Origin of the sequence: Desulfotomaculum sp. 1211_IL3151 (assembly GCF_036763075.1) — a bacterium.
Taxonomy (GTDB): Bacteria; Bacillota; Desulfotomaculia; order Desulfotomaculales; family Desulfotomaculaceae; genus Desulfotomaculum.
On record NZ_JBAIYV010000035.1, the window covers coordinates 230,687 to 280,345 of the forward strand.

Genomic DNA, 49,659 nt, shown 5'->3' on the forward strand with positions numbered 1-49,659 from the left:
ATCCGTTTCTTGCCTTGTTTTAGATAAGCGTTCCAGCCAAACCTGGGCTGCACTGAGTACATCCCCTTCATTTACGCCTGAAAACATGATTCGAATGATAAAACTAAAGGGCGGATAGTATAAGGTTCTTCTCGTTGCCATTTCCTTTTGAAAAAAGTGAATAAAATCATGCTGTTGGGCGTGTAAAATACTATAATGCTCTGGGTCATAGGTTTGAATAATTACCTCGCCCTCAATTTCCCCCCGACCGGCACGCCCCGCAACTTGGGTTAACAATTGAAAGGTTCTTTCGGCTGCCCGGAAATCAGGCATGTGCAGTGTTATATCCGCACTGACTACCCCAACCAGTGTTACTTGTGGTATATCTAAACCCTTGGCAATCATTTGCGTACCCACTAATACCTGCGCATCGCCGCCAATGAATTGGTCAAGTAACTTTTGGTGCGAACCTTTGCGGGTGGTAGTATCCGCATCCATTCTAAGTACTTTGATGCTGGGAAAAAGCTTTTTAATTTCTTCCTCTACCCTTTGAGTTCCCAAGCCAAAGTTTCGGATGACGCTACTGGCACAGGAAGGACATTTTTGAGGAATTCGACTGCCATAGCCGCAGTAATGACATCTTAATAATCCGTCTTTGTGGAGAGTCAAAGATATATCACAATGGGGGCACTTAATGACCTGTCCACAATGATGACATACAACAACCGAGGCGTAACCCCGTCGATTTAAGAATATAATACTTTTCTCATTTTTTTCAATACGTTCTGACAAAGCATGGATAAAAAGTCGACTAAAAATACCTTTATTGCCTGAAGCAAACTCCTTGCGAAGATCAACAATGTGAACCACTGGCATTTTTCTTTGGTCCACTCGCTTTGTAAGTCGAATAAGCTGATAAGGGCCACCGGGGCGGGCTCGACAATAACTTTCAATGGCCGGTGTTGCACTGCCCAGTACAACCACTGCTTTATGTTGGGCAGCCCTCTGTAAAGCCACTTCCCTGGCATGGTATTTAGGACTTTCGTCCTGTTTATAGGAGGATTCATGCTCCTCATCAATAATGATGACCCCCGGATTCGGCAGTGGTGCAAAGATAGCAGAACGTGCTCCCAAAACAACCCTAGCTTCTCCGTTACGCAGACGTGCCTTTTCGGCATATCTTTCCCCCTGGGATAAGGCACTATGTAACAAGGCCACCTGACTACCAAAACGCAATTTAAATCTTTGCACCATTTGAGGAGTAAGGGAAATCTCTGGTACTAGAACAATGGCTTGACGGTTTTGTCCCAGCGCCTCCTCAATAATCCTCAGGTACACTTCTGTTTTACCACTGCCGGTTACTCCATGCAAAAGCCAGGCAGATGGTTTTTCTTCTTTCAATGCCTGACTGATTTGTGTTACAGCTATTGCTTGTTCCTTTGTAAGGTTTGGTTTAGGGCCTAGATACTTATCGTCTTCTGCTCCTGTTAATTCTGTTTCTTTTAGTAAGCCTTTATCAATTAAAGCATTTATAATGGCTGGTGAGGTATTTGCTTCTTTGGCCAACTCCTGTTTATTTAGTCCTGGTTGCCTAAGAGCCACCTCAAGGGCAATTTTTTGCTTGGGGGCCCTTGCCAGCCCAATAAGAAAATCATTTCCTACCGTTGGGATTAATCCTTTTTTTCTTTTTTCTATCTTTAGGCTGCCAACAGATGATCCGGCAATCGTTTGGATCGCATCACCTAAGCTGCATAAATACCGCTGTACCATCCATTGGGCTGTTTTATATAGCTCCGTATCTAAAAAGGGTTCCCTTTCGATCATACGTTTTATATTCTTTATATTCTTAAAGGCAGGGGGATCGCCAAAACCGATAACAAACCCCTGTATGAACCTACCAGAAAAGGGTACCTCGACCCGGCTGAACATTTTTAGTTCGCCCTGAAGGGCCTCCGGTACCCCGTAATGAAAGGTTTGATAGAGGGAGCGAACCGGTACAGGAACAGCCACCTCCGCATATAGCATGCTAATTTTCCCCCCGGCGGGCCCTTAATACCTTGATCGCTCGGTCCAGTATTTCCTGGGCCACCTGTTCTTTTGCCATTTTAGAAAGTGGTTCAATCGTTCCGTCAGCCCAGAAGATGCGTACAATATTTGTATTACAATCAAATCCAGCTCCAGGTAGGGTAACATCGTTGGCAATTAATAGATCTAGGTTTTTCTTCTCCAGTTTACTTTGTGCATAACGCTCAAGATTATGGGTCTCCGCAGCAAAGCCAACCAGTACTTGTTGATCCTTTTTACGAGTTCCCAATTCACCTAGTATATCTGGGTTTTTTTGCAACGGGATGGACATGTTGTCTGCTTGTTTTTTAATTTTATGATCGCTTATTTCCATCGGACCATAATCAGCCACTGCCGCAGCCTTGATAATAAGATCAGAATGATCAGAATGCTTCAAAACAGCATCGCGCATCTCAACTGCTGTTTCAACCCTTATCTTATCGATTGCATTCGGTGCATTTAAATTAGTTGGTCCACTAACCAAAGTAACCTGAGCACCACGCAGAGCCGCACCCTTTGCCAGGGCATAACCCATTTTGCCTGAACTACGGTTGGTTAGATAACGAACGGGATCAAGGGGTTCCCTGGTTGGACCAGCGGTAACCAGAACCCTTAACCCCGCCAGATCCTGGGGGGTTAACATTTGCTCAATGTTATATACTATCTCAGCTAGTTCGGCCAGTCTCCCTTTGCCCGTGGTACCACAGGCCAATGGTCCGATAGAAGGTTCCACAAAATGGCAGCCGTACTCCTTAAGTTTACCTATGTTTAATTGCAATATGGGGTTGTTATACATTGCAACATTCATGGCTGGACAGAACAATACTGGACAGGTGGCAGCCATCAGCAATGTGGAAACCAGATCATCCGCTATGCCATTGGCTGCTTTGCCAATTATATTTGCCGTAGCTGGAACAATGATCAGCAAATCGGTGTTTTGGGCTAAATCGATGTGTAAAACGCCACCAGCAAAACCATTTGGGAAGAGGTCTGTATGTACCGGATTGCCTGAAAGTGTTTCCAAAGTAAGAGGTGTAATAAATTTCTGGGCCGCTGAGGTCATGGCAACCCGCACATTAGCACCAGCTTTTACCAAGGAGCTAACCAGATCAGCCGTTTTATAAGCTGCAATACCACCGGTAATCCCTACGGTAATTTTTTTTCCTGTCAGCAACGATAACACCTCCGTTACTTATGACCTTCTTTGACACGTCGATATAGGATATCTCCATCGGCAAGCTCTTCCAAAGCCAGTGTTACCGGCTTAATAGCTAACGGTGAATTTGTTTCAATTTCTTCTTCAGTAAGTCTACGTGCCCTTTTTGCCGCAGCAACAACTAAGGTATAACGACTATCTACCTTCGTCATTAATTCATCCAGCGTAGGTCGATTCATCATGGTAATTACCCCACTTATAAGTATTTAGCCTTGCATAAATTTACCAATGTCGAAATTAAAGGGTCTGCACTTTTCGGCTTTGATGATACTCTCGATTTGTTCAATCGATTCCTCAACTGTATCATTAACAATAAGGTAATCGTATTTTTTCGTGTTGGCAAGTTCTTCGCAAACACATTTTAACCGTTTGTTAATAACTTCCTCTGAATCTGTGCCTCGTTTTATCAGTCTTTCCCTTAACAAGGATAGACCCGGTGGCACCACAAAAATCAATACCCCACGGGGGTATTTTTCTTTTATCTGTAAGGCTCCTTGAATATCAATCTCTAGCACTACATTCTGTCCATTGGACAACTTATCGTCCACAAAATGTTTAGGTGTTCCATAGTAATTATCGTAAACCTTTGCATATTCCAACAATTTGTCTTCGGCCAACATGGTTTCAAAATTATCTTTATTAATAAAGAAATAGTTTACTCCATCCACTTCACCGGGTCTTGGTGCCCTTGTTGTACAAGAAATGGAAAGGCAAAGATTCTTATTTTTATTGAGCAATCCCTGACATATGGTACCTTTTCCTGCGCCTGAAGGTCCTGATATAACGATTAGTAATCCTTGCCTAGTCATATTTTCACCTAGTCCGTAGGTTCGTCAACCTGTGTAGCTTCTTTACTTACCAGACGATTGGCCACAGTTTCTGGCTGCACAGCAGACAAGATGACATGATCACTATCGGTGATTATTACGGCCCGGGTACGACGGCCATAGGTGGCATCAATCAACATGCCCCTATCCCTGGCTTCAGTAATAATGCGTTTTATAGGAGCGGATTCGGGGCTAACAATAGCAATAATGCGATTAGCTGAAACAATATTGCCAAAGCCAATATTTATAAGCTTAATATCCATGTTTCGTTCCCCCTATTACATTATTCAATATTTTGGACTTGTTCTCTTATTTTTTCAAGTTCACTTTTGGCGTTAACAACAGCATTTGTAATTGCTAAATCATTAGCCTTGGAACCAATTGTATTAATTTCCCGGTTCATTTCTTGAACGAGAAAATCAAGTTTTCTCCCCACAGAACCGCCTTCTGAGAGAAATTGGTCCAATTGCAACAAATGGCTGTTTAATCGTACAATTTCTTCTGATATGTCTGCTCTGTCTGCAAAGATTGCTATTTCTGCTGCTAGGCGGGTTTCGTCAATGATGCCATTATCCAGCCACTCTGATAGTCTTTGGGACAATTTGTCTCTGTATTCTTGTACAACAAGGGGGGCTCTTTCTGTTATTTTCATGGTAAGATGCCCGATGGTAGCCTTCCTGTTCAAGATATCTTCCTTTAGACGTTCTCCTTCAGTTTGACGCATGGCTAGAAGTGCCTCTAGGGCTTGCTCAGTGGCTTCCTGTATAGCTGGGTACCATAGTTCCAGGTTTTCTTCCGGTTGCTCAAGAGAAATAACGTTTGGCAGTGATATTAGGTCCTTTATAGAGATCTTCTCTTTAATAGACAGGTATTCCGCCAATTCCTCCATTGAATTATGATACGCCACTGCTAAAGCTTTGTCAACTTTTACCGAAGGGGTGATTTCACCCGTCTCTTCTATTGAAATATATCCATCCACACGCCCACGGGTAACTTTGGCCTGGATACTGCGTTTTATTTTATCTTCTATGGGGGTTAGGGATCTGGGTTGCCGAAGAAATACTTCACAATAACGGTTGTTTACAGACTTTAGTTCCACTGTAAACCTACGGCCCTCTATAGATGCCTCACCTCGGCCGTACCCTGTCATACTTTTTATCAATTTTCCACCACCTACTTTTTAATATATCATCATTTCTACCTAAAACTAGATTATCCTTTAATTCTTAAGAAAAATCACGTAAGGTAAAGCAATAGGGCCAGTACTGGGTTATAACCCTATTTTTCATAGTTATACCCAAACTGGCCCTATTATTAGCCGTCCGTTTTTTTCGTGTTTTACTTTGGGATCATTTTGGTTATTGCATCAGCGGGGGGGATAGCACCTGCAAATTCGGCGAGTTCTCTTTCCAAAGAAGGCCAAGACAGGACTCAAGGGGACAGTTCTTTTGCGTCTAGGACTAATGCGATTAAGCCCATGGCCTAAAAAGACTGACGGCTATGAATCAATCCTTTCATAGGGTGAACTTTCATCATCCACACCCTTAAAGGACTCATAAATAACTCCCTCTTCATCTATTTCATAAGGTACTAGGTCAGGATCTTCAAAGGTATCCAGGTGTTCCTCGACAATCATTTCCTTATCACCGTAGTAGGAGCCAGCCTGGGACCACTCCGCGTGTTCGTTCCAGATGGCTACGCTCTCCCAGGCATCTTCGCCATCGAAACCATTATAATCATCATCATCTTTCCAAGTGCGGGCAAAGGGAACTTCCAGGATATCTTCCTCCGCTGTCCTCTCATGGGGTTTAGGCAGGTGCTCATCCCTGGATTTGCAGTCGATACATTGGGTCGTATAGGGCACTGCTGCTAGTCTGGCGGGGGAAATCTCCTTGTAACACACTTCACACAGCCCATACTTTCCTGCTGCCATTTTATCCAAAGCATCATCGATGGCACCCACCATGGTCATGGCATCTTCCCGCAGAGCAAAGTCTTTACCCCTTTCAAACATCTCCGTTCCAACATCACCGGGATGATTGTCATAGGTGGATAATTCACTAATGGAGCTGGACATGGATTCTCCCATGCCACCTTCATTCATTCCTTCAATCCGTTCTAACATATTTCCCCGCATAGCTAAAAGCTCATTTTTAAATTTAGCCAATTGTTCTGGTGTCAGCAATTTAGTACCCCCAATTCATTAGAACCTTGTAATTAAAAAGAAAAACCCAGACAAATTTAAGATTAATTTGCCCAGGTCCTTTTTAAAATACACTTATTGGGGGGAAAGAGTATTATTGCAGCTCTGCTAGGAATTTTTCAATCCGGTCTAATCCCTCTTTGATATTCTCCATGGAAGTGGCATAGGATAAACGAATATTATCATCCGATCCAAAGGCAACTCCCGGCACCACTGCTACCTCTGCTATCTCTAGTAAAAGGTTAGCTAATTCTGCACCATCATTTATTGCTTTGCCTTGATAGCTTTTGCCAAAATAAGCACTAACATCCGGGAAGAGGTAGAAAGCACCATTTGGCTTGGGACAGGTTACCCCTGCTATTGAAGTTAACCGCTCTAACATGTAGTCGCGACGTTTTTCAAATTCTGCCACCATCTCAGACACTGTCTCTTGAGGGCCGCTGAGTGCCACGACACTGGCCACTTGGGAGATCGATGTCGGGTTGGAGGTAGAGTGTGATTGCAAGTCGCTGATGGCCTTGGCCACAGGGGCAGGAGCAGCACAGTAGCCAATCCGCCAACCAGTCATGGCGTAGGCCTTCGATACGCCGTTAATGACGACGGTATTTTCCTTCAGCTCGGGGCTAATGGCAGCGATACTAACATGTTCTAAGCCATCATATAACAGTTTTTCATAAATTTCATCGGAAACAATGGTAATGTTATGTTTGGTCAAAACTTCTCCCAAGGCAGCTAGTTCTTCACGAGAATAAACTGAACCAGTGGGATTACTGGGACTGTTGAGCAGTAATACCTTTGTTTTAGGGGTAACCGCTTGCTCCAATTCCTTGGGGGTTAGTTTGAAATCATTTTCCTGTCTGGTAGGTAAAATTACAGGCTCGGCACCAGAAAGTTTAATTTGTTCAATGTAGCTGACCCAATAAGGGGCAGGTAAAATTACTTCGTCACCTGGCTCACACAGTACCTGAAAGGCATTATATAGGGAATGTTTAGCACCTACGGAAACGGTAATTTGATTTGTTTGATACTCCAAGCCATTTTCTCTAAAAAGCTTATCAACAATGGCCTGCTTTAACTTCAGGGTGCCTCCCGCAGGGGTATAGCGAGTTTCCCCAGCCTTAATGGCCTCTATGGCTGCGGCTTTGATATTTTCAGGTGTTTCAAAATCTGGTTCACCAACACCAAAGTTGATAACTTTAATACCAGCTGCTTTCATTTGTTTGGCTTTGCCATCAATGGCAAAGGTTGGTGAAGGACTGATATTTACTGCCCTTTGTGCTAATTTCATAAGTATTCTCTCCCAGTTTATATATTTGCCATGAGCCATGGGCCTTGAGCTATTATTTATGTAAAAGAAATAAAGATTAAGAGCCAAAGGCTAACGGCTAAGAGCTAAAGCTCATGCCGTGAAAAGTATAACAATTTACTAGGGGTTATTTCAACACCGCAACGGGTTGTATATTGTATTTTTGCAAAAACAGCACTCAAAAAAGACCAAAACCACGACTCATGGCCATTTTTGGGCTGACGTCTACTATCATACCACATTTACAATATTTTTAGATCAATCAACGTCTAAAGTTGTCACATTTTTGTAGACGATGGTACAGTAAACTGATAGAATCTAGTAAATGTGAAAATTTTGGTAATGTTTACTTAAGGAGGCAATAGCGTGGCCAATTGTTGGGATTATTTGAAATGCCCTGAAGAAAGGAAGGCGGCATGCCCCGCTTTTACTAAGGGACTAGGTAATGACTGTTGGAAAGTCGCAAGTACCCTTTGTAGGGGTGAGGTTCAAGGAACGGTGGCCCAAAAAATTCCCTTTTGCAGGGAATGCAATTTTTTTAATCATAATACGATCAACAATCGATATCCGATCAAAAGGAAACTTTTTATTGGTTTTGGTTTAGTCCTTATATTACTTATCCTCGTGGGCAGCTTATCCTACCGAAATATGCAAACAATTAAGGCCAATTATGATCAACTAATTGAACAACGGGTGCTGGTCATTAATGAAACCAATGAATCCCTTATTCTCTTACAAAAATCCGGTCTGGATTTAAGAAACTATCTCTTAACGGGTGATACGGATTACCTGAGTCAACATACTGAGAAAATTTCCGAAATGAACGCCTCCCTGACACAACTCAGATCTAAATTACAGACCGAGAAGGGTAAAGAATTATATAACGAATATGATCGCCATGTTTCAATTTATAAAGCCTATGCAGGTAATTTAATTAATCTTAGACAAACTCCCCCCAGCAAAGAAGCGTCAGAAGAACGAATGGATAAAGACAACATCCCAGTGGAATTCACTATTCTACAATCTCTTCAGGAGCAAACCTTAAAGGATAAAGGTACAGTGGGTAACACGGTAAAAGCCGGACAAAATTTAATTGCCTACGTCAATGAGTTAGTACAAACAGAACATGCCAGTGTTAACCAAGCCGTTGATGACGTAATTAAGACGATCAGCATAATTATTGCCTTTGCCCTGCTTATGGGACTTGCTATTGCCTTCTATGTCTCAAATATCATTGCTAAACCCCTTATTCTTTTGGAACAAAGTGTGGCCAAAATTGCCGAAGGGGATTTAACAGGTGATGAAATTAAAATAAGTAATCGCGACGAAATAGGTACCCTGGCCCTTGCCTTTAATCAAATGTCCATATCCTTGAAGGATCTGGTACATCATATTAGCGACAAAGCAATAACCATATCGGCAGCCAGCCAAGAACTAACTTCCAGTACCCAGCAATCTTCTGTATCAGCCTACGAAGAATCTTCTACCTTGACTGAACTGGCAGCCACTGTAGAAAAAGTAAACGAAAACACGGTCCGGGTGCAAGCATCCTCCGAAACAGCAAGTCAATCCGCAGCGAATGGCCGACAAGAGCTAAAGCAAATTGAGTTGCAGATGGAATCCATCAAAGGTTCCACAGAAAATGTTGCAGGAGTTATTCAAGAGCTGGATAACACTTCTGGCCGTATTACACAAATAGTAGAAATCATTACACAAATAGCCGATCAAACCAACCTATTAGCCTTAAATGCTGCCATTGAAGCAGCCAGAGCCGGTGACCAAGGACGAGGCTTTGCCGTGGTGGCTGAAGAAGTAAGAAAACTAGCAGAAAAAAGTGCCACTGCCGCAAAGGAGATTAAGTCATTAATTTCCACTATGCAGTCTGAATCCAAAAATGCCGTCAAAACCATGGCCTTTGAACAGGAAGAGGTTGCTAAGGGCAGTGTCATCGTCCATCAGGTGGCCAATTCCTTCCAGAAGATATTGCTATCTATCCAAGAACTAAATACACAAATACAAGATGTTGCAATTTCTACCCAACAAATTTCCTCAGGCGTACAAAACATCGCCGGAACCGCCCAAGAACAATCTGCCATCATGGAAGAACTGACCGCTTCCAGCGAGACACTGGCCAATATGGCGGAGGAATTAAAGGATACTGCCGGGCGGTTTAGGATATAGCTGTTGGCCTTGGGCCATTTTTAGGATAGTTTAGGATAGTTCAACATGCCGCCCGCGGCACCAGCAGAGAATGAATGAGCACAAGGGGACGGTTCTTTTGTGTTGTTCTATAGAACAACACAAAAGAACCGTCCCCTTGTGCTTCCACTTACCTTTTCAGGCAGTGGAAGCTTCTTAAATTACGCCTTAATATACATAATTCTCTCCTTGGCCCGATCTTTTATGGCCTTGCCGATGGTGCCCAGTAATTGAGGCAGGATCGCGATACTTAGAACAATCAGCCAATGTTTCAGTTCCAACGGAACGGTGTGGAAGATTGGCTGCAGGAAACTGATATAGTTTACAGCCAGTTGAAGTGAAGCGGATATTAAAACGGCTAATACCAAGTGTGGGTTGCCAAATAAGCCAACTTCAACAATGGAGTGATGCTCTGAACGGCAAGAAAAAACGAAAAACAGTTGGAAAAATACCAGTGTATTAAAGGCCATGGTTCTAGCTAAATCCACTTGGCCCATCATCAAACCGATGGCAAAGGCTACAAGCGTTCCCAGAGCAAAAACTGTGCCGCTGCCCATGATCTTCCAGCCCAAGCCCTGGGAAAATACACTTTCTTGAGGATTTCTGGGCCTGCGGTACATAATATCCTTTTCCACGGGATCTACACCCAGGGCCATGGCAGGAAGTCCGTCCGTAACCAGGTTCATCCAAAGGATTTGAATGGGTACCAGTGGTAAGGGCATACCCATTAACACTGCCAAAAACATGGTTAACACTTCTCCCACATTACAGGATAGCAGGTAACGGATAAACTTACGAATGTTATCATAAATACCCCTACCCTCTTCGATGGCCGCAGCGATGGTGCTGAAGTTATCATCGGCCAATACCATTGACGAGGCCTCTTTTGTGACATCGGTGCCAGCTTTCCCCATGGCAATACCAATATCCGCTTCTTTCACTGCCGGAGCATCATTGACTCCGTCACCCGTCATCGCCACAATGTGACCACTTCGTTTTAAGGCCCGGACAATCCGTAACTTATGCTTTGGCGTTACCCTGGCGTAAACTGTAATATGTTCCGCCTCTTGCTGGAGTTCACTGTCACTTAACTGATCCAATTGAACCCCTGTTAACACCTGGGCTCCCCGGGTCAACAGACCCAATTCCTTTCCCACTGCCTGGGCTGTCAGCTGGTGATCGCCAGTAATCATAACCGTGCGAATACCTGCCCGACGACAGACCTGAATAGAATGAACGGCAGAGGGTCTGGGCGGATCAATCATGCCGGCAAGTCCTAAAAAGATAAGCTGCTGCTCAACATTTTCTTCGGTTAAATCTTCCTCGCTTTTAACGCCATGCATGTCTCGATAGGCTAAGGCCAGCACCCGCAGGGCACCTTGAGCCATTTCAGAATTTCTTTTCAGAATTTCTTTTCTAGATTGGTCACTAAGGGGGATAACCCGACCATCCTTATAACTATGTGTGCATAAATCCAGCATCACATCCGGAGCACCCTTAACATAGGCTGTTAACTGGCCCTTGGCATCTTGATAAATAACGGACATACGCTTACGAATACTATCAAAGGGGAGTTCTAGCAGTCGTTTCTCTTCATTTTCCATATCCTTGCGCCAGACCTTCCCCTTAGCGGCCATGACCATTAGGGCCCCTTCGGTGGGATCGCCGGCTACGCCCCACACACTGGACATATTTCCTTTGCCTATGTTTCTAAAAACACCTCCGATGGAGATTTCACCCTTGGTAAGTTTGGCATTGTTGCATAGGGCAGCACATTTTAAAAGTTTAGCAAATTCCGGCCCTTTCGTGCCATCAAAGCGAAATTCCCCCTTGGGATCGTACCCTTCCCCGGTAACACTAACCCGGGTATTACCAACCAGAATCTCACGCACCGTCATTTGATTCTCTGTTAAGGTGCCTGTTTTATCACTACAGATTACCGTAGCACAACCTAAGGTTTCTACCGCCGGTAAGCGGCGTATAATCGCATTTCTCTTAATCATTCTTTGCACGCCAATGGCCAGTGCAATGGTTACAATAGCTGGTAAGCCCTCGGGAATAGCAGCCACAGCCAAACTGACACCGGCTAGGAACATATTATACATTGGTTCCCCACGCAAAATTCCGAGTACCACAACTAAGGCACAAACCAGCAGGCAAAAGGCTACCAAATACCGGCCCAGCTGCTCCAGCCTTCTTTGTAAAGGAGTTTGATCCTCTTCAGCTTCTTGAATCATCCTGGTGATATGTCCCATTTCGGTGTGCATACCAGTGGACACCACTACCCCTTTGCCCCTGCCTCGCACAATCACCGTTCCCATATAGGCCATGTTTCTGGTATCTCCCAAGCTGATTTCCGTTTCCCCAGCCATATTTTCCACACGTTTTTTTACAGGAAAGGATTCGCCGGTTAGGGCAGACTCTTCAATCTCTAAGTTGGCCAGTGACAGTAATCTTAAATCCGCAGGAACTTTATCCCCTGTATCAAGCAAAACAATATCACCAGGTATTAGGTCTGCTGCGGGAACCTTCCTTTCGATCCCATCACGAATTACCAGGGCCTCCGGTGCAGTCATGGCCTTTAGTGCTTCCATTGATTTTTCTGCCCTAAATTCCTGGACAAAGCCTAGTATCGCATTTATGACAACAATAATCATAATGGTCACTGCATCTGCCCATTCCCCCAGCAGACCAGAGACAAAGGTCGCGGCAATGAGGACTAAAACCATAAAATCTTTGAATTGATCCAAAAACATCTTCCAGGGTGGTTTTTTTTCTGAGCTCAAAAGTTTGTTGGGTCCTATTTGCTCCAGCCTTTCTTTGGCCTGTTGTTCTGTCAAGCCCTTTTCTGGACAGGTTCTTAGTCTGTCAATAACCTCTTGCCTTTTCAATTCAAACCAACTAGTGGTCATGCTGCCATCCCTCCAAAAACAGGTTTGTCCTTATATTTAGTTCAAGCTTATTCAGCCTGTCCTGAAAAAAGACCCATAATTTGGTTGTAGCAGGAGAGAAATTAGGATGACATCGGTTGTTGGCTCCGTTAAAATAAGAGGAGTGGAAGGAGAAGATTCAAATGGCCTTTGATGGTTTAGTTATGGCAGCAGTGGCTAAGGAGCTTTCGGATGGATTGGTTGGAGGTAGGTTGGAGAAAATTCAGCAACCCAATGCCAATGAATTGATCTTGGTTATTCATACAAGGGAGAAAGGTAAACAAAAACTTCTTATCTCTGCAAATGCCAAAGATGCCCGTATTCATTGCACCACAGCATCCTATATAAATCCCTTAACACCACCCATTTTTTGCATGGTTTTACGCAAACACCTGGAGGGTGGCCGTATTCGTTCCGTGTCCCAGGTTGGTTTAGAGCGCATTTTGCAATTTACCATAGATTCCCGAGATGAATTGGGTCGTCCCGGGGAAAAATACCTGTTTTGCGAGGTTATGGGGAAGCACAGTAATATTCTACTGGTCGATCCCGACAATAATATCGTGGTGGATGGTATTCATCGTTATTCCCATGCAGTTTCCCGTTACCGGGAGGTTTTGCCGAATCGCCCCTATTTACCGCCGCCGGCACAAAATAAATTAGATGTGCGCCAATTAAACGAAGATTTGTTTCGGGAAATCATGATGAACGAAGATATCAATTTAACGGTGGCGGATATCTTTCTCAGAAGGTTTGCCGGTGTGGGTCCTCTGACCTGTCGTGAGTTGGTATGCCGGGCTGGTTTGTCGGTGGACTACCGGCTGGAGCATTGTGGTGACTATGAACTTAATCAGCTTTGGCAGCAAGTACAATACCTGAGCAGCGTACTGGAGACAGGCCGTTTTCAACCCACCCTTCTTTTAGACCGCCGGGCTTTACCCCTTGAATTTTCTGCCATCGATTTACAACATATGAAAGCTTTCAAAAGAGAAGAAAACAAGATGAATGTTATTTTAGATCAGTACTATACAAAGATCACCGGACTGCGACAGCTGGATTCCTTCCGTCATTCTCTTTTACAGACCCTGCGCAAGGAAATCGGGCGCTTAAAAAAGAAAATTACCCTTTATCAAAAATCCCTGGATTCTGCTGAAAGGGCAAATGAATATCGTATTCAAGGAGAATTATTAACCGCTAACCTATACCAAATTGACCAAGGCACGGAGGCCAGGGTACAAAACTTTTATGACCCTGAGGGAAAAGAAATGATTATTTCAATGGATCAATCCCTCACGCCATCACAAAACGCCCAGGAATTTTTTAAAAAATACCTAAAGGCAAAAAACACAAGGGAAGCGGTCTTGGTGCATTTAGATCAGGCCGAAACCGAGCTTAACTATCTGGAAGCAGTGGAAACAGCCATTACCCAAGCCATGCACCTGGAGGATTTAAAAGAAATACAAAGTGAATTAGAGGAGCAAGGCTATCTTAAACCCCGGGGGCAAAACCCTCGATCCCGGGCCAAGAAGGAAAAAACCAGACCAGAACCGATGTCCTTCCTCTCTTCAGAAGGGATCACCATTCTAGTAGGTAAAAATAATAAACAAAACGATTATTTAACCTTACGTTTAGCAGGAGATGATGATATTTGGCTGCATACCAAAGACATTCCTGGGTCCCATGTAATCATCCGTAATATTGCCGGGGAGGTGCCTGAACAAACCCTCCTGGAAGCAGCCACTTTGGCAGCCTGGTTTAGTAAATCCAGGCAAGCAGGTAAAGTACCGGTTGATTTTACCTTGCGCCGCCATGTGCGCAAACCCAATGGTGCTAAGCCAGGCATGGTTATCTACGACCATCAACAAACCCTATATGTTTCCCCCAGTGAGGAATTGGTGGAAAAGTTATCCGCCGATTAGCTTTAAGTTTGCTGACACTAATGGCTATTCGCTAATTCAAGGCAGTAGTGTCTTTATAAAAGGAACAATATCAACCAGCCGGGGCTTCTCGATTTTTTGGGAAGCCCCGCTGATAATTAAGGGGACCAATGAGTCCTCCTTGTGTAGGGAACCATGACTTCCCCTGCCATACCATTTGGGCACCCCTTCCCCAAGCAGCAAATAACCTGGTTTGGCTGTGATAACAAGATCGCCGCCGTGGGGGTTTTCGAAACATTGGGCGATTCGCTCCAAGGCATTGGGGTAATCACCGTATTGGATTTGACCATCCTTTATTTTTAGATCCAGAGCTTCCCAGGCACCTGTCACCTCCCAGCCGTTGCCATAGCAATCGAAATAACTGGTTCCCTGGCAAAAGCTTAATTCTCCCCGATCCGTTACCACATGGTGGCGGGAATTTTCTTTATGGATGACCTGATCGATCTTAGGTTCCTCCGCTAGGCACTTAACGAGATCTTTTTTGATACCTGGGCTAGATGTTAGAATATAAATATAGGCCATCCGTTCATTGGAACAAATAGCAATATCCCTGTCCAGCACAAAATCCTCTCCAGCCCTGGCTTGGGAATATGCCCTCAAAAGAGCTGGTACATTTACCAAGGACTGCTTGCCCGGCATTAAGGCAGACTGGGCGTGATCCCCCACAACAATAAATATATTTTCCGCCAAGGCTTCGTCCCAGCTGGGAAAACAATCCAAGATACTGGCAAGCTCTTTATCCAACCTGGTTAAACAGGGTTGACAGCAATCAGGATTATCCGCATGGGCTTTGCTGTCGGTATCCGGCAGATAGATACTTAATAAATCCGGTTTCTTTTCCTGTTGTAAAAACCATTTGGCCGCCCTAACCGCAAATTTATCATTAATACCCAATTTTCCCCAGTAACGCACTTCCTCAACACGCTGCCTCAAATCCCCTGGTGGTTGATAGGCCCTGCCTAAACAAAAACCCTTGGGACCATATACTTTCGTATCTTCCAGTTGAAACAAGGTAAGCAATTTAAAAATGAAGGGAATATGGGCTATATATTCGGTATTTCCCCTATATATGAGAGGGTTTACCGCAGCGGTATAATAGCCCCTGGGCTCTAAACTTTCATAAATGGTCTGTACCTGCCAGCCCAATTGCCGATGATTTAGATTATACAAGAAATCCTGGGCCGTTTGAATGAAACCATTTTTAATAAAAGAAAGCCACGAAGATCCATAATCGACAAACCTCCGCTCTCCCCTGTGATACCAAACCATGCCAGGAATTCCATGGGTGGATGGTGGTGCGCCAGTGGCCAATGTACTGGTACAGGTTGGGGTCATGGTGGGAAATATTGATACACAGTCTGGATCTAGGCTGCCCTTCTGGATTAAAAAAGAAAAGGCCGACAATTCACCCCGGGCCATACAATGTTCCAGTGCCCTAGGATGAAATGAATCAATGATAATGTAAATAACCCTTTTATACTGCGGCATTACAACACCCCCGCCTGTTCACTTGAGCCATTGAAAAGAAAAAACTCCTCTATAGGTTTTCCAGCTAGAGGAGTTTTATTGGCATATTTTTAGGTTATTTGACGGCTGCCTGGTTTGACAGCGGGTGTACCAGCAGCACAAAGAGGGCAGCTTTCAGGCTCGTAGGTTTCTACTGCAACCGTTAATAAGGCCTCGGTTCTTACACCGAGATTGGCCCGGACGTTGCTGCGGTCCACCAGGACACCTACTCCCACAACTTCGCCGCCCATGCCCTTGACCACATCAATTACCTCGGCCACGGAACCGCCGGTGGTTATCACATCCTCCACCACCAGTACCCTTTCACCCGGTTGGATGGAAAAATTTCTTCGCAGGGACATCTTGCCATTTACTCTTTCAGTAAATAAGCTACGTACACCCAGTGCCCTGGCCACCTCGTAGGATACCAAAATCCCCCCCATGGCAGGACCAATTACCGTCTGAACAGCCTGATTCTTAAAGCTCTCCGCCAATGCCTGGCACAGTACCTGGGTATATTGGGGGTGCTGCAACACTTGGGCACACTGGAAATAGCGGTTGCTATGTTTACCCGAGGTCAACAGGAAGTGCCCGGTCAGCATCGCACCCGTTTTTGTAAATATCTCAATGATTTCTTCTCTTTCCATGCAGTAACCTCAGTTCCTTTCTTTTTTAAATTCACGCAGGGTATCCAGCAGGATTAAGCCCACACCAATGCAGATGGCTGTATCTGCCAGGTTAAAAACAGGCCAAATTCTAAAATCAAGAAAATCAATGACCTTGGCAAAACGAATCCGGTCAATCAGATTTCCGATGGCTCCGCCCGCTACCAGGCCCAGGGCCCATTGATATAAAGCCCCGGATTGTTGGATCCAGCGATAGCCAAAGGCCATGGCACCTAAAACCAATAGGGTTACGACGACAAAAAACCAGGTTTTGCCGGCCAACATACCAAAGGCAGCACCAGGATTTTGAATATAGGTTAGATGAAAAATTCCAGTTACCAGGGGAATTGATTCCCCCAGCAACATGTTTTTTATCACAATATACTTGCTAAGTTGATCAATTACCAGGGTTACAAGCAGTACCAGGAAAAAACGTATCATTTAAAGTACCTCGATTATTTCTGAGCGTATTTTCTGAGCTGCTGCAATGGGTTCTACATTACTGGTAATGGGACGTCCCACTACGATGTAAGATGCCCCCTGTTTGATAGCCTCCCCCGGTGTCATAATTCTTTTTTGGTCACCAGCCGCAGACCATGCCGGGCGAATACCGGGGGTGATAATCTTAAACTCTGGGCCACAGGTCTGCCGAATGGTTTCAATTTCACGGGGTGATGCTACCACACCATCCAGGCCAGCTTCCTGGGTCATGTGTGCCCATTCCCTGACCTTATCTTGAATTGTCCCAGGTATGCCAATTTCATGATTAAAAACCCGAAGATCCATACTGGTTAATACGGTTACCGAAATAACCAAAGGAGTTGGTTGGGCCAGGGCATAGGCCCTCTCTCTTACTGCCTCAGCCGCCTGCCGCATCATGGCCACACCACCGCTGGCATGGACATTGATAATGTCGGCCCCTAATCCCGCCAAAACCCTGGCTGCTTGTCCAACAGTATTAGGTATATCATGCAGCTTTAAATCTAAAAAGACCTTAACCCCTTGATCCTTGATCAGTCTAATAATCTCAGGGCCATGGCTGTAAAACAACTGCATACCTACTTTAAAGCAGCCGGCATAGGGTGAAAGATCTTGGGTCAACTTAAGTGCTTCTTCCCTGGTATCAACATCCAAGGCCACGATTAAACTTTCCTTCGCCCTCTGTTCTTTATCGATCATAAAGCCTCCTCTGGTCTGTTCCCTAGCGATGGGCAGCCCCGATCAGTTGATTAATGTCGTTCATACCATGCTCCATTAAATAGTTTTCAATTCCTTCAAGTACCTCAAGGGTAGCCCGGGGGTTGACAAAGTTGGCCGTTCCCACTGCCACCGCTGTGGCACCGGCAAGAATAAATTCCAGTGCATCCGCAGCATTCATAATGCCACCCATGCCAATAATGGGAATAGCAACAGCCTTATACACCTGCCACACTGCCCGTACCGCCACGGGTTTTACAGCGGGGCCAGATAATCCACCCAGAATGTTGCCTAAGACTGGCTTTCTCCTTTGGACATCAATGGCCATACCAAGTAAAGTATTGATGGCCGATAGTCCATCTGCACCAACCGCTTCCACTGATTTGGCAATTTCTGTAATATCCGTTACATTGGGGGACAGTTTGACAATCACAGGCAGGGTTGTGGCTTGGCGAACTGCTTTCGTTACTTCTGCGGCAGTCTTGGCATCACTGCCAAAGGCCATCCCTCCCTTCTTAACATTGGGGCAGGATATATTGACCTCCAGAGCGGCAATGCCCCCAAGACCATCCAGTCTGGCTGCCAAATCAGCATAATCTTCAATGGTGTTGCCAGAAATATTGACAATGACCGGAGTTGTTAATTTTGCAAAGTAGGGTAAGTACGCTTGGATTAAATGATCAACCCCGACATTTTGCAAGCCGATGGAATTTAAAATACCGGCTGGGGTTTCTACTAATCTGGGTGTGGGATTGCCTTCCCTTGGTTCCAGGGTCGTTCCCTTAACCACGATGGCACCCAGACGATCTATATCGACATAGGGAGAATATTCTTGTCCATAGCCAAAGGTTCCAGAGGCAGTGGTAACTGGATTAAGCATTTTAAGTTGGCCAATTTTTACCGCTAGATTTGGTTTCACTCCCAGATCACCTGCCAGGATGGAAATACCGGCCCGTCAGCGCAGGCCCGTTTCGTATTAATTTGCCCGTGATGAGAAATTTTTACTGCACAGGAAAGGCAGGCTCCTACACCACAACCCATTTTCTCTTCCAGGGACACTTCACCTGGCACATCTGCTTCTGCCAGCATGGAGGATATTTCCTTCATCATTGGACCAGGGCCGCAGACATAGGTCAGGGCAGTTTTACGCCAATCCATATGCCGCTGCATTAGTTCTGGCACGGTACCTTTAAAACCCAGGGAACCGTCATCGGTGGCAATGACCACCTCGGCTTCCATTTGCACAAATTGCCCATCGCAAAGCACACTTTTCTTGTCCTTGGCACCTAAATAAACGGTAATTTGACATTTCAGGTTAGCCAATTCCTGTACCAGAAATACCAGAGGAGCCGCGCCAATGCCACCAGCGGCCACGGCAACCTTTGAACCAGGCAGCGGCAGTGTAAAACCCCGCCCCAGAGGTCCCATTATGTTAACCTTGTCGCCAGCCTTATATTGTGCCAACATTTCTGTCCCTTTTCCCACCACTCTAAAAAGCAGGGCCAAGACACCCTTAGGCCGACTGACCATATGAATGGATATGGGTCTGCGCAGCAGCGGGTCTAGGCTATCACTACACCTCACATGCACAAATTGGCCCGGCACAGCAAGCCGGGCAATATCCGGGGCTTCTAATTCCATATAATAGGTATTTGGTGCCACATTGTAAACTGCCAAGACCTTGGCATCCGTAATTTTGGACATCTTCTGTCACCCCCAAAATTATTAATGGGCTGATGATTCTTTCTTATCATAGCCGGATGATTTTTTAGCCAATACCCCCAAAGCTTATAAAGCGGATAGCTGACGGCTAATTCAAGTTTACCCTCTTTATACCAACATTGGCAAGGTTTACTCAGCCTTAGGGAGATAATTCTGGAGGGGAACTAAATCCGGCAGTTCACCTTCCTGGATGCCGTGGAGTACTTCCAAGGCGGCCCAGGCTGTATCCATGGAGGTTAAGCAGGGGATACCATGTTCTACGGCATTGCGTCGTATTTTAAAGCCATCCCTTTGTGGTTCTTTACCCCGGCTAATCGTATTGATGACCAGGTCAATCCTGCCGGCCTTGATGAGATCTACAATGGTTTCGCCGCCTTCCCCTACCTTGTTTACAGCGGTAACTTCAATGCCATGTTGTTTCAGAAATTCTGCTGTACCCCTGGTGGCATATATTTGATAACCCAATTCCTGGAGTCCCTGAATGATCGGGAGGGATTCTGCTTTATCTCGATTGGCTATGGTAGCCAAAACCGTTCCTTGCTTAGGAAACTCTGTGCCTGCGGCCAGCATGGCTTTATACAGAGCTACGGATAATTGGCGGTCTACCCCCAATACTTCGCCGGTTGATTTCATCTCTGGTCCCAAGGAAACATCTACATTGGAAAGTTTACCAAAGGAGAATACGGGTGCCTTAACAGCCACAAGTCCGGTATCCGGCACAAGTCCATCTTGATAGCCCATTTCTGCCAGGGTTTTACCTAAGGCACATTTGGTAGCCAGATTGACCATGGGAATACCGGTTACTTTACTCATATAGGGTACTGTTCGACTGGAGCGAGGATTTACCTCAATAACATAAATCTGTTCCTCATGCAGGACGTACTGAATATTGACTAAACCTTTCACATTTAGGGCCAGAGCCAAACTTCTGGTATAGCTGACCATTTGCTCAAGCTGCTGGGCAGATAAACTTTGGGCCGGGTAGACGGAGATACTGTCCCCGGAATGTACGCCGGCTCTTTCAATATGCTCCATAATGCCAGGGACCAAGACACTTTTACCATCACAAATGGCATCCACTTCAAACTCCCGGCCCAGCATATAGCGATCCACCAGCACCGGGTGATCCGGTGTCACTTTAACAGCCCTTGCCATGTAGGATAAGAGCTCTTCCTGGGAATAGATGATTTCCATGGCCCGTCCACCCAATACATAGGAAGGACGCACCAGCACAGGAAAGCCAATTTCCTCAGCAATGACGGTTGCTTCCTGCACGGAATAAGCAGTACGCCCCAGTGGCTTGGGAATGCCCAGTTCAGTTAACAGCTGGTCAAAACGTTCCCGATCCTCGGCAATATCAATGGCTTCAACGGAAGTGCCGATAATCTGATACCCCGCTTGCTCCAGGGGTTTGGCCAAGTTGATAGCTGTTTGACCACCAAACTGCACGATAACCCCCTGGGGTTTTTCCCTTTCTAAAATATGCAGCACATCCTCGGCAATAAGAGGTTCAAAATATAGTCCATCCGAAGTATCAAAATCGGTACTGACTGTTTCAGGATTATTATTAATGATAATGGCCTCAATATTTTCCTCTCTTAGGGCCCAAACAGAATGTACCGAACAATAGTCAAATTCAATTCCTTGGCCGATGCGAATAGGACCTGAGCCTAATACGACAATCTTAGCACACTGGTTGGGAATTGCCTCATTTTCTGCTTCATAACTGGAGTAATAGGAAGGCGTAATCGCTTCCGACTCAGTCCCAATGCTATCGATCATCCGATAGACAGGCTCAATATGATAAGTCTTCCTTAATTCCCTTAGCTTTGCTTCAGGTATATCCGTAAGTGAGCTAATGTATTGATCCGCCATGCCATATTTCTTAGCCCTTAGCAGGATTTCTTTGCTTAGGTTTGTCTTGGCTGACTGGCATAGCTGCTGTTCGAAGTCTACTACCCGATAAATTTTTTCTAAAAAGAAAACATTGATACCACTTACCTCTGCCGCCTTATTTACGTCACCACCACGCCGGAAGTACTCCGTTATGGCAAAAATCCTCTGGTCCTCGGCCTTTGCCAATTTATCCAGCAATTCTGCCTCTGATAGATCTGCCATTTCTGCCAACCTTGGTCCATAAACACCTATTTCCAAGGATCGAATGGCTTTTAAGAGGGCCGCTTCAAAGGTTCTGTCGATGGACATAACTTCACCGGTTGCCTTCATCTGGGTTCCCAGGGTACGGTCGGCTTCGCTGAACTTATCAAAGGGCCAGCGGGGAAATTTGAGCACCAGGTAATCAAGGACAGGTTCAAAGTTAGCATAGGTACCGCCTGTCACTGAGTTGCGAATCTCATCCAGGGTTAAGCCAATGGCTATTTTGCTGGCAATCTTAGCGATGGGGTAGCTAGTTGCCTTGGAGGCCAAGGCAGAGGAACGGGAAACCCGAGGGTTTACCTCAATGACATAATATTGAGAGCTTTGGGGATGCAAGGCAAATTGCACGTTACAGCCACCCTCAATCCCCAGGGCGCGGATCATATTAAAGGAAGCATCCCGGAACATTTGACACTGTTCTTCGCTGAGGGTCTGGGCCGGTGCTACCACGATGCTGTCACCGGTGTGCACCCCAACCGGATCAAAGTTTTCCATATTGCATACTACGATACAATTATCCGCACCATCTCTGATTACTTCATACTCAATTTCCTTCCAACCGGCAACGCTGCGTTCCACCAGAATTTGTCCAATCAAACTGTGTTTTAAGCCCCGAATGGCCACTGCCCTGAGTTCTTCCCTATTTTGGGCAATCCCCCCCCCGGTGCCTCCCAGGGTATAGGCTGGCCGTACGATTACCGGGTAGCCAATGGTATCGGCAAATTCTAAGGCTTCACGCAGGGAGCAGACAATGGTGCTTTCCGGTACTGGTTCGCCAATTTGTTCCATCATCAATTTAAACATTTCACGATCTTCCGCCTTGCGGATAGAGTCCAGGGGAGTACCCAAGAGAACCACTCCCTCTTGGTCTAAAACACCCCGCTCCGCAAGCTGCAGGGCGATATTCAGCCCAACCTGTCCACCCAGCGTAGGCAACAAACCATCTGGTTTCTCCTGACGAATGATTCGGGTGACAAATTCCGGTGTGAGGGGCTCGATATATATTTTATCTGCCATGTTGGCATCGGTCATAATGGTGGCTGGATTAGAGTTAACCAATACCACTTCCAGCCCTTCTTCCCTTAAGGAACGGCAGGCCTGGGTTCCTGCATAATCAAATTCCGCTGCCTGACCAATGACGATGGGGCCAGAACCTATCACAAGTACTTTCTTAATACCCTGCTTTTTTGGCATGGGTTAACTCCTCCTTAGGGTAAAGTTTGTATTCTTAGCCTTAGCTTTTATGGTTCGTGTTTTCTATTGGCAATAAACCTAGCCCATGGCCCCTCCGGGAAATAAAATCCATCAAACTAGCCGCTGCTATCGTTATCATTTCGCTCACAGCTAATAGCTACAGTAGTTTTCGATTCTGCATCATTATCCGACCTTGCACCATGGTCAATATAGGCATACCCGTGAGCTTCCAGCGACTAAAGGGTGTATTTTTGCTTTTACTGACTAACTTTGCTGGATCAACCACTTCACAAAGGTCCGGGTCGATGATGGTAATATCTGCTGCCGTGCCGGGCACTAAGCGGCCCCCCGCCCGACCAATCACCTTATAGGGATTACAGGTAAGTTTAGCCACAGCCTGGGGTATGGTGAGAATACCGGTCTTAATTAATTTTGTAAAGGTAAGACCCACTGCTGTTTCTAGGCCGATCAGACCATTTGGGGCATATTGAAATTCGACATCCTTTTCGTGATAAGCATGGGGTGCATGATCCGTGGCGATAACATCAATGGTGCCGTCCCTCAGCCCCTCTATTACTGCTGCAACGTCTGCCTGGGAGCGTAGGGGGGGATTTACTTTGGCATTGGTATTAAAGCCCTGAACAGCTTCCTCGGTTAAGGTAAAATGATGTGGCGCTACTTCAGCCGTTACTGCCACCCCCCTGGCTTTAGCCTGTCTTACCAGGCGAACACTGCCCTCGGTACTAATGTGGGCTAAATGGAGCCTGCAGCCAGTATATTCTGCCAGTAAAATATCTCTGGCCACCATAACCTCCTCTGCAGCCGAGGGGATACCCTTGAGACCCAGCATGGTGGCAACGGCTCCCTCATGCATTTGACCCTGGACAGAAAGATTGCTGTCTTCGCAATGTGAAATCACAGTTAAATCCAGCATGGACGCATACTGCATGACCCTACGCATGACCTCCGCATTCATCACAGGCATACCGTCATCAGACAGAGCAACTACACCTGCATCCTTTAAATCTGCCATCTCTGTTAATTCCTTGCCCTGGGAGCCCTTGGTTAGGGCACCAATTGGATATACCTTGCAGGAGGCCTGAGCTGCCTTGGCCAGAATATGGCCGATCACCGCGGCATTATCTGCCACCGGCTCCGTGTTGGGCATACAGGCCACGGCTGTAAACCCCCCCATTGCCGCAGCTTTCGTGCCGCTGGCGATGTCCTCCTTATACTCATAACCTGGTTCTCGCAGGTGAACATGGATATCAATAAAACCAGGACAAACAAGTTTCCCCTCCGCAGCTATGATTTGTGCTTCGGGATCATTGAGGTCGCCAACTTCCTTGATCAAACCATTTTCCACTAAAATATCCAAGGGAGTTAACGTCTCTGACACAGGATCTACCACAATACCACCCTTAATTAGATATCGCATGATATTCACCCCCAGTTAATAAATAGAGGAGAGCCATTCGCACTGCCACTCCATTGGTTACCTGCTCGGTTATTACAGAACGGTTGCCATAGGCGATTTGTGGGTCAATTTCGACGCCCCTGTTCATAGGTCCCGGGTGTAACACAATCGCATCCGCAGCAGTTAATTCTAACCTGCTTTGATTGATGCCATACAATCGGCTGTATTCCCTAATTGAAGGGAAGAGTCCCTGCTGCTGTCTTTCCATCTGTATACGCAGGACATTGACTACATCAGCCCCTGCCAAGGCCTCTTCCACTTTGGTATAAACCTTGACTCCCATCGCCTTTATATCCTGTGGGATTAGGGTCATGGGTCCGGCCACCCTTACCTCTGCCCCCATTTTTGTTAAACCCCAGATATTCGATCGGGCCACACGACTGTGTAATAGATCTCCGATAATCACTACCTTTAGTCCGGTTAAACTCCCTTTCTTCTCCCGGATGGTATACATGTCCAACAGGGCCTGGGTAGGATGCTCATGGGTTCCATCACCGGCATTGATTACCGCTGCAGGAATACACTTGGCTAAATATTCCGCCGCACCACTGGCCGGGTGACGAATAACCACCACATCAACACCCATGGCATTTAGGGTCAAGCCCGTATCTCTTAGGCTTTCCCCCTTGGCAACTGAACTGCTGGAAGAGGAAAGTCCCACCGTATCCGCACTCAAAAACTTGCCAGCTAAATCAAAGGAGGATCTGGTCCTTGTGCTATTCTCATAGAATAGGGTTACCATACTACGCCCCCGCAGGGTTGGGGTCTTTTTAATTTTACGACCAATTATTTCCTTCATCGGTCCCGCTGTGTCTAAGATTAAATTAATTTCTTCCGGGGTCAGATATCTTAAGCCTAACAAATCCTTTCTCTGCCAAAACATGTATCAACCCTCCTCATTTCAATACCCTTTTCACAACTCTTAGCTTTCCCGGTTAACACGTTAGCCATCAGCCTATAAAAGGCCAGAAAAAAAGCCCCAACCAGACAAATCTGGTTGAGGCCGGCATTCGAAAAATGGCTCATTCCCGATGGAAATTTAAGCCTGATTCCTCACCCTGGAGGATTTACCTTGCCGGCCTCTCTGGACCAAATTTAAAGGTTCTATCAGGTTGACTTTATTCAATTCCTGCGAGAATGACGACTCTCTCTTCTTGATCAATTTCCGCTAAACGGACGGATATTACTTCTTTGCGGGATGTGGGAACATTCTTGCCGACATAGTCAGCCCGAATGGGAATCTCTTTGTGTCCCCGGTCAATTAGGACAGCCAGTTGTACCACCTCTGGTCTGCCCAAGTCCATGATGGCATCAAGGGCTGCCCTTACGGTACGGCCAGTATAAAGCACATCATCCACCAGTACAACTTTTTTACCTGTGATGGGAAAAGCTACTTCTGTCTGATGAACTTGGGGCTGATTAGCCAGAGTGGTTAAATCGTCTCGATAAAGGGTGATATCCAGGATACCCACTGGCACACTGGTCCCTTCGATATCATTGATAAACTTAGCCAACCTTTGGGCCAAAGGCACACCACGACGTCGAATACCGATCAAAACTAAGTTTTCGACCCCTTTATTGCGCTCTATAACCTCATGGGCAATGCGCACCATTGCTCTTCTCATACCTTTATCGTCAAGTATTTGAGCCTTTTCCTTTAAATCACGTTCATTCATCGTTAGACACCTCCGTAATAGTCGTTAGCTATTCGTCGTTAGCCGTCCCCTTGAGTCATTCATTCATAAAGTAGTTTATGTACAGCGGAAAGTTATATACTATCAGTCATGCAAAAAACCTACCTTCCGGTAGGTATAGTTTAACTCTGATCCATGAGTAAATCTATATCCTTACCGGCTTCTCTGAACCAACTTAAAGGATTTATATCGAAACTTAGTTTATCATTGCTTTTTACCACTGTCAACCAAAAGATCAAAATAGCCATGACCCCCAAGGCCCATCGCCCACAACCCCCTGCTTTTGCCAGGAACCCCCTGAACGCTTTAATTCGAGTGAAGCCCCGGGATGCCCGGTTCATTGTCCACAATAACTAGTTAAAAACAAAAAAGCCGCAATTGCGGCTTTTTTGTTTTTAACTAGTTATATTAATACTATTTGTTGCTCTTTCTCCAAATATTCATTGACTCTGCATCTTTGATCAATTCTTCTCTGAAATCAGGATGTGCGATATTGATTAAAGCTTCAGCACGTTCCCATGTGCTCTTACCTTTCATATTGGCAATTCCCTGTTCAGTTACGATCATATGGGTAGCCGTTCTTGGGCAAGTCACGATAGCACCTGGAGTTAGAATTGGTTTTATTGCAGATACTCTCTTACCTTTGATTTCTTTGACAGATGGTGTACAAACGAAGCTTTGTCCGCCTTTTGATTTAAAAGCACCTTCTACAAAATCAAGCTGTCCGCCGGTTCCGCTGATATGTCGGGTTCCTGCACTCTCAGAACATAGCTGGCCAAACAGATCTACTTCAATGCAGGCATTGATTGAAACAAAGTTGTCTATCTGTGCAATTATTGAGGGATGATTTGTATAATCAACGTTGTAAGCTATGCAACCGGGGTTATCATCAATATAATCGTATAATTTTTGTGAACCCATGGCAAATGCGAACACTTGCTTATACTTATCTAAATTTTTATACTTACCCGTGATTTTTCCGGCTTCTGCCATTTTAACATAAGCGTCGACATACATTTCGGTGTGAACACCCAGATCTTTTAAGTCGGATGCTGCTATCATCGCACCAACAGCATTCGGAACACCACCGATACCCAATTGGATACAACAACCGTCTCTCAATTTACCGATGATGTTTCCAGCTAACTGAACATCAATTTCACTGGGAGGGTTATCCGGTAAGGTTGGAATGTTGTTATCAACTTCGATTACATAATCTACCCTAGAAATATGTATACATTCCTGTCCGCCGCCCAATACACGAGGCATCTTGGGATTAACTTCTAAAATCCTGTATTGAGCCGTTTCAAAGGCTGCCATTGCACTTGGTGCACCTGCTCCCCAGCTGAAATAACCGTGTTTATCCATCGGACTGACCTGAGCGACAAAAACATTATTGGGCACGCAGTTTTCTTTTGTCATCGGAACGATTTCATGGAATTTCATAGGAATATAATAAAGCCCTTTGTTGATCCAAGCCTTGTCATGTCCAGCAACATGCCAGCTGTTCCAGGTGAAAACTTCATTGCTGGCTTCCAGGGTATAATGGGGGTAAGCACCGATATCAACACGTATATTTACATCTTTTAGTTCGTCTTTGCGTTTGGCAAGAGCTTTATCAAAGGCATCAGAACCTGCTATACCAAAGGCATATTCTATCCAATCACCAGATTTTACTACTTTTGCTGCCTCATCAGCAGAAACAAGCTTCTTTTTGTACTCATCCACATAACTTGAAAACATAAATAGCTTCCCCTTTCATCTATATATTAAGTTAATAGTAGTATAAATGAAAATATGTCTTTCAGCAAGACTTATTCTCGAAATATTGTGTTAATTCTGTAATAATGTTACCCTGAAATGTTTCTGAGAAAATGTCACCCTGGATAAGATACTTACCGTGACGCAGGGTGAACGAAATAAGCTATATGTTGTCCATTGTCTGCTAGATGGGAAAATGACCATCCGTAAGGCTGCGAAGATTTTAAAACCCATGGCTATCTAAGGTCTGCTTATACCATAAAATATTAGCGCAACACCGCTAAAAATAATTCCTAATTTGCTTAATGAGATCTTTCCTGCGAGGCCTGCCAAACCTAAGGTTGTTACGATAATCATGACAGAGGGTCCTACCAGAGCTAAAACGGCATTAATTTTGAGGGCTGTTTCTACCCGTCCATATTTTAACATTAACATGGCGGCTGTCATTTCAATACTGGCGGATAAACAGCGTAACATGGCCATGGCAAAAACTATTTTATCTGCGACAAAAAACACATGATCCCTCCATTGCTATTTTTTCCATAACTTTAAATATGCTGGTTGAACCTGTTAAATGCATAGGAATATCGTTTCGGAGACAAAATATTTTCGCTGATCACAAATTTAAGGACGTGATTTTTTTGTCGCAGGCAGCATCCAATGGACAGCAAGAAAACAAAGTGAATAAATTTACATTGGCAGCTCTGGCCGGTATTCCCTTAATCATGGTACTGGGAAATTCGATGTTAATTCCTGTCATGCCACAAATGGCAAAATCACTCAATGTCTCACAAATGCAAATTAGTCTACTTATTACTCTGTTCTCTGTGCCAGCGGGAATTGTTATACCCTTCGCCGGTTTTTTATCGGATCGTTTTGGTAGAAAAAAAATAATTATCCCCGGTCTTTTTTTATATGGGCTAGGGGGACTCCTGGCTGGTGCTGCCGCCTTAATTTTTAAAGAGAATGCTTTTCACTGGATCTTGGGTGGCCGGATTATCCAGGGTATTGGTGCTGCGGGCACAGCACCAATCGCCATGGCCTTTTGCGGGGATTTATGGAAAGGAAAGGAACGGGCCAAATCCTTGGGTGTCATTGAAGCTTCCAATGGTTTGGGTAAAGTAGCCAGCCCCATTCTTGGTTCCTTGGTGGCTTTAATCGCCTGGTGGGCCATTTTCTTTTTCTTTCCCATTGTTATCGCCATCGTTATCCTGGGAGTTTGGTTTTTTTGTAAAGAACCTGAGTCAAAAAAGGAACCTAAAAAGGTAAATGAGTATGTTAGCTCCATTAAGAAAATATTTAAGAAAAAATCTCCCTTGCTCTTAACCAGTTTTTTTGCAGGTTCTACAGCCCTTTTAATCCTGTTCGGGGTATTATTTTATCTTTCCGACTACCTGGAAAAAAAATATGGTCTGGAAGGTGTTAGAAAGGGTGCCGTCCTTGCCATCCCTTTATTATTTATGAGTACAACTTCCTATATTACCGGTGCCTTAATCAAAAAGAAATTTAAATTAATGAAATGGCTGGTGGTCATTGGACACAGTTTAATTGCCGCATCCTTAGTCACACTACCTTTATTTAATAATGTCTATATCTTTTTTGTTGGCATTTCTGTGGCGGGAATAGGTACTGGTTTCGTGTTGCCCTGCCTCAATACTTTAATTACCAGCTCAACGGAAAAGGATGAAAGAGGCTTAGTGACCTCATTATATGGCAGTGTCCGTTTTCTTGGTGTTGCCGCAGGACCTCCCTTATTTGGATGGTTAGTATCAAAGGGGCCAGATATTATGTTTTGGGCCTCAGCCGGTTTGGCTGCGGTATCTGCAATCCTTTCCTTTATCTTTATTAAGGTTAAGGCAATTCAATCATCCCAGGAGAAGGATCGTACTGCAAAGCCAAAGCAACCAAAACAGATTATTGTTAAACAGGTAAAACATTCCTTCTTAATTTATAATTCCTTAACTTGGCGTTCTAAATCATCTTTCGTTACCCGTAAGCCCATGCCCGAAAAAAGCATGGATAGGATAATGGATAGGATAAATGAGGTTGTACAGGTAAATAATGGCGAGTCCAAAAATTAGTGACCACTAAAGGGATCACGGCATAAATTAATCTCAGAATAAAGCCTTTCACATTCCTATGACGTATAAAAAGGAGGTGTCAGACGTTCCGCCTTAGCGGATCGTGAGAGGAGCTGTTGGTTAATGAACATTCGTGGGGGGAAATACTCCTGGCAGGAACTACTCCAATTTCCATTGGGTAAGAGAATAAGTAAACCTCGCTTAACCGGTATGTCTATGGTCATCGACAAAGGGTTAGGTTTGGGTGAGACGAGAGACCTTCTAAACCTGTCCGCCAACTACATTGATTTTTTAAAACTTGGTTTTGGCACTTCAGCATTGTATGATAACGATATTTTAGAAGAGAAAATCCACTTAGTACGTTCACATGGTGTCGATATCTACCCCGGGGGTACATTTTTAGAAGTAGCAATCCTTCAGGACAAGCTCAGACAATATTTGGCAATGGCCAGGGATTTTGGCTTCACAGCCATTGAGGTTTCAGATGGTACAATTGATCTGGATTTAAACCTACGTGCTGAGGCAATTACAACTGCAGTGGAAATGGGATTCAAGGTTTTAACGGAGGTGGGTAAGAAGGATCCCAATGATGAGGTGGAGATTAAGGAAATTGTTCAGTTAGTTAATCATGATTTGTCCTATGGGGCTACCCATGTAATTGTGGAAGGGCGGGAGTCTGGCAAAGCAGTTGGACTTTATGATAAGGATGGTAATTTGATTGTGTCGGATTTAGAAGAACTGGTCTATGGCATTGGTGATGCTTCTCGTTTAATCTGGGAAGCTCCCCTTAAAGAGCAACAACAGGAGTTAATTATCCGATTTGGTCCAAATGTTAATATCGGCAATGTGAATCCTCATGAGGTATTGGCACTGGAGGCCCTAAGGGTTGGTCTAAGGGCAGATACCCTTAAAGCAGTCTTACTCCATCATACAAAATAATCATCCTAACTTTATTCGTGCTAGTCGTTACCATGGTCGCATATATATTCTATATAAAACCTGTCCATTAAAAGGAGCTAAGTCTATGTACTCCGGAGAAACGACCATGGTAATCTTGCTGCTTATTGGCTTAGTGGCTAAATCTAACCTTATTGCCAGCTGCGCCAGCATTATATTAATATTTCAATTTAGTAAATTGGATTTTATTTTTCCCTATTTAGAAACCCATGGCTTAGAGTTAGGCCTGCTATTTTTGTTGCTCTCCATTCTAGTACCCATCGCCACAGACAAGGTTACCACCCGTGATTTACTTTACAATGTCTCCTCACTACCAGGATTAATGGCCATTGTCGGCGGGATACTAGCTACCCACTTAAACAGTGAGGGTTTAAAACTTATGCAAATTGATCCAAGCATTATCTTTGGCTTAATCGTGGGATCCGTGATCGGTATTATCTTTTTTAACGGCCAGCCGGTGGGGCCCCTGATGGCAGCCGGGGTTGCAGCTCTTTTCGCAGAAGTATTAGTCTGGTTTCAGTAATAGACTAATACATTTTTATTTGCACCATTTGAACCACTTGTGCAATAAAACCCCCAATTACCGGCAAATTAAGCATCACCAGTTTTCGTAAGACAAACAGTAGTGCAGCACCTAGAATGGTAAATCCTACGGCAATGCCTAAGCCCCTGGCAATGCCTGAAATGAAATTAACCCATAAAAGACGCTTCGTATCCCCGAGCAGTTCAACATATTCCGTTAATTTCATTTTTTCCATATTTTTGGCCAATAGGTCAATTCTTTTCTGTAATGAAAGCATTCCCTGATTTACCTGTTCCATAAAAAACGCCTCCTAACATTATTGTTAGCAGGTGGGAAAGTTTTATACAACCTTTAGCTATTAACTGTTAGCCGTTAGCTATGGCAGTCTGCTTCGATACCAAAGGTCCTTGGCTATTTACGCCTTGGACCTTTCCTGTATGTCCTTTGGAGTTTTCCCAAATCAATAGCTAATGGCTAAGTTCTTCCCAATTTTCGCAGAACCCTTTGGAACACTTCCGGCAAGGGGGACTGAAATTCTAGGTATTGGCCGGAGGTGGGATGCTTAAAACCAAGGATTTTGGCATGCAGAAGTTGGCCATTTAAATTAAAAGGGTCCTTAGCTGGTCCATATTTGGGATCACCCACCAATGGAAATCCAAGATAACTCATATGGACTCTTATTTGGTGTGTACGGCCTGTCTCCAAGCGGCATTCGATCATGGTATAATCACCAAAGCGTTCTAATACGGTAAAATGTGTAACGGCCGGCTTAGAATTTCGATTGATCACAGCCATTCTCTGTCTCTCCCTGGGGTCACGGCCGATGGGTGCATTGATTGTACCCGCATCTTTTTTTATATTGTGATGAACTAAGGCCTGATAACGTCTGGTAACGGTTCTGTCCTTTAATTGTTGGGCCAGGCTTTGGTGAGCATGATCATTTTTGGCAACCATAATCAGACCGGATGTGTCTTTATCTAAACGATGCACAATGCCCGGCCTCATAATGCCATTAATACCGGACAAGTCATGGCAATGATATAGCAGTGCATTTACTAAGGTGCCACTGGTATTCCCCTCCGCTGGATGAACCACCATCCCCCTTGGTTTGTTTACCACCACCACATCACGATCTTCATAGTAAATATCAAGGGGAATATTCTCAGCTTCAACCCTTAATTCCTCAGCCGGAGGAATTTGGATGCAGACAAGCTCCCCGATCTTTAATTTATGATTCGCTTTACCGGGTTTATCATTTACTGTAACATAACCATCTTCAATAAGTTTTTGAATATGAGATCGGCTGAGATCCTCACACTGGCTGGTTAAGAAAATATCAAGCCTTATTTTCGCTCGTTCCGCTGTTACTTCATAAGTAAAGGATTCCACAAATAACACCTCGAATTAGCTGTTAGCTTTTAGCCTTTGGCTGTAGCATTCGGTTTTGGCTAATGGCGAACGGATTATAGAAAAGAGCCCTTTAATACCGATTGGCATTAAAAAGCTCTTAATCTGCATATCGTTAATTTTTCAAACTATGGATGGGGGCGGGAATGCGTCCGCCCCTGGATACGAATTCCAGGGAACTGGATTGTTTCACAGGAATTATGGGGGCATGGCCTAATAACCCGCCAAATTCAACTCGGTCGCCGATTGCTTTACCAGGGGCAGGGATGATTCTAACTGCGGTTGTTTTAAAGTTGATCATGCCAATGGCCATCTCATCGGCGATAATGGCTGCAATGGTTTCTGCGGTAGTATCCCCGGGAATAGCAATCATATCCAGGCCCACAGAACACACACAGGTCATTGCCTCTAGTTTTTCCAAGGTAAGAATACCACGTTCGGCGGCCCGGATCATACCTGCATCCTCACTCAAGGGAATAAAGGCACCGGACAAACCACCCACGTAAGATGAAGCCATGGCTCCTCCCTTCTTAACAGCGTCATTAAGCAGGGCTAAGGCTGCTGTCGTACCATGGGTCCCACAGCATTCCAAACCCATAGCCTCAAGTACTTCCGCCACACTATCACCCACTGCCGGGGTAGGGGCCAGGGATAGGTCCACAATGCCAAAGGGTACACCCAATTTTCCGGCAGCTGCTCGCCCTACCAATTCACCCATACGGGTGATTTTGAAGGCAGTCTTTTTGACTGTTTCAGCCAGTGTGCCAAAATCAGATCCCTTGACCTTCTCCACAGCGTTTTTAACTACACCCGGGCCGCTAACTCCTACGCTAACAACACACTCTGCCTCACCAATACCATGAAAGGCTCCTGCCATAAAGGGATTGTCCTCGGGAACGTTACAGAAAACGACCAGCTTGGCACAGGCCAAGCCATCCTTATCCGCAGTTCTGGCGGCACAATCCTTAACCACTTGCCCCATAAGGTAAACGGCATCCATGTTGATACCATCCTTAGTGGTAGCTACATTAACGGAAGAACAAACCCTTTCGGTGGCAGCCAGAGCTTCGGGGATTGAGTTGATTAATATTCTATCACCCTTGGTAAATCCCTTGTGCACTAAGGCAGAAAAACCACCAATAAAGTTTACACCCACTTCTTTGGCAGCCTTATCCATGGCTTCAGCAAAAACTGTATAATTATCAGCAGCACTGCTTTCGGCCACCAAGGAAATTGGCGTGACTGAAATACGTTTATTAATAATGGGGATACCATATTCACGTTCAATTTCTTCGCCGGTTTTAACTAAATTAGCTGCTTGTTTGGTAATCTTATCATATATCCTTTGACAGGCCTTCGCCGCGTCAGCATCGGCGCAATCCCTCAGACTAATACCCATGGTAATGGTACGTATATCAAGATTCTCTTCCTGTACCATACGAATGGTCTCCAGAACTTCATTTACACTGTACATATATACCTCCTAGGCTGCCACAATTAAATCCGGTGCATATATCGATATACATCCTCATGCTGAGCATCTATTTTTAAACCTAATTCCTGGCCCAAGTTATTTAGTTTTTCCTTTAAGTTTTCAAAGGAAAGGTTACTCTTTTCCATATCTGCCACCAACACCATAGCAAAAAACTCTTGCAAAATGGTTTGGCTAATATCTAGAATATTTATGCTGTGTTCTGCCAAAATCGTAGCTACCTTTGCTATAATACCTACTTTGTCTTGACCAATAACTGTGACGATAATCCTGTTGCCTTGCTGTTGACTATCCAGTTTCTCTAACATAAAGTTCCTCCTCCATCGGGGTGAATATGCTTAGAAAAGCTTGGCTCGTTTATGCCCTTAAGGCTACGCATACCCTAATGGGCACGCGAGCCCATAGCACGAGCCTTCGCTTTTCTATACGATCATCCTTAAAATCTTATAATTCCTGATAGTAAAATAAAGCGCGAGGTTTATCCCCCGCGCTTTATTTTGTTGTATTATGCCGTAGCCTTTTCAGCAGCTTTACGTGCCTTTTGCCTTCGTCTTAAGTCGAACCACATTGGAGCTGCAATAAAGATCGATGAGTAGCACCCGACTATAACACCAATTAACAGTAGGGAGATAAAATTGTGGATGGTGCTGCCGCCAAAGATTAATAATGCTAGCAGCACAAACACCACTGTTAATACAGTATTAATGGAACGAGCCATGGTTTGCCAGAGGGATTTGTTAACCAATTCCGCCAGCTCTTCCTTACGGTTTATTCTCAAATTTTCGCGGATACGATCAAAAATTACAATGGTATCATTAATAGAATAACCAATAATGGTTAACACCGCAGCCACAAAGGTACTGTCTATCTCGATTTGTAATAGTGAGGCAAAACCAACCATTACCATAACGTCGTGCATCTGGGACACAATGGCAGATATACCTTGCAGGAACTCAAAACGCCAAGTGATATAGAGAATCATTAAAACAGAAGCAATTATCAATGACAGAATAGCTTGTCTGGTAAGTTCTTTGCCTACAACCGGACCCACCAGTTCATTTCGCAGCATGGTGGCTCCGCCCAATTTTTCACTAATGTCATTAAAGGCCTTTTCACTCGCTACCTGGGATAAAGCATGGGTTCTGATGATATACGTATTTTCTCCACTGGTTTGGATTTTGCTGTCTTCCAACTGATGCTCAGCTAGGGTAGTGCGAATTTGATCTGCTGTTACTGCTTGATTAAACCTCAGCTCCACAAAGTTACCACCGGTAAAATCAATGCCTAGGTTGAGCCCCCGTGTGAATAGTGAAACTACCCCAACAAGGATAATGACCAGGGAGATAATATAAAATATTTTTCTGGATTTTATAATATGAAACATTTAATTTACCCCCCTACGCACCGTATAATTTGGTATTTTTAATACCAGTACTTGCTGTAAGATGCAGCATCCACCTGGTAAAGGTGATGGCTGTAAACATACTGGTCAGAATCCCCACAGAAAGAGCCACGGCGAAACTTTTGATGGGGCCGGAACCAAAGTAGAAAAGTACCACGGCAGCAATCAGAGTGGTAACGTTGGAGTCAAGAACCGCCACAAAGGCACGTTTAAACCCTGATTCGATAGAGGAACGCAGACTCTTGCCGCTCTTTAACTCTTCCTTTACACGTTCAAAGATAATAACGTTGGCATCCACCGCCATACCTAAAGACAGTACAAAGGCCGCTATACCAGGTAAGGTTAGCACCACATTCATGGCTGCATAAATCATCAGCACGATTACCCCATAAACGATCAAGGCAAAGTTGGCCACCATGCCAGGTAAACGATAATACCCTAACATAAAAATGAAAATGGCAACAATGCCTATGGCTGCAGCCTTAATGGATTTACTAAGGGAATCAGCACCCAAACTGGGACCTACGGTTCTTTTTTCAATAACCTCTGTTTTCAGGGGCAAAGCACCGGATTTTAGCAAAACTGCCATCGTATGGGCTTCATCAAGACTGGCATAGCCAGTAATTCTGGCTTTACCACCAGTAATAGGCTCTGACACCACGGGGGTTTGTAAGACTTTATCATCCAGGATAATGGCGATAGGCCTGCCGACATTTTCACTGGTGGCCTCGGCAAATTTCCTGGTACCTTCATTGTTAAACTCCAAACCCACTTCTACCGCATTGGAGGTTGGGTCCATGGATTCCACGGCATTCTTTAAATCAGCACCAGTCAGAATGGTATGGCCGTCTTCGGTTTTAAATTCAAGATAGGCTGTTTTTACAATCTCTTCCACTGCTTTTTCAGGATCTTTAATACCGGCCAATTCTACGATAAGGCGATTGTTACCCTCTTGCTGGACAATGGGTTCCGAAACACCAAAGGCATTGACCCGGCGTTCAATGGTTTCCTGAAGTTGTCTCATGGTTTCCTTATTTACCTTGGCCTGGTCAGTATCCTTGGCCTCCAGAGCCACATGAACGCCGCCTTGTAAATCCAGGCCCAGAGGTATTTGATTCGTCAGCGGTAGCCACTTTACATTCGGGAAGATGGGCTGCACACTAAAAGCTGCGATGACAATTACTGCGATGACAACTGCAAAGAGTCTGAGTACTCTACCCCATTTCATCTCCAAATTTCCCCCTTTTATACTACAAGATAAACAAAAATAATTATATACCCGCTAAAATATCCTGTCAATTAAGGCAATCTTCTAATTATAGTAATTTGGCTCCATTAATTACCAATTGAAAGTTACAACCCAGGTAATTTGCGGCCCTTCGACAAAGGGTCATCCTGCTGAGAAATATTTCAAAATACTCCATTACGGGACAAATTTCAATATCTATGTTTAATTCCATGGTAATGGTTCTTATATCGTCATTAACATAAACAAAGGCATGGGATGCAGCATAATTAACCCTGTCATGGATGTCGAAGGTAGCAAAATCCTGATTGCGCACCCTGGAACGGTGTACATCGGATTTGTCTGCCACAATTAATGCCGCAGCCACCGTATTGACTGGGTAGCCATATTGTTCTTCATGATTAGCGATAGCCGAAGTCACCATGCACACCTCTTCCGGCGACATACCCATATTTAATAGAAGATTAAAGGCAATATTGGCACCGGAAATACCATGATCATTACGATTAATGACGTTCCCTATATCATGCATATAGCCGGCAATGGCAGCAAGCTCACATTCCCTTTGGGGCCTACCCAATTTTTCTAAAATATTTCTGGCTATACTGGAAACCAAGTTAATATGCCGATAACTATGTTCGGTAAAACCCATAACTCCAAGATACTCATTACCTTTACGAATGCAAGCATCGACCATCGGATTCTCTTTGACATCTTCTAGAGTTATGTTCAAGGAAACCACTCCTTTTTAAGCCGTCAGCAGCCATCAACTTTCAAATCTTCAGCTTTTTTGGGCTTTGGAATTTGAGTCATGGGCCTTGGGCTTTTGTGTATGTTAAAATAGAGTAGGACTGGCCTACTCTATTTTTTCTATGACAATTTTAACTTATTTAATCCTCGTCTTTCTTTTCGGTAACCTGTGCGATGGCACTTTTTAACAATTCCACATGTACCTTATCAGCGATCCTTACAACAATTGAGTTTTCTTTGATCTTAATGATTGAACCCAAAAGCCCTCCCACGGTAACGATATGATCACCTACATTGAGACCTTTGATCATGGCTGCGTGTTGTTTTTGTCTTTTTTGTTGAGGTCTGATCATTAAGAAGTAAAGGATAGCAAATAACGCTACAATGTAAATAATAGAAGCTGTCTGTGGACCAAAATTCAAAACAAGAACCTCCCTTCTGCATCATCAATTTAAAATTCTTTATTTTTATTTATTTCCCTGCCAAATTAAGAAAATTTATCCTGCATTAAAAACTTTTAAAAATTCTTCTCGGTATGCCAATAAACGATCCTCACGAATGGCCTGACGAATGTTTTCCATTAAATCCTGTAGAAAATGTAAATTATGGATGGTTGTTAAACGAATCCCTAAAATTTCATCGGCTTTGATAAGGTGTCGAATATAGGCCCGGGAGTAATTTTGGCAGGCATAGCAGTTGCAATGCTTATCCATCGGTGAAAAATCTCTGGCATATTCGGCATTTCGTACGGTCAATTTGCCGTTACGGGTAAATACCGTGCCGTTACGGGCAATGCGGGTTGGCAGTACACAGTCAAACATATCAATTCCCCGGACAACCCCTTCAATCAAACAATCCGGTGAGCCAACGCCCATTAGGTAACGTGGTTTGTCCTCTGGCATGATCGGCATAAGGTTATCCAGCACTTCATACATTAGTTCCTTAGGTTCCCCCACCGAGAGACCCCCTATACCATAACCAGGAAAATCCAGGGCAATCAATTCACGGGCACTGCGTTCACGCAGATCCGTGAATACGCCGCCCTGAACAATACCAAACAAGGCTTGATCCTTTCTGGTATGGGCTTTTTTGCATCTTTCTGCCCACCTGGTGGTGCGTTCTAAGGCCGCCACGGCGTATTCCTTATCGCAGGGGTAAGGGGCACATTCATCAAAGGCCATTGCGATATCTGCACCCAAGGCCTGTTCTATTTCCATCACCTTTTCCGGTGTAAAGAAATGTTTCGATCCATCAATGTGGGAGCGGAACTCCACTCCATCCTCTGTAATGGTCCTTAGGGGCCCCAGGCTAAATACCTGAAAGCCGCCGCTGTCTGTAAGAATGGGGCCGTCCCAATTCATAAATTGATGGAGTCCCCCGGCTTCCTTTATTAAGTCATGGCCCGGACGTAAATAAAGGTGGTAGGTATTACTGAGAATCAGTCTGCCGCCGGTTTGCTTTACTTCCTCCGGAGTCATTGTTTTTACGGTGGCCTGGGTGCCAACCGGCATAAAAATCGGCGTCTCGACCACGCCGTGGGGGGTGGTCAATTCCCCAAGCCTGGCTCTGGTATGTTTTTCTTTCTTTTTAATCTCAATTTTAACTGGCATACTTCCTCCTAAATAATCAACATCGCGTCTCCAAAACTAAAGAAACGATAGTTTTCTTGCACTGCCTCCTGATAGGCCTGTAATATTTTTTCTCTCCCGGCCAGTGCGCTAATTAACATGAGCAGGGTGGATTTTGGCAAATGAAAATTTGTGATTAAACCATCCATTACTTTGAACCGATAGCCAGGATAAATAAAAATGTCCGTAAGTCCTGAACCAGCCATCACTTGTCCCTCTGGGTTGGAGGATGTTTCTAAACAGCGTACGCTGGTGGTGCCCACCGCTATGATGCGTTCTCCCTGCTCCTTCGCCTGGTTAATTATCTCTGCGGCCTGAGGAGTTATTTCATAATATTCCTGATGCATAGGATGATTGGTGATATCTTCCACCTGTACAGGTCGAAAGGTACCTAAGCCAACATGCAGGAGAACGTATACTATTTTTATTCCTTTAGCTCTAATTTCTTCCAGCAGCTGCTGGGTAAAATGAAGCCCGGCGGTAGGTGCAGCGGCTGATCCTTCTTGCCGGGCATAAACCGTCTGGTAACGTTGTTTATCCGCCAGTGGCTTCCGAATATATGGAGGCAGCGGCATCGTACCAATCTGCTCCAATACATTCAGAAAAGATCCCTGGTAGGTAAATTCAATTACTCTGCCACCCACTTCCGTATGGCCGATGATTTTCCCCTGCATTAAACCTGCACCAAAGTCCAGGGTTTCGCCCACCTTAGCTTTTTTCCCAGGTTTAACCAGGGTTTCCCATTGGTTGGTGGAAATTTGCCTGAGTAATAAAACTTCAATTTTTGCTCCGGTGGATATTTTAGACCCATAGATCCGGGCTGGTAAAACCTTGCTATCGTTCATTACCAGCACATCCCCGGGTCTTAGATATTCAAGTATGTCTCTGAAATTTCTATGCTCTGTTTTATCACGATCCCTGTGAACAACCATTAATCTGGATTGATCTCTTTGTGTTAATGGTTCCTGGGCTATTAGTTGTTCCGGTAATGCAAAATCAAAATCTGCTAGCTGCAATCTGGAAACTCCTTTTGGTCTGGAATTTATAGCCTATTTGTAGTATTCCTGAATATTCCTAACCGTATAACTAAATGTTGGAAAAACGCATAAATTAGGTTTTTCGACGAATTTTTACTAATTCCTTCATTTGGCTGTTTTTTTATCTTAACGCCTGAAAAATAAATTGAGTATCACAGTAAGCAGGATACTTAAGAGAATGGAAGTAGCCAAAGGAAAATAAAAGGAGAAGTTACCTTTTCTAAAAAAAATATCCCCAGGTAGTTTACCGATACCAGGTATTTTGCCGCCTAGAAATAGCAAGCCACCAAATATGACCATTAAAACCCCTGCAAATATGAGCATTTTTGCCATGGATTCAAAGGGTGCCACTTATTTTCCTCCCTTTCTGTGAGGGGGCTTGCAGTATCGATCTCTTTCGCTGTAAATACAACCGCAATATTGTTGCCGGTACATGGCCAGTTCTTTGGATTTTGTGGTAGCTTCTTTAAAGCCTGGTCGAAAGTCTTCATAATAAAAGGGTATGTTGTATTGTTCCGCCAGGTTTTCCCCTATTTCTCGTATCAGTTCATGTTTTTGAAAGGGGCTTACCAGCAGGGTGGTCGTAAAGGCGTCAAAGTTACCTTTCTTTGCTATCTGGGCAGCCCTTCTAAGGCGCATGTTGTAGCACATTTGGCAACGTCTGGCCTCCCGATGGACAACCTCTTGCAGGTATTCATCCAGTCTGTATTCATCATCGAAGATGACTTGCCAGTTTTGCTGTTCTGCGTATTCGGCTAATTGGTCTCGGCGTTTTTTAAATTCTGTGTAGGGGTGGATGTTGGGGTTGTAAAAGAGACCGTAGACTTCGAAGTCTTTACTGCGGAGGGTGTCCAACGGGTAGATGGAACAGGGGCCGCAGCATGTGTGTAGTAGGATTTTTTTCATTTTTAATCACCATGTTTTAATAGTTTTGGGTAATTCGTCATTATATCTAAAATACAAAAGGTGTATAGGGGGAATATTGCATCAGCGGGGGGTGCTATCGTTATCCCCCTTCGCTCCTGGGCTCCGCGCCGATAATCTTGTGCCCTAAAGGGTACTCTAAGACTCGTTCCAGGCGAAATCATCTTGTCCCCGCATTTTAGGGAGGGTCCGCCTTAGATTCGACGTCCTGTCTCAGCTAAGGCTGCTTGTCCTCTGATTTCGCCCTTCACTTGTCAAGAGCTATTAACGACGCTCCGCCAAAGTCGCTCAGGGGGATAACGATAGCACTTACTGGTTTGACAGGTTTTAGTTTCACTGAGAGTTTAGAATTTATGGCCTGCGGCCTAAGGCTTAAAGCACAAGGTCCATGGCTCATGGCCGTTATTTTCAGCTAACAACCTAGGTGCCTGGTTCTTGCCGCAGCAAAGTCCTTCAAACTAAGGTAACCTTACAAGCGAGCAAGTGCCTGGCACCGTCGAATGATTAAAAAGTTTTTCAGTAAGCTAAAACAGTGTTCCTTGCTCATTGTTTTCCTGTTCTGCCTTCGCCATAGGAATACCCAAATGCTTATAGGCCTGGGGTGTAACAATCCTGCCTCTGGGTGTTCTGGTTATCAGTCCCAATTGCATCAGATAGGGTTCCAGGACATCTTCCACTGTATCTGTTTCTTCGCTGATAGCTGCTGCGATGGTATCTAGGCCCACGGGGCCGCCGTTGAATTTTTCGATGATATTTTGTAACAAACGGCGGTCGGTGTGATCCAAGCCAAGGGGGTCCACTTCAAAGAATTCCAGTGCTGCTGAGGCAACTGCCGCTGTTATTTCCCCCTGGGCCTTGACCTGGGCGTAGTCGCGGACACGTTTCAGCAAGCGATTGGCAACCCTTGGTGTACCACGGGATCTGTGGGAAATTTCTTCGGCGCCGGGTTTTTCGATGGCTACATTTAATATGTCCGCGGTCCTGGTAACTATTTTGGTCAAATCCTCGGTATTATAAAACTCTAACCTACTGATGATACCAAAGCGATCCCTTAAGGGTGAGGCCAGCATGCCGGCTCTGGTGGTGGCACCAATCAGGGTGAATTTGGGTAGGTCCAAGCGAATGGAGCGGGCACCCGGGCCCTTACCCAGGACGATATCCAGGGCAAAGTCTTCCATTGCCGGGTATAATATTTCCTCCACCGCTTTGCTCAAGCGGTGGATTTCGTCAATAAAAAGCACATCCCCCGGGCCAAGGTTGGTTAAAATGGCTGCCAGGTCTCCCTGCCTTTCAATGGCTGGTCCAGAGGTGGTGCGAATGTTAACCCCCATCTCATTGGCGATAATATTGCTGAGGGTGGTCTTCCCTAAGCCAGGCGGTCCAAACAATAAAACATGATCCAGGGGTTCTCCCCTTAAGCGTGCTGCCTCAACAAAGATGGAGATGGTTTCCTTCACCTTATGTTGGCCAATATATTCATTTAATCTGCGGGGACGCAGACTTAACTCCAGGTCATTATCTTCATTCTGGGCGTTAGCAGAAATAAGTCGTTCCGACATGTAGGTACCTCCAAATTACCTGGACGGTGCCAGTTCTTTGAGAGCGGTTTTAATTAATAGCGACAGGTCCGCTATGGAACCATCTCTTTGGGCCTTCTTCACAGCATCCTTTGCCTCAGTCTGTGAATAACCCAAAGCCAAAAGTGCCTCAACGGCTTCATCACTGCCCGTCCCAGGCAAGGTGAAACTGGGCTGCAGATCCTTTTCTACCACCGTTAGACCCTTTAGTTTATCCTTAAGTTCCAGCAATATCCTTTGGGCCGTCTTTTTCCCAACTCCTGGAACCTTCACCAACTGACTGACGTCCTGTAAAGCAATCGCAGACTGAAGTTGACTGGGCGGCAAATGAGAAATCACTGCTAAAGCAACCTTCGGCCCTACCCCCGCCACATCCAGCAGGGTTAAAAAGCATTCCTTTTCATCCTCGCCCGAGAACCCAAAAAGCTGCATTGCATCTTCCCTTACAGACATATAAGTAAAAAACTTAACCTCCTGCCCCAGGGCGGGTAAGGGAGTTGTCGAGGGTATCCTGACTTGATAACCAAGCCCATTTACATCCACCACCACCAAGCCAGGTCCAGCACCGGCTAAAATCCCTTTTACATATGCAATCATCGAATTCTTCCTCCAAAAGTTGAACTCCACTGGGCATGACAAATTGCTATGGCCAACGCATCCGCCACATCATCCGGCTTAGGAATCTCCGGCAGACCCAGCAGCATTTTAACCATAAACTGCACCTGCTGCTTTTCGGCCTTACCATACCCGGTTACAGCCTGCTTTACTTGTAGAGGTGTATATTCAGCAACAGGAATATCCGAACAAGCCCCCGCCAACAGCGCAATCCCCCTGGCATGTCCTACGGCTAAGGCAGTACGGGCATTCTTGTTAAAAAACAGCTCCTCCACCGCCATACAGTGGGGTTGGTAGGTTTTAATGATATCTAAAAGTCCCTGATAAATCCTTTTTAACCTCAGATCCAACGATAACTCAGGCCCGGTTCGCAAACAACTATAAGTAATCGGTCTGTAGCGATTGCCAATACATTCAACCACACCATAACCAGTAATGGCTGTGCCAGGATCTATGCCCAAAATGATCATTCATTACCTCCAGAATAGCTAGCTGGGAATAGTATACTACAAACTATTGTTCTGTTGTCACACGAGAATTTCCTGCTTGAAAAAAGGAAATCAGCTATCCGCCATCCGTTATGTCACCCTAAGCGACTTGGTGAAACGCTGTAAATAACCTTTGACGGGTGCAATTATTTAATTTTCAATGGCCATTTCAATGCTAAGACCCAACAGCAATACCCCGGATATTGCTTTTATTGTTCGTTTTGTAGATTTATGATCTAAAAAATTACTGAACCGATAAACGGATAATACAAGTAAAGAATACCATGTGACAGATACAAGGGAGTAAAGGAAAGTAAGGAACAAAGATTCCATCAGAAAATTGTTTTGATTATGAACAAATTGGGGAAGAAATGATAAATAAAAAAGCACTACCTTGGGATTGAGAATGTTAGTCATTAAGCCCTGATAAAAGGAAAAGCGATGGTTTTCAACTACTACGGTATCTGTATTTTTGATAGTTTGTTGGTAATTATTAACGGCGTTATCCCTTTGAAAACACGAGGAATAAAGACTGGTTAATCCTAAATAGAATATGTAAAATGCCCCTAAATATTTTATATTCATATATAACTGAGCAGATTGAGTGACTATGACGGATAAGCCCATGGCAGCAAGTAAAGCATGAAAATATAGTGCAGATACAATACCGGCTACATTGAAGAAACCAGATTTTTTTCCAAAGACACCTACCGAATGAATCACTAAAACGGTATTGGGCCCCGGGAACATCACTAATAACAATGTGATACTGAGAAAAGAAAGTATTTCTTTAAGAGAAAATTCCATTTTGAAACCTCTTTCATCTGTGATACCTGTGATTATATATTCTTTCTCTGGGAAGTGGTAGTACCAATTTCCAGAAGGCTGGCGTCTTATTCGTAAAATATGCGATACCCCCGCTGAGGGAGTATCCTCTTCACACAATCCTCTTGTATTATTGGTTCAATTTTGGAGGCAGGTATCGAAATATTTGGCATAAAATAAGAGCGTCAATATTTTTAACGCTCCTCATCCTGAAAACAGACAGGCTATTGGGTTTAATGCTAAAGGGGGTAATAATATGTAATTTAACATGCCCAAAAAACATAAAAGGGCTGGTATAAAACCAACCCCTTACTTACTCCTCCTGAAGTTCATCCAAATTCTCCAATATCGCATTCAAAGCATCCTCATTCTGAAATTCAAACTCATAACGCAGCATCGCCTGTGTCTCAGGCGTCATTTGAAAGAAATCCATCACCTGCTGCAGCTTAACCTGATATTCCGCAGATAAAGTTTGCACCGGCATTTTCTCCTCAAGCCTTAAAAGCTTTTGATTATACCCCATCGGCCCCTGATAAATTGCCACCTTATCATCATGAATCCCTAAATGCCTAAAATTCCGATGATAACCACAAAACTCATCCACCTTCCGTTGAGCCACAATTTCATTGCTGCCATAATTTAGGTTGAAACCCTGGGCCCCATAGAGATCATTAAGACCCTTTTCATCATTGACTGGTAGAGATTTGACCTTCTTTCTGGCCACCTCTTCAACGTCACCACAGAGAAAAATATTTTCCTCCCGAATCATCGTCTCTGGTCCAAAAGCCTTTTTCTTGTCCTGGGCAAATACCTGTAAAGAAGAAAAATAATTTACCTTGCCACCAGGCCCACCACTATCCAGGCAGATGCCTACTATAAATAGGGCTATGGCACTGCCAAGACCCAAAAATAATAACCTTCTCCTCATACTAACCACTCCTTTGGATGGTTAGTATTGCCATTTTTTAAAAAAACAAAACCGGGTCCCCCCGGTTTATTCCTCTTCGAAGTTTGTAAAGACCTCTTGAACATCATCATTATCTTCTAATAACTCAATCATCTTATTCATCTTTTCCGCCAGATCACCCTGTAGCTTCACCGTACTTTGCGGCACCATGGTTAACTCCGCATCAGCCACCGGCAGTCCTTGCTCCTCAAGGGCAGCCTTTACAGCTCCAAAATCCGCCGGCGCAGTCGTTACCTCAAAACTATCTTCTTCTGCCTTTACATCCTCGGCACCGGCTTCCAAAGCAGCCAACATCATATCATCTTCACTTAGATCCGTTTCCTGGCGATCAATAATAATCATACCTTTTTCGTTGAACATCCAGCCTACACAGCCAGTTTCACCTAGGTTGCCGCCATATTTCGTTAAAATATGCCTGACTTCACCGGCCGTTCGATTACGATTATCCGTGGCGACATTTAGTAAAATCGCAGCACCACCCGGCCCATAGCCTTCGTAGCTGAATTCCTCAAAGTTGGCCCCGTCGCCACCACCAGCGCCTTTTTGAATCGCCCTTTGAATATTATCATTTGGAATATTGGCTACTTTAGCCTTCTCAATGGCTGCCTTTAGCCTCATATTGCCATTTGGATCAGGGCCGCCATTTCTGGCAGCAATAATAATTTCCTTCGACAGCCTTGTAAATATTTTACCCCTTTGGGCATCAACCTTAGCTTTCTTACGTTTAATTGTTGACCATTTAGAGTGTCCAGACAAAAAAATCCCTCTTTCCTTGAAAAAAGCCCGGTTCGCACCAATTTTCCGGGCAAACCTAGCTTTCTGTTGGTTATTTATCCTACTGGTGGTACAGGCGGCATGAATTTTTTATGCTCCCTTTTTAACTCAAGATTTCGAATTGTTTTGCTAACCTCTTCCGGTACATTGCCCGATATTATATATTCATCTAAATCCCTATAACGAATACCCATTTCCTCTTCATCACAGTGGCCAAACCATAACCCTGCGGAAGGAGCCTTATCAATAATCCTCTGAGGAACTCCCAATTCCTTTGCCAACTCTTTGACTTCCGATTTAATTAAATTTGCTAAGGGAAGAATATCAGCCCCGCCATCGCCATATTTTGTATAGTGTCCCACCACCATCTCAGCCTTATTAGTGGTACCTACCACTAAATAATTGTAACGATTGGAATAATAATATAGTGTTGTCATTCTTAATCTAGGCTTGATGTTTACAATGGATAAATCACAGTCATGGATATCATAATCTTGTCCAGTCAGTCGTTCAATGAACCAATCAAAGGGATCACTTAGATCAACTTCTTGATAGGGTACAGATAGTGTATTAGCTAAAAGTTTAGCATCTTCTGCATCATGCGGGTTACTATAACAGGGCATGATGACACCCAGAACATTGTCCGGAAAAGCCCTTTTACATAGAGCGGCAACACAGGCAGAATCAATTCCACCACTTAGACCAACAACTGCCCCCTGGGCACCAGCCTTTTCTATCTGCTCCTTTACCCATAGCGTCAGTTTTTCCGCCAAGTCCTTCATTATTAGACAAGCCCCCCTAGGCCAATTATAACTTCATGATATCATAGCTTAACCTAAGGCGCAAATGAAAAGAAAATGGAGAAATTCTTCACAATTCATGAATTTATCACCCCTGAATAATAGTCAGTATTGCCGCACTAGTGTAACAATTTTCACTAGTGATTATAGTATTACTATTTTTTCTCTTATGTACAATTATCTGACGTTAATCAATCAATAAAAAGTATTTTTAATTGACAATATAATATTCACAAGACTATAATATATTCAGAATCTTTGACAATTATTAAAGATTTAGTCAGTACCACCATTTTTTGATTTAGTAAATACCTTTTTACCATTTCTTGATATCCGATTAAAAAGTTTAAAATCTTTTTATTATATCGTTAATTGACTAAATAGATAGATTTTTGTACCAATTAAAATTACGCTATTAATAGTTTAATTTGTTATTTTTTTGTAGTATTTAGTGACAAATGACACATTTATCATTTTTTCACTGAAAAGAGGTGATTTTTAAAGTAATTAATTTAGTTTAGATCAAGCAATGGATTTTTGTTTCTACACCAAAGGGGGGTTTATGATGGACAATCAAGATATAAAATTACTAAAAGTACAGAAAATTATTGACTCACACGAAGGTAAATCTTCTCATTTAATTGGCATCTTACAAGAAACGCAGGCCGTATACGGTTATTTACCCAAAGAAGTATTAACCTACATAGCAACCTCTATGGGGATCTCCCCTGCCACTATACTGGGCGTGGCCACCTTTTATGCCCAATTCTCTTTAATTCCCAAGGGAAAATACGTCATTCGTGTGTGTGATGGTACCGCTTGTCACGTGCGTGGTTCAGAACCCATTAATATGGCCATCCGAAAAGAATTGAGCCTTGCTGCAGACAAGCCAACCACAGATGATTTGATGTTTACCCTGGAAATAGTATCCTGCTTAGGGGCTTGTGGTTTAGCCCCTGTTGTAGTTGTAGATGATGAAGTTCATGGCCAAATGACACCGGATGGCATTCTTGAAGCGATAAAAAAATTGGCACCCGCTGCCAGTGAAAATTAAGGGGGGACTAGTGATGCTTATTAAAACCCATGCTGATTTAAAACAACTAAGACAAAAGGTTAGGACCGCCCTGGAACAAGAAAAGATGCGCATCTTAGTCTGTGCTGGCACAGGTTGTGTGGCCAACGGCTCCTTAAAGGTTTATGAAGCATTAAAAAGAAAAGTCGAGGAACAGGGCTTATTAACAAGCGTGGAACTGGTTGAGGAAGTTAGCCATGAGGGAATTGCCGTAAATATCAGCGGTTGCCACGGTTTCTGCCAAATGGGTCCCCTGGTCCGCTTTGAACCTTCCGGACTGTTGTATTGTAAAGTTAAGGTAGATGATGTCGAGGAAATCGTTAACACTTCTATTGTAAATGATGGCGTTGTTGAACGCTTATTATATGAAGACCCCAAAACAGGAGAAAAAATCAAAACCCAGGATGAGAACCCCTTTTATAAAAGTCAGGTTCGTGTCACTTTGAGATATTGCGGTCGTTTGGATCCCGATGATATTTATGACTATATTGCCCACAGGGGTTATCGAGCCATCAGTACGGTCTTACAAGAAAAGAGCCCCCAGGATATTATCAATGAAGTAATGGAATCCGGACTCCGCGGCAGGGGCGGCGGTGGCTTCCCCACCGGACGCAAGTGGTCCTTCGCAGCTTCTCAGCCAGGCCCTAAAAAATACATTATCTGCAATGGTGATGAGGGTGACCCGGGTGCCTTTATGGATCGTTCCGTTATGGAGGGCAATCCCCACTCGGTTTTAGAAGGCATGATGCTTGCCGGCTACGCCATCGGAGCCGATGAAGGTTATATTTATGCCCGGGCGGAATATCCCTTAGCCATTAAGCGTATGCGCAAGGCCATCGCCGATGCCGAAGCCCATGGCTTGTTAGGAAATAACATTTTAGGCAGTGGCTTTAATTTTAAAATTAATATCAAGGAAGGTGCAGGTGCCTTCGTTTGCGGTGAAGAAACTGCCCTCATTGCCTCTATCGAAGGTGAACGTGGTATGCCTCGCCCCCGCCCCCCCTTCCCGGCTGTTAAAGGGCTATGGGGTTGCCCAACCATTATTAATAACGTAGAAACCTTA

The 49,659-nt window shown here is 44.4% G+C and carries 46 protein-coding genes and 1 pseudogene (1 of these 47 running past the window's edge); 7 read left to right on the forward strand and 40 right to left on the reverse strand.

From position 1 onward, the window contains the following. The 8 genes from priA to V6C11_RS09345 all read right to left on the reverse strand — a co-directional run. A protein-coding gene (gene priA, locus V6C11_RS09310) for a primosomal protein N' (protein WP_333530867.1) crosses the window boundary here: on the reverse strand, positions 1-2,004 show its 5' portion. 195 nt of this gene lie to the left of the window's left edge; only the first 2,004 of its 2,199 coding nucleotides appear in the window; the start codon lies at positions 2,002-2,004; the stop codon falls past the left edge of the window. A gap of 1 nt (position 2,005) precedes the next feature. Further along, entirely contained in the window at positions 2,006-3,217 is a 1,212-nt protein-coding gene (gene coaBC, locus V6C11_RS09315) for a bifunctional phosphopantothenoylcysteine decarboxylase/phosphopantothenate--cysteine ligase CoaBC (RefSeq protein ID WP_333530868.1), read from the reverse strand. Positions 3,218-3,231: 14 nt separating this feature from the next. Continuing rightward, positions 3,232-3,441: a DNA-directed RNA polymerase subunit omega gene (gene rpoZ, locus V6C11_RS09320; protein WP_333530870.1), complete on the reverse strand. Its 210-nt coding sequence runs from the start codon at positions 3,439-3,441 to the stop codon at positions 3,232-3,234. A gap of 24 nt (positions 3,442-3,465) precedes the next feature. After that, positions 3,466-4,068, reverse strand: coding sequence for a guanylate kinase (gene gmk, locus V6C11_RS09325; protein ID WP_333530871.1), 603 nt, complete (start codon positions 4,066-4,068; stop codon positions 3,466-3,468). Positions 4,069-4,076: 8 nt separating this feature from the next. Next, the gene (gene remA / locus V6C11_RS09330; RefSeq protein ID WP_333530872.1) at positions 4,077-4,349 is read right to left on the reverse strand and encodes an extracellular matrix/biofilm regulator RemA; all 273 of its coding nucleotides are present in this window, start codon (positions 4,347-4,349) and stop codon (positions 4,077-4,079) included. 20 nt (positions 4,350-4,369) lie between these two features. Then, entirely contained in the window at positions 4,370-5,248 is an 879-nt protein-coding gene (locus V6C11_RS09335) for a YicC/YloC family endoribonuclease (protein WP_333530873.1), read from the reverse strand. Positions 5,249-5,584: 336 nt separating this feature from the next. Further along, positions 5,585-6,271: a TraR/DksA C4-type zinc finger protein gene (locus V6C11_RS09340; protein ID WP_333530874.1), complete on the reverse strand. Its 687-nt coding sequence runs from the start codon at positions 6,269-6,271 to the stop codon at positions 5,585-5,587. Positions 6,272-6,383: 112 nt separating this feature from the next. Then, a complete protein-coding gene (locus V6C11_RS09345) occupies positions 6,384-7,577 on the reverse strand; it encodes a pyridoxal phosphate-dependent aminotransferase (RefSeq protein ID WP_333530875.1) in 1,194 nt (397 codons plus the stop codon). 384 nt (positions 7,578-7,961) lie between these two features. On the opposite strand from V6C11_RS09345, the gene V6C11_RS09350 reads away from it, so the two are divergent. Then, positions 7,962-9,776: a methyl-accepting chemotaxis protein gene (locus tag V6C11_RS09350; RefSeq protein WP_333530876.1), complete on the forward strand. Its 1,815-nt coding sequence runs from the start codon at positions 7,962-7,964 to the stop codon at positions 9,774-9,776. A 179-nt stretch (positions 9,777-9,955) separates the two neighbouring features. On the opposite strand, the gene V6C11_RS09355 is transcribed toward V6C11_RS09350, so the two are convergent. Continuing rightward, positions 9,956-12,706, reverse strand: coding sequence for a calcium-transporting P-type ATPase, PMR1-type (locus V6C11_RS09355; RefSeq protein WP_333530877.1), 2,751 nt, complete (start codon positions 12,704-12,706; stop codon positions 9,956-9,958). A gap of 161 nt (positions 12,707-12,867) precedes the next feature. On the opposite strand from V6C11_RS09355, the gene V6C11_RS09360 reads away from it, so the two are divergent. Beyond that, positions 12,868-14,640: an Rqc2 family fibronectin-binding protein gene (locus V6C11_RS09360; protein ID WP_333530878.1), complete on the forward strand. Its 1,773-nt coding sequence runs from the start codon at positions 12,868-12,870 to the stop codon at positions 14,638-14,640. A 36-nt stretch (positions 14,641-14,676) separates the two neighbouring features. Here the strand turns inward: V6C11_RS09360 and V6C11_RS09365 are convergent, their stop codons facing one another. The 12 genes from V6C11_RS09365 to V6C11_RS09420 form a co-directional block, all read right to left on the reverse strand. Beyond that, a complete protein-coding gene (locus V6C11_RS09365; RefSeq protein ID WP_333530879.1) occupies positions 14,677-16,146 on the reverse strand; it encodes an alkaline phosphatase family protein in 1,470 nt (489 codons plus the stop codon). Positions 16,147-16,235: 89 nt separating this feature from the next. Further along, complete coding sequence (pyrE, locus tag V6C11_RS09370; protein ID WP_333530880.1) at positions 16,236-16,811, reverse strand: orotate phosphoribosyltransferase; 576 nt, start codon at positions 16,809-16,811, stop codon at positions 16,236-16,238. 9 nt (positions 16,812-16,820) lie between these two features. Further along, on the reverse strand, positions 16,821-17,270 hold the full coding sequence (lspA, locus tag V6C11_RS09375; RefSeq protein WP_333530881.1) for a signal peptidase II: 450 nt from the start codon (positions 17,268-17,270) through the stop codon (positions 16,821-16,823). Next, a complete protein-coding gene (gene pyrF, locus V6C11_RS09380; RefSeq protein ID WP_333530882.1) occupies positions 17,271-18,008 on the reverse strand; it encodes an orotidine-5'-phosphate decarboxylase in 738 nt (245 codons plus the stop codon). A 22-nt stretch (positions 18,009-18,030) separates the two neighbouring features. Continuing rightward, the gene (locus tag V6C11_RS09385) at positions 18,031-18,945 is read right to left on the reverse strand and encodes a dihydroorotate dehydrogenase (RefSeq protein ID WP_333530883.1); all 915 of its coding nucleotides are present in this window, start codon (positions 18,943-18,945) and stop codon (positions 18,031-18,033) included. After that, positions 18,942-19,730 carry a dihydroorotate dehydrogenase electron transfer subunit gene (locus V6C11_RS09390; protein ID WP_333530884.1) on the reverse strand — a complete coding sequence of 263 codons (789 nt, stop codon included), beginning with the start codon at positions 19,728-19,730 and terminating at the stop codon, positions 18,942-18,944. The genes V6C11_RS09385 and V6C11_RS09390 overlap by 4 nt, the downstream gene beginning before the upstream one ends. A gap of 147 nt (positions 19,731-19,877) precedes the next feature. Further along, entirely contained in the window at positions 19,878-23,099 is a 3,222-nt protein-coding gene (gene carB / locus V6C11_RS09395; RefSeq protein ID WP_333530885.1) for a carbamoyl-phosphate synthase large subunit, read from the reverse strand. Between the two features lie 157 nt (positions 23,100-23,256). After that, positions 23,257-24,537: a dihydroorotase gene (locus V6C11_RS09400; protein ID WP_333530886.1), complete on the reverse strand. Its 1,281-nt coding sequence runs from the start codon at positions 24,535-24,537 to the stop codon at positions 23,257-23,259. Then, positions 24,521-25,459 (reverse strand): aspartate carbamoyltransferase catalytic subunit, encoded by a 939-nt coding sequence (locus V6C11_RS09405; RefSeq protein ID WP_333530887.1) that lies wholly within the window; start codon positions 25,457-25,459, stop codon positions 24,521-24,523. The genes V6C11_RS09400 and V6C11_RS09405 overlap by 17 nt, the downstream gene beginning before the upstream one ends. 235 nt (positions 25,460-25,694) lie before the next feature. Continuing rightward, positions 25,695-26,252 carry a bifunctional pyr operon transcriptional regulator/uracil phosphoribosyltransferase PyrR gene (pyrR, locus tag V6C11_RS09410; protein WP_333530888.1) on the reverse strand — a complete coding sequence of 186 codons (558 nt, stop codon included), beginning with the start codon at positions 26,250-26,252 and terminating at the stop codon, positions 25,695-25,697. 432 nt (positions 26,253-26,684) lie between these two features. Then, positions 26,685-28,013 (reverse strand): acetyl-CoA hydrolase/transferase family protein, encoded by a 1,329-nt coding sequence (locus V6C11_RS09415; protein WP_333530889.1) that lies wholly within the window; start codon positions 28,011-28,013, stop codon positions 26,685-26,687. A 258-nt stretch (positions 28,014-28,271) separates the two neighbouring features. Next, complete coding sequence (locus tag V6C11_RS09420) at positions 28,272-28,547, reverse strand: YqhV family protein (protein ID WP_333530890.1); 276 nt, start codon at positions 28,545-28,547, stop codon at positions 28,272-28,274. A gap of 125 nt (positions 28,548-28,672) precedes the next feature. Between V6C11_RS09420 and V6C11_RS09425 the strand changes: the two genes are divergently transcribed. From V6C11_RS09425 to V6C11_RS09435, 3 genes are all read left to right on the forward strand, one after another. After that, positions 28,673-30,112 carry an MFS transporter gene (locus V6C11_RS09425; protein ID WP_333530891.1) on the forward strand — a complete coding sequence of 480 codons (1,440 nt, stop codon included), beginning with the start codon at positions 28,673-28,675 and terminating at the stop codon, positions 30,110-30,112. Between the two features lie 123 nt (positions 30,113-30,235). After that, a complete protein-coding gene (locus V6C11_RS09430) occupies positions 30,236-31,051 on the forward strand; it encodes a phosphosulfolactate synthase (protein ID WP_333530892.1) in 816 nt (271 codons plus the stop codon). A gap of 85 nt (positions 31,052-31,136) precedes the next feature. Next, complete coding sequence (locus V6C11_RS09435; RefSeq protein ID WP_333530893.1) at positions 31,137-31,592, forward strand: DUF441 domain-containing protein; 456 nt, start codon at positions 31,137-31,139, stop codon at positions 31,590-31,592. A 4-nt stretch (positions 31,593-31,596) separates the two neighbouring features. On the opposite strand, the gene V6C11_RS09440 is transcribed toward V6C11_RS09435, so the two are convergent. The 19 genes from V6C11_RS09440 to nadE all read right to left on the reverse strand — a co-directional run bounded on the left by V6C11_RS09440 (position 31,597) and on the right by nadE (position 47,506). Further along, positions 31,597-31,890 carry a DUF5665 domain-containing protein gene (locus tag V6C11_RS09440; protein ID WP_333530894.1) on the reverse strand — a complete coding sequence of 98 codons (294 nt, stop codon included), beginning with the start codon at positions 31,888-31,890 and terminating at the stop codon, positions 31,597-31,599. 176 nt (positions 31,891-32,066) lie between these two features. Then, positions 32,067-32,981, reverse strand: a complete 915-nt coding sequence (locus V6C11_RS09445) for an RluA family pseudouridine synthase (protein ID WP_333530895.1) — start codon at positions 32,979-32,981, stop codon at positions 32,067-32,069. Positions 32,982-33,114: 133 nt separating this feature from the next. Next, positions 33,115-34,473 carry a PFL family protein gene (locus tag V6C11_RS09450; RefSeq protein WP_333530896.1) on the reverse strand — a complete coding sequence of 453 codons (1,359 nt, stop codon included), beginning with the start codon at positions 34,471-34,473 and terminating at the stop codon, positions 33,115-33,117. Positions 34,474-34,496: 23 nt separating this feature from the next. Beyond that, positions 34,497-34,799, reverse strand: coding sequence for an ACT domain-containing protein (locus tag V6C11_RS09455; RefSeq protein ID WP_333530897.1), 303 nt, complete (start codon positions 34,797-34,799; stop codon positions 34,497-34,499). 197 nt (positions 34,800-34,996) lie between these two features. Next, a complete protein-coding gene (gene secF, locus V6C11_RS09460; protein ID WP_333530898.1) occupies positions 34,997-35,875 on the reverse strand; it encodes a protein translocase subunit SecF in 879 nt (292 codons plus the stop codon). Positions 35,876-35,888: 13 nt separating this feature from the next. After that, positions 35,889-37,121: a protein translocase subunit SecD gene (secD, locus tag V6C11_RS09465; RefSeq protein ID WP_333530899.1), complete on the reverse strand. Its 1,233-nt coding sequence runs from the start codon at positions 37,119-37,121 to the stop codon at positions 35,889-35,891. An 88-nt stretch (positions 37,122-37,209) separates the two neighbouring features. Continuing rightward, positions 37,210-37,872 (reverse strand): HD domain-containing protein, encoded by a 663-nt coding sequence (locus tag V6C11_RS09470; RefSeq protein ID WP_333530900.1) that lies wholly within the window; start codon positions 37,870-37,872, stop codon positions 37,210-37,212. A 157-nt stretch (positions 37,873-38,029) separates the two neighbouring features. Beyond that, positions 38,030-38,311 carry a preprotein translocase subunit YajC gene (gene yajC, locus V6C11_RS09475; RefSeq protein ID WP_333530901.1) on the reverse strand — a complete coding sequence of 94 codons (282 nt, stop codon included), beginning with the start codon at positions 38,309-38,311 and terminating at the stop codon, positions 38,030-38,032. 75 nt (positions 38,312-38,386) lie between these two features. Continuing rightward, a complete protein-coding gene (gene tgt / locus V6C11_RS09480) occupies positions 38,387-39,499 on the reverse strand; it encodes a tRNA guanosine(34) transglycosylase Tgt (protein WP_333530902.1) in 1,113 nt (370 codons plus the stop codon). Positions 39,500-39,507: 8 nt separating this feature from the next. Continuing rightward, complete coding sequence (queA, locus tag V6C11_RS09485; protein ID WP_333530903.1) at positions 39,508-40,533, reverse strand: tRNA preQ1(34) S-adenosylmethionine ribosyltransferase-isomerase QueA; 1,026 nt, start codon at positions 40,531-40,533, stop codon at positions 39,508-39,510. 147 nt (positions 40,534-40,680) lie between these two features. Further along, on the reverse strand, positions 40,681-40,905 hold the full coding sequence (locus tag V6C11_RS09490) for a DUF2905 domain-containing protein (RefSeq protein WP_333530904.1): 225 nt from the start codon (positions 40,903-40,905) through the stop codon (positions 40,681-40,683). Continuing rightward, positions 40,906-41,460, reverse strand: a complete 555-nt coding sequence (locus V6C11_RS09495) for an epoxyqueuosine reductase QueH (RefSeq protein WP_333530906.1) — start codon at positions 41,458-41,460, stop codon at positions 40,906-40,908. A 542-nt stretch (positions 41,461-42,002) separates the two neighbouring features. Next, a complete protein-coding gene (gene ruvB / locus V6C11_RS09500; protein ID WP_333530907.1) occupies positions 42,003-43,037 on the reverse strand; it encodes a Holliday junction branch migration DNA helicase RuvB in 1,035 nt (344 codons plus the stop codon). Between the two features lie 15 nt (positions 43,038-43,052). Further along, positions 43,053-43,652 carry a Holliday junction branch migration protein RuvA gene (ruvA, locus tag V6C11_RS09505; protein WP_333530908.1) on the reverse strand — a complete coding sequence of 200 codons (600 nt, stop codon included), beginning with the start codon at positions 43,650-43,652 and terminating at the stop codon, positions 43,053-43,055. Beyond that, on the reverse strand, positions 43,649-44,140 hold the full coding sequence (gene ruvC, locus V6C11_RS09510; protein WP_333530909.1) for a crossover junction endodeoxyribonuclease RuvC: 492 nt from the start codon (positions 44,138-44,140) through the stop codon (positions 43,649-43,651). Before ruvC ends, ruvA begins: the two co-directional genes overlap by 4 nt. Positions 44,141-44,308: 168 nt before the next feature. Continuing rightward, positions 44,309-45,103, reverse strand: a complete 795-nt coding sequence (locus V6C11_RS09515; RefSeq protein WP_333530910.1) for a LysE family translocator — start codon at positions 45,101-45,103, stop codon at positions 44,309-44,311. Between the two features lie 193 nt (positions 45,104-45,296). After that, on the reverse strand, positions 45,297-45,911 hold the full coding sequence (locus tag V6C11_RS09520; RefSeq protein WP_333530911.1) for a hypothetical protein: 615 nt from the start codon (positions 45,909-45,911) through the stop codon (positions 45,297-45,299). Positions 45,912-45,977: 66 nt separating this feature from the next. Continuing rightward, positions 45,978-46,706, reverse strand: a complete 729-nt coding sequence (locus tag V6C11_RS09525; RefSeq protein ID WP_333530912.1) for a YebC/PmpR family DNA-binding transcriptional regulator — start codon at positions 46,704-46,706, stop codon at positions 45,978-45,980. A 74-nt stretch (positions 46,707-46,780) separates the two neighbouring features. Beyond that, positions 46,781-47,506 carry an NAD(+) synthase gene (gene nadE / locus V6C11_RS09530; protein WP_333530913.1) on the reverse strand — a complete coding sequence of 242 codons (726 nt, stop codon included), beginning with the start codon at positions 47,504-47,506 and terminating at the stop codon, positions 46,781-46,783. A gap of 583 nt (positions 47,507-48,089) precedes the next feature. Here nadE and V6C11_RS09535 point away from each other — a divergent pair. Both V6C11_RS09535 and V6C11_RS09540 read left to right on the forward strand, forming a co-directional pair. Then, positions 48,090-48,578 carry a complex I 24 kDa subunit family protein gene (locus V6C11_RS09535; RefSeq protein WP_333530914.1) on the forward strand — a complete coding sequence of 163 codons (489 nt, stop codon included), beginning with the start codon at positions 48,090-48,092 and terminating at the stop codon, positions 48,576-48,578. A gap of 13 nt (positions 48,579-48,591) precedes the next feature. After that, positions 48,592-49,659 (forward strand): annotated as a pseudogene (locus V6C11_RS09540) (NADH-quinone oxidoreductase subunit F); the annotation flags it as partial.

What these genes read in the sequence shown, in the direction of transcription:
- rpoZ (WP_333530870.1), bottom strand. Translation starts at nt 3,441, where the DNA reads ATGATGAATCGACCTACGCTGGATGAATTAATGACGAAGGTAGATAGT.
- gmk (WP_333530871.1), bottom strand. Translation starts at nt 4,068, where the DNA reads ATGACTAGGCAAGGATTACTAATCGTTATATCAGGACCTTCAGGCGCA.
- remA (WP_333530872.1), bottom strand. Translation starts at nt 4,349, where the DNA reads ATGGATATTAAGCTTATAAATATTGGCTTTGGCAATATTGTTTCAGCT.
- V6C11_RS09345 (WP_333530875.1), bottom strand. Translation starts at nt 7,577, where the DNA reads ATGAAATTAGCACAAAGGGCAGTAAATATCAGTCCTTCACCAACCTTT.
- V6C11_RS09355 (WP_333530877.1), bottom strand. Translation starts at nt 12,706, where the DNA reads ATGACCACTAGTTGGTTTGAATTGAAAAGGCAAGAGGTTATTGACAGA.
- V6C11_RS09360 (WP_333530878.1), top strand. Translation starts at nt 12,868, where the DNA reads ATGGCCTTTGATGGTTTAGTTATGGCAGCAGTGGCTAAGGAGCTTTCG.
- V6C11_RS09365 (WP_333530879.1), bottom strand. Translation starts at nt 16,146, where the DNA reads ATGCCGCAGTATAAAAGGGTTATTTACATTATCATTGATTCATTTCAT.
- pyrE (WP_333530880.1), bottom strand. Translation starts at nt 16,811, where the DNA reads ATGGAAAGAGAAGAAATCATTGAGATATTTACAAAAACGGGTGCGATG.
- lspA (WP_333530881.1), bottom strand. Translation starts at nt 17,270, where the DNA reads ATGATACGTTTTTTCCTGGTACTGCTTGTAACCCTGGTAATTGATCAA.
- pyrF (WP_333530882.1), bottom strand. Translation starts at nt 18,008, where the DNA reads ATGATCGATAAAGAACAGAGGGCGAAGGAAAGTTTAATCGTGGCCTTG.
- V6C11_RS09390 (WP_333530884.1), bottom strand. Translation starts at nt 19,730, where the DNA reads ATGTCCAAAATTACGGATGCCAAGGTCTTGGCAGTTTACAATGTGGCA.
- carB (WP_333530885.1), bottom strand. Translation starts at nt 23,099, where the DNA reads ATGCCAAAAAAGCAGGGTATTAAGAAAGTACTTGTGATAGGTTCTGGC.
- V6C11_RS09400 (WP_333530886.1), bottom strand. Translation starts at nt 24,537, where the DNA reads ATGCGATATCTAATTAAGGGTGGTATTGTGGTAGATCCTGTGTCAGAG.
- V6C11_RS09405 (WP_333530887.1), bottom strand. Translation starts at nt 25,459, where the DNA reads ATGTTTTGGCAGAGAAAGGATTTGTTAGGCTTAAGATATCTGACCCCG.
- pyrR (WP_333530888.1), bottom strand. Translation starts at nt 26,252, where the DNA reads ATGAATGAACGTGATTTAAAGGAAAAGGCTCAAATACTTGACGATAAA.
- V6C11_RS09415 (WP_333530889.1), bottom strand. Translation starts at nt 28,013, where the DNA reads ATGTTTTCAAGTTATGTGGATGAGTACAAAAAGAAGCTTGTTTCTGCT.
- V6C11_RS09430 (WP_333530892.1), top strand. Translation starts at nt 30,236, where the DNA reads ATGAACATTCGTGGGGGGAAATACTCCTGGCAGGAACTACTCCAATTT.
- V6C11_RS09435 (WP_333530893.1), top strand. Translation starts at nt 31,137, where the DNA reads ATGTACTCCGGAGAAACGACCATGGTAATCTTGCTGCTTATTGGCTTA.
- V6C11_RS09440 (WP_333530894.1), bottom strand. Translation starts at nt 31,890, where the DNA reads ATGGAACAGGTAAATCAGGGAATGCTTTCATTACAGAAAAGAATTGAC.
- V6C11_RS09450 (WP_333530896.1), bottom strand. Translation starts at nt 34,473, where the DNA reads ATGTACAGTGTAAATGAAGTTCTGGAGACCATTCGTATGGTACAGGAA.
- V6C11_RS09455 (WP_333530897.1), bottom strand. Translation starts at nt 34,799, where the DNA reads ATGTTAGAGAAACTGGATAGTCAACAGCAAGGCAACAGGATTATCGTC.
- secF (WP_333530898.1), bottom strand. Translation starts at nt 35,875, where the DNA reads ATGTTTCATATTATAAAATCCAGAAAAATATTTTATATTATCTCCCTG.
- secD (WP_333530899.1), bottom strand. Translation starts at nt 37,121, where the DNA reads ATGAAATGGGGTAGAGTACTCAGACTCTTTGCAGTTGTCATCGCAGTA.
- tgt (WP_333530902.1), bottom strand. Translation starts at nt 39,499, where the DNA reads ATGCCAGTTAAAATTGAGATTAAAAAGAAAGAAAAACATACCAGAGCC.
- V6C11_RS09495 (WP_333530906.1), bottom strand. Translation starts at nt 41,460, where the DNA reads ATGAAAAAAATCCTACTACACACATGCTGCGGCCCCTGTTCCATCTAC.
- ruvB (WP_333530907.1), bottom strand. Translation starts at nt 43,037, where the DNA reads ATGTCGGAACGACTTATTTCTGCTAACGCCCAGAATGAAGATAATGAC.
- ruvA (WP_333530908.1), bottom strand. Translation starts at nt 43,652, where the DNA reads ATGATTGCATATGTAAAAGGGATTTTAGCCGGTGCTGGACCTGGCTTG.
- ruvC (WP_333530909.1), bottom strand. Translation starts at nt 44,140, where the DNA reads ATGATCATTTTGGGCATAGATCCTGGCACAGCCATTACTGGTTATGGT.
- V6C11_RS09520 (WP_333530911.1), bottom strand. Translation starts at nt 45,911, where the DNA reads ATGAGGAGAAGGTTATTATTTTTGGGTCTTGGCAGTGCCATAGCCCTA.
- nadE (WP_333530913.1), bottom strand. Translation starts at nt 47,506, where the DNA reads ATGAAGGACTTGGCGGAAAAACTGACGCTATGGGTAAAGGAGCAGATA.
- V6C11_RS09535 (WP_333530914.1), top strand. Translation starts at nt 48,090, where the DNA reads ATGGACAATCAAGATATAAAATTACTAAAAGTACAGAAAATTATTGAC.